General features: G+C 69.7%; 64 protein-coding genes and 1 pseudogene (2 of these 65 running past the window's edge). 33 read left to right on the forward strand and 32 right to left on the reverse strand.

Translation table 11 applies throughout. The annotated features are described in order from the left end of the window. Together LXM64_RS05890 and LXM64_RS05895 are read right to left on the reverse strand one after the other, a co-directional pair. Positions 1 to 900, reverse strand: the 5' portion of a protein-coding gene (locus LXM64_RS05890) for a hypothetical protein (protein WP_234075018.1). The gene continues 300 nt to the left of window position 1, outside the view; 900 of the gene's 1,200 nt are visible here — the first part of the coding sequence; its start codon is at positions 898 to 900; its stop codon lies beyond the left edge, outside the window. 56 nt (positions 901 to 956) lie between these two features. Beyond that, positions 957 to 1,151, reverse strand: a complete 195-nt coding sequence (locus LXM64_RS05895) for a hypothetical protein (RefSeq protein WP_234075019.1) — start codon at positions 1,149 to 1,151, stop codon at positions 957 to 959. A gap of 157 nt (positions 1,152 to 1,308) precedes the next feature. Between LXM64_RS05895 and LXM64_RS05900 the strand changes: the two genes are divergently transcribed. Continuing rightward, a complete protein-coding gene (locus LXM64_RS05900; RefSeq protein WP_234075020.1) occupies positions 1,309 to 2,484 on the forward strand; it encodes a low temperature requirement protein A in 1,176 nt (391 codons plus the stop codon). Positions 2,485 to 2,580: 96 nt separating this feature from the next. Then, positions 2,581 to 3,150: a LemA family protein gene (locus LXM64_RS05905; protein ID WP_137417500.1), complete on the forward strand. Its 570-nt coding sequence runs from the start codon at positions 2,581 to 2,583 to the stop codon at positions 3,148 to 3,150. Positions 3,151 to 3,153: 3 nt separating this feature from the next. On the opposite strand, the gene LXM64_RS05910 is transcribed toward LXM64_RS05905, so the two are convergent. Further along, positions 3,154 to 4,416 (reverse strand): winged helix-turn-helix domain-containing protein, encoded by a 1,263-nt coding sequence (locus LXM64_RS05910; protein ID WP_234075021.1) that lies wholly within the window; start codon positions 4,414 to 4,416, stop codon positions 3,154 to 3,156. 42 nt (positions 4,417 to 4,458) lie between these two features. Between LXM64_RS05910 and LXM64_RS05915 the strand changes: the two genes are divergently transcribed. After that, positions 4,459 to 5,649 carry an AI-2E family transporter gene (locus LXM64_RS05915; protein WP_137417498.1) on the forward strand — a complete coding sequence of 397 codons (1,191 nt, stop codon included), beginning with the start codon at positions 4,459 to 4,461 and terminating at the stop codon, positions 5,647 to 5,649. Next, complete coding sequence (ilvA, locus tag LXM64_RS05920) at positions 5,646 to 6,872, forward strand: threonine ammonia-lyase (RefSeq protein WP_137417497.1); 1,227 nt, start codon at positions 5,646 to 5,648, stop codon at positions 6,870 to 6,872. Before LXM64_RS05915 ends, ilvA begins: the two co-directional genes overlap by 4 nt. A gap of 15 nt (positions 6,873 to 6,887) precedes the next feature. On the opposite strand, the gene greA is transcribed toward ilvA, so the two are convergent. Continuing rightward, complete coding sequence (gene greA / locus LXM64_RS05925; protein ID WP_137417496.1) at positions 6,888 to 7,379, reverse strand: transcription elongation factor GreA; 492 nt, start codon at positions 7,377 to 7,379, stop codon at positions 6,888 to 6,890. A gap of 96 nt (positions 7,380 to 7,475) precedes the next feature. After that, positions 7,476 to 7,871, reverse strand: a complete 396-nt coding sequence (locus LXM64_RS05930) for a DUF4307 domain-containing protein (RefSeq protein ID WP_234075022.1) — start codon at positions 7,869 to 7,871, stop codon at positions 7,476 to 7,478. A gap of 66 nt (positions 7,872 to 7,937) precedes the next feature. Here LXM64_RS05930 and LXM64_RS05935 point away from each other — a divergent pair, with 66 nt between their 5' ends. Further along, positions 7,938 to 8,222, forward strand: a complete 285-nt coding sequence (locus LXM64_RS05935; RefSeq protein WP_234075023.1) for a hypothetical protein — start codon at positions 7,938 to 7,940, stop codon at positions 8,220 to 8,222. A 4-nt stretch (positions 8,223 to 8,226) separates the two neighbouring features. On the opposite strand, the gene trhA is transcribed toward LXM64_RS05935, so the two are convergent. After that, positions 8,227 to 8,940 (reverse strand): PAQR family membrane homeostasis protein TrhA, encoded by a 714-nt coding sequence (trhA, locus tag LXM64_RS05940; RefSeq protein ID WP_234075024.1) that lies wholly within the window; start codon positions 8,938 to 8,940, stop codon positions 8,227 to 8,229. Between the two features lie 99 nt (positions 8,941 to 9,039). Here trhA and LXM64_RS05945 point away from each other — a divergent pair, with 99 nt between their 5' ends. Beyond that, complete coding sequence (locus LXM64_RS05945; protein WP_137417492.1) at positions 9,040 to 9,825, forward strand: isoprenyl transferase; 786 nt, start codon at positions 9,040 to 9,042, stop codon at positions 9,823 to 9,825. Between the two features lie 188 nt (positions 9,826 to 10,013). Beyond that, entirely contained in the window at positions 10,014 to 11,369 is a 1,356-nt protein-coding gene (locus tag LXM64_RS05950) for a PhoH family protein (RefSeq protein WP_234075025.1), read from the forward strand. A gap of 300 nt (positions 11,370 to 11,669) precedes the next feature. Here the strand turns inward: LXM64_RS05950 and LXM64_RS05955 are convergent, their stop codons facing one another. The 7 genes from LXM64_RS05955 to xseA are packed head-to-tail and all read right to left on the reverse strand — an operon-like array spanning position 11,670 to position 18,056. Next, positions 11,670 to 12,326 carry a response regulator transcription factor gene (locus tag LXM64_RS05955; RefSeq protein WP_137417490.1) on the reverse strand — a complete coding sequence of 219 codons (657 nt, stop codon included), beginning with the start codon at positions 12,324 to 12,326 and terminating at the stop codon, positions 11,670 to 11,672. After that, entirely contained in the window at positions 12,323 to 13,768 is a 1,446-nt protein-coding gene (locus LXM64_RS05960) for a sensor histidine kinase (protein ID WP_234075026.1), read from the reverse strand. Before LXM64_RS05960 ends, LXM64_RS05955 begins: the two co-directional genes overlap by 4 nt. Before the next feature lie 38 nt (positions 13,769 to 13,806). Continuing rightward, the gene (locus LXM64_RS05965) at positions 13,807 to 15,201 is read right to left on the reverse strand and encodes a class II fumarate hydratase (RefSeq protein WP_234075027.1); all 1,395 of its coding nucleotides are present in this window, start codon (positions 15,199 to 15,201) and stop codon (positions 13,807 to 13,809) included. A 36-nt stretch (positions 15,202 to 15,237) separates the two neighbouring features. After that, positions 15,238 to 15,846: a carbonic anhydrase gene (locus LXM64_RS05970; RefSeq protein WP_234075414.1), complete on the reverse strand. Its 609-nt coding sequence runs from the start codon at positions 15,844 to 15,846 to the stop codon at positions 15,238 to 15,240. Between the two features lie 38 nt (positions 15,847 to 15,884). Next, positions 15,885 to 16,523, reverse strand: a complete 639-nt coding sequence (locus tag LXM64_RS05975) for a DUF4245 domain-containing protein (protein WP_234075028.1) — start codon at positions 16,521 to 16,523, stop codon at positions 15,885 to 15,887. After that, complete coding sequence (locus LXM64_RS05980; RefSeq protein WP_373459535.1) at positions 16,523 to 16,753, reverse strand: exodeoxyribonuclease VII small subunit; 231 nt, start codon at positions 16,751 to 16,753, stop codon at positions 16,523 to 16,525. The genes LXM64_RS05975 and LXM64_RS05980 overlap by 1 nt, the downstream gene beginning before the upstream one ends. Positions 16,754 to 16,763: 10 nt before the next feature. Further along, entirely contained in the window at positions 16,764 to 18,056 is a 1,293-nt protein-coding gene (gene xseA / locus LXM64_RS05985) for an exodeoxyribonuclease VII large subunit (protein WP_234075029.1), read from the reverse strand. Between the two features lie 88 nt (positions 18,057 to 18,144). Here xseA and LXM64_RS05990 point away from each other — a divergent pair, with 88 nt between their 5' ends. From LXM64_RS05990 to LXM64_RS06000, 3 genes are read left to right on the forward strand one after another with little or no spacing between them, the layout of a single operon-like run. Beyond that, positions 18,145 to 19,170 (forward strand): 4-hydroxy-3-methylbut-2-enyl diphosphate reductase, encoded by a 1,026-nt coding sequence (locus LXM64_RS05990; RefSeq protein ID WP_326490548.1) that lies wholly within the window; start codon positions 18,145 to 18,147, stop codon positions 19,168 to 19,170. Then, positions 19,167 to 19,730 carry a DUF6264 family protein gene (locus LXM64_RS05995; RefSeq protein WP_234075031.1) on the forward strand — a complete coding sequence of 188 codons (564 nt, stop codon included), beginning with the start codon at positions 19,167 to 19,169 and terminating at the stop codon, positions 19,728 to 19,730. Before LXM64_RS05990 ends, LXM64_RS05995 begins: the two co-directional genes overlap by 4 nt. Continuing rightward, positions 19,727 to 20,269, forward strand: coding sequence for an MOSC domain-containing protein (locus tag LXM64_RS06000; RefSeq protein WP_234075032.1), 543 nt, complete (start codon positions 19,727 to 19,729; stop codon positions 20,267 to 20,269). Before LXM64_RS05995 ends, LXM64_RS06000 begins: the two co-directional genes overlap by 4 nt. A 67-nt stretch (positions 20,270 to 20,336) precedes the next feature. Here the strand turns inward: LXM64_RS06000 and fbaA are convergent, their stop codons facing one another. After that, positions 20,337 to 21,368: a class II fructose-bisphosphate aldolase gene (gene fbaA / locus LXM64_RS06005; protein ID WP_234075033.1), complete on the reverse strand. Its 1,032-nt coding sequence runs from the start codon at positions 21,366 to 21,368 to the stop codon at positions 20,337 to 20,339. 193 nt (positions 21,369 to 21,561) lie between these two features. On the opposite strand from fbaA, the gene glpX reads away from it, so the two are divergent. From glpX to LXM64_RS06020, 3 genes are all read left to right on the forward strand, one after another. Further along, on the forward strand, positions 21,562 to 22,551 hold the full coding sequence (gene glpX, locus LXM64_RS06010) for a class II fructose-bisphosphatase (protein ID WP_137417481.1): 990 nt from the start codon (positions 21,562 to 21,564) through the stop codon (positions 22,549 to 22,551). A gap of 224 nt (positions 22,552 to 22,775) precedes the next feature. Further along, on the forward strand, positions 22,776 to 23,450 hold the full coding sequence (locus LXM64_RS06015) for a hypothetical protein (RefSeq protein WP_234075034.1): 675 nt from the start codon (positions 22,776 to 22,778) through the stop codon (positions 23,448 to 23,450). A gap of 377 nt (positions 23,451 to 23,827) precedes the next feature. After that, positions 23,828 to 24,052, forward strand: coding sequence for a UDP-N-acetylmuramyl pentapeptide phosphotransferase (locus LXM64_RS06020; protein ID WP_234075035.1), 225 nt, complete (start codon positions 23,828 to 23,830; stop codon positions 24,050 to 24,052). Between the two features lies 1 nt (position 24,053). On the opposite strand, the gene LXM64_RS06025 is transcribed toward LXM64_RS06020, so the two are convergent. The 3 genes from LXM64_RS06025 to LXM64_RS06035 form a co-directional block, all read right to left on the reverse strand. Continuing rightward, positions 24,054 to 25,025 carry an NAD-dependent epimerase/dehydratase family protein gene (locus LXM64_RS06025; RefSeq protein ID WP_234075036.1) on the reverse strand — a complete coding sequence of 324 codons (972 nt, stop codon included), beginning with the start codon at positions 25,023 to 25,025 and terminating at the stop codon, positions 24,054 to 24,056. A 63-nt stretch (positions 25,026 to 25,088) separates the two neighbouring features. Further along, complete coding sequence (locus LXM64_RS06030) at positions 25,089 to 26,381, reverse strand: DNA recombination protein RmuC (RefSeq protein ID WP_234075037.1); 1,293 nt, start codon at positions 26,379 to 26,381, stop codon at positions 25,089 to 25,091. Between the two features lie 35 nt (positions 26,382 to 26,416). Next, entirely contained in the window at positions 26,417 to 27,004 is a 588-nt protein-coding gene (locus tag LXM64_RS06035) for an exonuclease domain-containing protein (protein ID WP_234075038.1), read from the reverse strand. 293 nt (positions 27,005 to 27,297) lie between these two features. Between LXM64_RS06035 and ychF the strand changes: the two genes are divergently transcribed. The 3 genes from ychF to LXM64_RS06050 all read left to right on the forward strand — a co-directional run bounded on the left by ychF (position 27,298) and on the right by LXM64_RS06050 (position 29,640). Then, positions 27,298 to 28,371, forward strand: coding sequence for a redox-regulated ATPase YchF (ychF, locus tag LXM64_RS06040; protein ID WP_234075039.1), 1,074 nt, complete (start codon positions 27,298 to 27,300; stop codon positions 28,369 to 28,371). Positions 28,372 to 28,402: 31 nt separating this feature from the next. Further along, positions 28,403 to 28,720 carry a glutamyl-tRNA amidotransferase gene (locus tag LXM64_RS06045; RefSeq protein ID WP_234075040.1) on the forward strand — a complete coding sequence of 106 codons (318 nt, stop codon included), beginning with the start codon at positions 28,403 to 28,405 and terminating at the stop codon, positions 28,718 to 28,720. Between the two features lie 137 nt (positions 28,721 to 28,857). Beyond that, a complete protein-coding gene (locus LXM64_RS06050; protein ID WP_234075041.1) occupies positions 28,858 to 29,640 on the forward strand; it encodes a ribonuclease E inhibitor RraB in 783 nt (260 codons plus the stop codon). Between the two features lie 68 nt (positions 29,641 to 29,708). Here the strand turns inward: LXM64_RS06050 and LXM64_RS06055 are convergent, their stop codons facing one another. Continuing rightward, positions 29,709 to 30,065 (reverse strand): hypothetical protein, encoded by a 357-nt coding sequence (locus LXM64_RS06055; RefSeq protein ID WP_234075042.1) that lies wholly within the window; start codon positions 30,063 to 30,065, stop codon positions 29,709 to 29,711. Between the two features lie 83 nt (positions 30,066 to 30,148). On the opposite strand from LXM64_RS06055, the gene LXM64_RS06060 reads away from it, so the two are divergent. Further along, the gene (locus tag LXM64_RS06060; RefSeq protein ID WP_234075043.1) at positions 30,149 to 30,565 is read left to right on the forward strand and encodes a hypothetical protein; all 417 of its coding nucleotides are present in this window, start codon (positions 30,149 to 30,151) and stop codon (positions 30,563 to 30,565) included. A gap of 73 nt (positions 30,566 to 30,638) precedes the next feature. Here LXM64_RS06060 and LXM64_RS06065 read toward each other — a convergent pair whose 3' ends face one another. From LXM64_RS06065 to LXM64_RS06095, 7 genes and pseudogenes are all read right to left on the reverse strand, one after another. Then, positions 30,639 to 30,971 carry a hypothetical protein gene (locus LXM64_RS06065; RefSeq protein WP_234075044.1) on the reverse strand — a complete coding sequence of 111 codons (333 nt, stop codon included), beginning with the start codon at positions 30,969 to 30,971 and terminating at the stop codon, positions 30,639 to 30,641. A 127-nt stretch (positions 30,972 to 31,098) separates the two neighbouring features. Further along, entirely contained in the window at positions 31,099 to 31,242 is a 144-nt protein-coding gene (locus LXM64_RS06070; protein WP_234075540.1) for a hypothetical protein, read from the reverse strand. A 76-nt stretch (positions 31,243 to 31,318) separates the two neighbouring features. After that, positions 31,319 to 31,558: pseudogene (locus tag LXM64_RS16105) on the reverse strand (isocitrate lyase/phosphoenolpyruvate mutase family protein); the annotation flags it as partial. Positions 31,559 to 31,743: 185 nt separating this feature from the next. Further along, positions 31,744 to 33,315: a carboxylesterase/lipase family protein gene (locus LXM64_RS06080; RefSeq protein WP_234075045.1), complete on the reverse strand. Its 1,572-nt coding sequence runs from the start codon at positions 33,313 to 33,315 to the stop codon at positions 31,744 to 31,746. Positions 33,316 to 33,332: 17 nt separating this feature from the next. Continuing rightward, entirely contained in the window at positions 33,333 to 34,016 is a 684-nt protein-coding gene (locus LXM64_RS06085; protein WP_234075046.1) for a GAP family protein, read from the reverse strand. Positions 34,017 to 34,058: 42 nt separating this feature from the next. Further along, positions 34,059 to 35,762, reverse strand: a complete 1,704-nt coding sequence (locus tag LXM64_RS06090; protein WP_234075047.1) for a hypothetical protein — start codon at positions 35,760 to 35,762, stop codon at positions 34,059 to 34,061. Continuing rightward, positions 35,759 to 36,400, reverse strand: a complete 642-nt coding sequence (locus tag LXM64_RS06095) for a response regulator (protein WP_234075048.1) — start codon at positions 36,398 to 36,400, stop codon at positions 35,759 to 35,761. Before LXM64_RS06095 ends, LXM64_RS06090 begins: the two co-directional genes overlap by 4 nt. 90 nt (positions 36,401 to 36,490) lie before the next feature. Here LXM64_RS06095 and LXM64_RS06100 point away from each other — a divergent pair, with 90 nt between their 5' ends. Next, positions 36,491 to 37,012 (forward strand): hypothetical protein, encoded by a 522-nt coding sequence (locus LXM64_RS06100; protein WP_234075049.1) that lies wholly within the window; start codon positions 36,491 to 36,493, stop codon positions 37,010 to 37,012. 19 nt (positions 37,013 to 37,031) lie between these two features. Continuing rightward, positions 37,032 to 38,123, forward strand: coding sequence for a fatty acid desaturase family protein (locus LXM64_RS06105; protein WP_234075050.1), 1,092 nt, complete (start codon positions 37,032 to 37,034; stop codon positions 38,121 to 38,123). A gap of 9 nt (positions 38,124 to 38,132) precedes the next feature. Here the strand turns inward: LXM64_RS06105 and LXM64_RS06110 are convergent, their stop codons facing one another. Further along, positions 38,133 to 38,297 carry a hypothetical protein gene (locus tag LXM64_RS06110; RefSeq protein ID WP_234075051.1) on the reverse strand — a complete coding sequence of 55 codons (165 nt, stop codon included), beginning with the start codon at positions 38,295 to 38,297 and terminating at the stop codon, positions 38,133 to 38,135. A gap of 191 nt (positions 38,298 to 38,488) precedes the next feature. Here LXM64_RS06110 and LXM64_RS06115 point away from each other — a divergent pair, with 191 nt between their 5' ends. Continuing rightward, positions 38,489 to 38,920, forward strand: coding sequence for an HIRAN domain-containing protein (locus tag LXM64_RS06115; protein WP_234075052.1), 432 nt, complete (start codon positions 38,489 to 38,491; stop codon positions 38,918 to 38,920). 15 nt (positions 38,921 to 38,935) lie between these two features. Here the strand turns inward: LXM64_RS06115 and LXM64_RS06120 are convergent, their stop codons facing one another. Together LXM64_RS06120 and LXM64_RS06125 are read right to left on the reverse strand one after the other, a co-directional pair. Then, positions 38,936 to 39,490 carry a GrpB family protein gene (locus LXM64_RS06120; protein WP_234075053.1) on the reverse strand — a complete coding sequence of 185 codons (555 nt, stop codon included), beginning with the start codon at positions 39,488 to 39,490 and terminating at the stop codon, positions 38,936 to 38,938. 40 nt (positions 39,491 to 39,530) lie between these two features. After that, positions 39,531 to 40,025 carry a hypothetical protein gene (locus LXM64_RS06125; protein WP_234075054.1) on the reverse strand — a complete coding sequence of 165 codons (495 nt, stop codon included), beginning with the start codon at positions 40,023 to 40,025 and terminating at the stop codon, positions 39,531 to 39,533. A 66-nt stretch (positions 40,026 to 40,091) separates the two neighbouring features. Here LXM64_RS06125 and LXM64_RS06130 point away from each other — a divergent pair, with 66 nt between their 5' ends. The 4 genes from LXM64_RS06130 to LXM64_RS06145 are packed head-to-tail and all read left to right on the forward strand — an operon-like array spanning position 40,092 to position 42,588. Further along, complete coding sequence (locus LXM64_RS06130; RefSeq protein ID WP_234075055.1) at positions 40,092 to 41,327, forward strand: FAD-dependent oxidoreductase; 1,236 nt, start codon at positions 40,092 to 40,094, stop codon at positions 41,325 to 41,327. Then, positions 41,324 to 41,767, forward strand: coding sequence for a DUF6389 family protein (locus LXM64_RS06135; protein WP_234075056.1), 444 nt, complete (start codon positions 41,324 to 41,326; stop codon positions 41,765 to 41,767). The genes LXM64_RS06130 and LXM64_RS06135 overlap by 4 nt, the downstream gene beginning before the upstream one ends. Positions 41,768 to 41,770: 3 nt before the next feature. Beyond that, positions 41,771 to 42,226, forward strand: a complete 456-nt coding sequence (locus LXM64_RS06140) for a GNAT family N-acetyltransferase (protein WP_234075057.1) — start codon at positions 41,771 to 41,773, stop codon at positions 42,224 to 42,226. Next, complete coding sequence (locus tag LXM64_RS06145) at positions 42,223 to 42,588, forward strand: cupin domain-containing protein (RefSeq protein WP_234075058.1); 366 nt, start codon at positions 42,223 to 42,225, stop codon at positions 42,586 to 42,588. Before LXM64_RS06140 ends, LXM64_RS06145 begins: the two co-directional genes overlap by 4 nt. A 10-nt stretch (positions 42,589 to 42,598) precedes the next feature. Here the strand turns inward: LXM64_RS06145 and LXM64_RS06150 are convergent, their stop codons facing one another. Continuing rightward, the gene (locus LXM64_RS06150; protein ID WP_234075059.1) at positions 42,599 to 44,008 is read right to left on the reverse strand and encodes an MFS transporter; all 1,410 of its coding nucleotides are present in this window, start codon (positions 44,006 to 44,008) and stop codon (positions 42,599 to 42,601) included. 71 nt (positions 44,009 to 44,079) lie between these two features. On the opposite strand from LXM64_RS06150, the gene LXM64_RS06155 reads away from it, so the two are divergent. The 8 genes from LXM64_RS06155 (at position 44,080) to abc-f (ending at position 51,368) form a co-directional block, all read left to right on the forward strand. Next, positions 44,080 to 44,760, forward strand: coding sequence for a TetR/AcrR family transcriptional regulator (locus tag LXM64_RS06155; RefSeq protein ID WP_234075060.1), 681 nt, complete (start codon positions 44,080 to 44,082; stop codon positions 44,758 to 44,760). Between the two features lie 70 nt (positions 44,761 to 44,830). Next, the gene (locus tag LXM64_RS06160; RefSeq protein ID WP_234075061.1) at positions 44,831 to 45,907 is read left to right on the forward strand and encodes a hypothetical protein; all 1,077 of its coding nucleotides are present in this window, start codon (positions 44,831 to 44,833) and stop codon (positions 45,905 to 45,907) included. A 98-nt stretch (positions 45,908 to 46,005) separates the two neighbouring features. After that, positions 46,006 to 46,467: an aromatic ring-opening dioxygenase LigA gene (locus LXM64_RS06165; protein ID WP_234075062.1), complete on the forward strand. Its 462-nt coding sequence runs from the start codon at positions 46,006 to 46,008 to the stop codon at positions 46,465 to 46,467. A gap of 111 nt (positions 46,468 to 46,578) precedes the next feature. Further along, positions 46,579 to 47,244, forward strand: a complete 666-nt coding sequence (locus LXM64_RS06170; protein ID WP_234075063.1) for an alpha/beta fold hydrolase — start codon at positions 46,579 to 46,581, stop codon at positions 47,242 to 47,244. Positions 47,245 to 47,468: 224 nt separating this feature from the next. Continuing rightward, on the forward strand, positions 47,469 to 48,209 hold the full coding sequence (locus tag LXM64_RS06175; RefSeq protein WP_234075064.1) for an SDR family oxidoreductase: 741 nt from the start codon (positions 47,469 to 47,471) through the stop codon (positions 48,207 to 48,209). Next, positions 48,206 to 48,790, forward strand: a complete 585-nt coding sequence (locus tag LXM64_RS06180) for a TetR/AcrR family transcriptional regulator (RefSeq protein WP_234075065.1) — start codon at positions 48,206 to 48,208, stop codon at positions 48,788 to 48,790. Before LXM64_RS06175 ends, LXM64_RS06180 begins: the two co-directional genes overlap by 4 nt. A gap of 61 nt (positions 48,791 to 48,851) precedes the next feature. Continuing rightward, the gene (locus LXM64_RS06185) at positions 48,852 to 49,700 is read left to right on the forward strand and encodes a transposase (RefSeq protein WP_234075066.1); all 849 of its coding nucleotides are present in this window, start codon (positions 48,852 to 48,854) and stop codon (positions 49,698 to 49,700) included. Positions 49,701 to 49,727: 27 nt separating this feature from the next. Next, positions 49,728 to 51,368, forward strand: coding sequence for a ribosomal protection-like ABC-F family protein (abc-f, locus tag LXM64_RS06190; RefSeq protein ID WP_234075067.1), 1,641 nt, complete (start codon positions 49,728 to 49,730; stop codon positions 51,366 to 51,368). Here abc-f and LXM64_RS06195 read toward each other — a convergent pair. Together LXM64_RS06195 and LXM64_RS06200 are read right to left on the reverse strand one after the other, a co-directional pair. Then, entirely contained in the window at positions 51,355 to 51,903 is a 549-nt protein-coding gene (locus tag LXM64_RS06195; protein ID WP_234075068.1) for a dihydrofolate reductase family protein, read from the reverse strand. The two genes, abc-f and LXM64_RS06195, sit on opposite strands and share 14 nt — an antisense overlap. A gap of 32 nt (positions 51,904 to 51,935) precedes the next feature. After that, on the reverse strand, positions 51,936 to 52,379 hold the full coding sequence (locus LXM64_RS06200; protein WP_234075069.1) for a helix-turn-helix domain-containing protein: 444 nt from the start codon (positions 52,377 to 52,379) through the stop codon (positions 51,936 to 51,938). Between LXM64_RS06200 and LXM64_RS06205 the strand changes: the two genes are divergently transcribed. Next, on the forward strand, positions 52,362 to 52,766 hold the full coding sequence (locus LXM64_RS06205; RefSeq protein ID WP_234075070.1) for a VOC family protein: 405 nt from the start codon (positions 52,362 to 52,364) through the stop codon (positions 52,764 to 52,766). The genes LXM64_RS06200 and LXM64_RS06205 overlap by 18 nt on opposite strands. On the opposite strand, the gene LXM64_RS06210 is transcribed toward LXM64_RS06205, so the two are convergent. Continuing rightward, positions 52,763 to 53,402, reverse strand: partial view of an SDR family oxidoreductase gene (locus tag LXM64_RS06210; RefSeq protein ID WP_234075071.1) — the 3' portion only. Its footprint extends 305 nt past the window's final position; the window shows 640 of its 945 coding nt (coding positions 306–945); its start codon lies beyond the right edge, outside the window; it ends in the stop codon at positions 52,763 to 52,765. The two genes, LXM64_RS06205 and LXM64_RS06210, sit on opposite strands and share 4 nt — an antisense overlap.

The raw sequence follows: 53,402 nt of genomic DNA on the forward strand, positions 1-53,402 counted from the left end.
GCCGGAGGGCGCTGTGACCGTGCGCGCATAGTTCGCGCGCGCCTCCACCTGGTAGCCGCTGTTGTTCCAGTAAGCTCGTTCGACCTCGCGCAACGCGCCGAGGCGGAGCGCTGCCTGTCCCAGCGCAGTGACGAATCCCGCAAGAGTCACGACGCCACCCGGACCAGCCGCGAGGATGCAGTTGTTCGCGAACTGCTCGACGCGAACCACACCGTAGAACATCGGAAGCCGAGCCGAGTCGTTCTGGATGAGCGGTTGGTTCGGCGTGCGGGCGAAGAACGTGACCTCGAGCGGAGCGTTGTACGGCAACGTTCCCGCTCCAATGAGAATGGAGGAGTAGGCCGCGTTCTCAGGCTGGTTGACGATGCACTTGCCCTTGAGTCCGGATCCGTGGAACGACTCCGCTCCGCCATTGCTGATGCGATACTCCAGCGCTCGCAGAACGGTGGACTCGAAGTAGCAGTCTTCGAACAGGTCGAATTCGGTGAAGTCGTTCAGGGCGTTGTTGTGGAACAGCCCCGCGACCTGAAGGTTCTCGAACTGAAGGCGCCGAGCGACCGCACCGCAGATGGCCCAGAAGCGGAGCCCGACGCCGTTGCCTGTCGCTGACTTGATCGTGAAGTCGCTGACCACGAGGCCGCTGTGCCACCCGGAATGACCTTCGATAGACAGTGCCGCCGGGCCCGTGCCATCGCTTTCCAGAACCGTGACGCCGATTCCCTGGCCGACGAGGTGCGGGAGTTTGTACTCCCGCGGCATGGCGAGCGCGGTGATCTTGTAGGTGCCCGGCTGGAGCTCGATGCGCCCGCCGACGCCGGCGAGCTGATCAATCAGCGACTGCAGGTTGGCGGTGTCGGTGGAGCGGACGCCAGTGGGGGCGGGGGCCTGGATAGTGGACACGAGATTGCCTTTCGGTCGGGTGTTGCGAGTGAGGGGTGGAGCGTTGCGCGACCGCGTCAGATGCTCCGGGCGGTGCGCATGGAGACGTCCCTGAGCACGGAGAGCGCGCGGGACGTGTCCCGGAACGACGGTATGTGCTCATCGGTGACGACCGTGAGCGCAGCGACGGTCTCGTTGATTGCCTGCACGACGGCGCGCTGCTGGTTCTTGGGGCGCCGGCCTCGGGTGGCGATGAACAAGCGCGTCGCCACGCAGAGCGTGGTTCACGCGAGGTCTCCCGTCATTTTGAGCGCCAGAAGGCGACGTGATCCGCTCGCGTCTCGGCACTGGCGTCTGGGCTGGGAGTGCTTCGGCGCCCCCAGCCCAGATGTCTGCGTGGACCGAACACACATCCGCCACAATCGACTCATGATCGCAACCACCCGCGCGGGACTGCGCCGGATGCGGGCGCTCGATCCGCGTTCGCCCCACCGGGTGGCGAGTCCGCTCGAGCTGCTGTTCGACCTCGTGTTCGTGGTGGCGGTGTCGCAGGCGTCCAGCACGCTGCATCACCTGATCAGCGAGGGCGAGGCCGCCCACGGGCTCCTCTCCTACGCGATGGTGTTCTTCGCCGTGTGGTGGGCCTGGATGAACTTCACCTGGTTCGCCTCCGCGTTCGACACCGACGACTGGCTTTACCGCGTCATGACCATCGCCCAGATGGGCGGCGTGCTCGTGCTCGCCGCGGGCGTGCAACAGGCGATGCTCCATGACGACTTCCTCATCGTCACCATCGGCTATGTCATCATGCGCCTGTCGATGGTCGCGCAGTGGCTGCGCGCCGCGATCTCGGATGCGGCATCCCGCCCCACTGCCCTCCGCTTCGCCATCGGGGTCGCCGGCGTCCAGGTGCTCTGGGTGGCGCGCCTCGCCCTGCCCGAGGGTGCGCCCCAGCTCGTCGGGTTCTTCGTGCTCATGATCGTGGAGATCGCCGTGCCGGTCTGGGCGGAGCGGCACGGCCGCACCCAGTGGCACCCGCACCACATCGCCGAACGCTACGGCCTGTTCACCCTCATCCTCCTCGGCGAGAGCCTCCTCGCGAGCGCCAACGCGATGATCGACGCGCTCAGCACGGGGGAGCACACGGGTCAGCTCATCGGCCTCGCCGCATCCGGCGTCGTCATCACCGCGTCTATCTGGTGGATCTACTTCGCCCGCGAACAGGCCGCCCGCCTGCGCAGCACCTCCGACGGCTTCGTCTTCGGCTACCTCCACTACTTCCTCTTCGCTGCCGTCGGCGCGGTCTCCTCCGGCGTCGAGGTCGAGATCGACCACGTCACCGGCGCCACCGAGATATCGGGGTCCGCTGCCGGTCTCGCCCTCACCCTGCCGCTCGCGCTCTTCCTGCTCGCCACCTGGGCGGTGCTGCTGCGCGGAACCGTGCGACGCACCGTCTGGTGGGTCATCCTCGTCGGCGTCGCGCTCGTCGCCGCATCCGGCCTGCTGCCGGTCGGCGAGTACATCGCCGCCGCGGCCGTGATGATCGGCGTCGTCGTCCTCCTCGAGATCGACGCCTCGCGAAAGCCCTCCACGCAGCCGAGCTGATGCCGGGGGTGGGCATGGGCTGAGAGTCCGCAACCGCCCGTCATCAGCGCGGGCCGCGGCAGTAGGATGACCCGGAGAGAACGGAGCGCTCGTCATATGTGGGAATGGCTGATCCCTGTCGCGGTCGTCGTACTGATCGTCCTGGTCGTCGGAATCTATCTGTGGGCGACGTACAACTCGCTCGTCCAGCTCAACGTCCGCGTGGACGAAGCGTGGAGCGACATCACGGTGCAACTCAAGCGCCGCGCCGACCTGCTGCCGAGCCTCATCGAGACCGTCAAGGGGTACGCCGCCCACGAGAAGGCGGTCTTCGAGAACGTCACCCAGGCGCGCGCCGAGACCATCAACGCGCAGGGCCCCGCCGAAGCGGGCATCGCCGAAGGACACCTGCAGCAGGCGCTCAAGTCGCTGTTCGCCGTCGCCGAGGCCTACCCGCAGCTCCAGGCCAGCCAGAACTTCCTGCACCTGCAGCAGTCGATCGTCGACACCGAAGACAAGATCCAGGCCTCTCGCCGGTTCTACAACGGGGGAGTGCGCGAGCTGAACACCAAGATCAAGGTGTTCCCCAACAACCTCTTCGCCCGCAACCTCGGCTTCCACGAGCGCGAGTTCTTCGAGGTCGTCGACGGGGCCGCCATCGCGGAACCTCCCCGCATCCAGTTCTGAGACTCAGCCCGGTTCGTCGCCCGCGAGGGCGACGGGCTCGGGTCGTGAGTCGTGACGCTCGGCACCCAGTACGGCCGCGATCTCGTCCGTCGCATCGCCCCACCGCGACACGCTGATCGTCTCCAGCTGCTGCCACGCCGCCGCATCACGCAACAGCCCGGCGACCCGCTCCACATCGCCCGGCAGCCGCGAGGGCTCCCACCACGCCGACTGCACCCGCAGCACGGATGCGGCACGATCCGCCTTCAGGTCGATCCGCGCCGCCACCCGGTCGCCGATCACCACCGGCAGCGAGTAGTAGCCGTACCGCCGCTGTGGCGCGGGCGTGTAGATCTCGATCCGGTACGAGAAGTTGAACAGCCGCTCCGCACGGTCTCGGAACCACACCACCGGATCGAACGGCGTGAGCAGGGCCGCCGCATCCATCGTGCGGGGGAGCGTCGCCTCGCGATGCACCCACGCCGGCGCCGGGCGCCCCGCCCGCGTCCACCCCTCCACCTGCACCGGCTGCAGCTCGCCCGCGTCCACCAGCTCGCCGATCGCCTGCAGCGTCGCGCGCTGATCACCCAGCCGCCAGTAGTCGTCGAGATCACGCGCCGTCGCGACGCCGTACGCCCGCGCCGCACGACGCACCAGCTCGCGCACCGCGTCGTCTTTCGGCGCCTCGACCCCGGCGACGGATGCGGGCAGCACCTGCTCCGCCAGCCCGTACACGCGCTCGAAGCCGCGGCGCCCCGCGATCGCCACCTCGCCGGTGAACCACAGCAGCTCGAGCGCGCTCTTCACGACGCTCCAGTCCCACCACGGACCCCGCGGCGCGCGCGACGCGTCGTCTTCGATCTGCGCCGGCCGCAGCGGCCCCCGCGCCGCCAGCTCGCCGCGCACCCAGTCGAGCGTCGCGGCGTCGATGCCGCGCCAGCCCTTGGCCTCGTGCCGCGCGCGGTAGTGCTGCATCCGGAACGCGAACAGCGGCCAGTCCGCCGCGTCGATGAAGGACGCCTGGTGCGCCCAGTACTCGACGAACGGCGCGCGGCGCTGGAACAGCAGCCGATCGAGCCTCGCGGGGTCGTAGGGACCGAGCCGCGAGAACAGCGGCATGTAGTGCGAGCGGGCGAACACGTTGACCGAGTCGATCTGCAGCACCGACATCCGGCGGATCTCGCGCCGCAGGTGCACTCCCGTGACCTCGGCGGGCCGCGGAGCCCCCAGACCCTGCGCGCGCAGGGCGATACGTCGGGCTTCGGACCGGCTCAATCTGGCACGCACCGCGTCAGCGTAGCGTCAGCCTCCGACAACTAGACTGGCGAGATGACCGAGCCCGACGAGAAGCCTCGCGGATCGTTCTTCGACGCCCTGCGTCAGCGCACCGTCAGCTCCGACACCACGCACAGCGTGCCGCGCGGCGTCCGCATCGCCGCCGCATACTCGTGGCGTTTCCTGCTGATCGCGGCGGCCGTCGGTGTGGCGATCTGGATCATCATCCAGCTGAAGCTGCTGGTCATCCCGCTCCTCATCGCGATCCTCATCGCCGCCCTCGTGTGGCCGGCCTTCACGTGGATGCTGCGTCACCGCTGGCCGCGGTGGCTCGCGATCGTCGCCTCGGTGCTCGGCACCGTCGCCATCGTCTCGGGCCTGTTCTGGCTCGCGATCTGGCAGATCACCCGCGAGTGGGGATCGGTGCGCGACCGCACCGTCGGCGCGATCGAAGACCTCCGCGCCTACCTCATCGACGGCCCGCTGCACCTCACCGCCGACCAGATCGACGGGATGCTGCGCCAGGGCCTCGGCATGCTCGAACAGCAGGCCTCGCTTCTCTGGTCGGGCGCGCTCGCCATCGGGTCCACCGTCGGCCACGTCGCCACCGGCCTCCTGCTGACCGTCTTCATCCTGCTCTGCGTGCTCGCCGACGGCGGCGGCATCTGGAAGTGGGTCATCCGGCTCTTCCCGAAGGCCGCCCGCCCCGCGGTCGACGGTGCCGGCAAGTCCGGTTGGCTGACCGTCGTCACCTACGCCCGCACCCAGCTGCTCGTCGCCACGATCGACGCGATCGGCATCGGCCTCGGCGCCTTCCTCCTGGGCGTGCCGCTGGCCATCCCGGTCGGCGTGCTCGTCTTCCTCGGCGCGTTCATCCCCTTCGTCGGAGCCGTCCTCACCGGCGCCCTCGCGGTCTTCCTCGCCCTCGTCTACAACGGGCCCTGGATCGCGCTGTGGATGCTGGTGGTCGTGCTCGGCGTGCAGCAGATCGAAGGCCACATCCTGCAGCCCATCCTCATGGGCACCGCCGTCAAGGTGCACCCGCTCGCCGTCGTGCTCGTGGTCGCCGGCGGCGCGATGATCGCCGGCATCCCGGGCGCCCTGTTCGCCGTGCCGCTGGCCGCCTTCGTCAACGTCTTCGTCCTCTACCTCTCCCGCCGTGCGTGGGAGACCGGTAGGCCACCCGAACCGGACGAACTCATCTGGAGCACTGTGCCCCGCGAACGAAGGAGAACCACCCGGTGAGTCTTCCCACACTGGCCGACTTCGAGGATGCGGCCCGCACCCTCACCGGCCTGATCACCCGCACGCCCATGGACGAGTCGCAGGTGCTCAGCGAGATCGTGGGCGCCCCAGTGATCCTGAAGATGGAGAACCTCCAGCGCACGGGCTCGTTCAAGATCCGCGGCGCGATCTACCGACTCTCCCGCCTCACCGCCGAGGAGCGCGCCCGCGGTGTCGTCGCCGCATCCGCCGGCAACCACGCCCAGGGCGTCGCCCTCGCGGCGCAGCGCCTCGGCATCCCCGCGACGATCTTCATGCCGCTCGGCGTCCCCGTGCCGAAGCTGCTGGCCACCCGCGGCTACGGCGCCGAGGTCATCCTCGAGGGCGACACCGTCGAGACCCCGCTGCGCCTGGCTGCGGAGTTCGCCGAGCGCACCGGCGCCGTGCTCATCCACCCGTTCGACCACCGCGACATCGTGGTGGGCCAGGGCACGCTCGGGCTCGAGGTGTACGACGATCTTCCGACCGTCGACACCGTCGTGCTCGGCATCGGGGGAGGCGGTCTCACCGCGGGAGTCGCCGCCGCCATCAAGGCTCGCGCCGCCGCCGAGGGGCGCACCGTGCGCATCATCGGCGTGCAGGCGGCCAACTCCGCCGCGTACCCGGCATCCCTCGCCGCGGGCGAGCCGCTGGAGGTCGCCACGACGCCGACGATCGCCGACGGCATCGCGGTCGCCCGCCCCGGCGATGTGCCGTTCGAGATCATCCGTGAGTTGGTCGACGAGGTCGTCACCGTCGGTGAAGACGACATCGCCCGCGCGATCCTCATGCTGCTCGAGCGCGCGAAGCTCGTCGTGGAGCCCGCGGGTGCCGTGGGCGTCGCCGCCCTCATGACGGGCAAGATCTCCGCATCCGGACCGCTCGTCACCGTGCTCTCCGGCGGCAACATCGACCCGCTGCTGCTGCAGCGCGTGATCTCGAACGGACTGAGCGCCGCCGGCCGCTACATGACGATGCGCATCCCGCTGCCGGATCGTCCGGGCCAGCTCGTGCAGGTGTCGGAGGTCATCGCGCGCGTCGGCGCGAACGTCACCGAGGTGCTGCACACCCGGCACGGGCAGGGGCTGCAGATCAGCCAGGTGATTCTGCAGGTGAGCGTCGAGACGCGCGGCGTCGAGCACCGCGCCGAAGTGATCGCAGCACTGGAGGCTGCGGGGTTCGCGCCGGTCGTCGTCGCCGACTGACCGGCGCGTCCGCGCTCACTGACCCGTGTAGGTCTCGACCTTCACGACCTCGACCGCGATCTCGCGGCCGTTGGGGGCGGTGTACGAGGTCTTCTCGCCCTCGCGCAGGCCCAGGATGGCGGCGCCCAGCGGCGATGCCTCGCTGTATACGTCGAGCTCGCTGCCCGCTGCGATCTCGCGGTTGCCCAGCAGGAACACCTCTTCGCCGCCGGCGACGATCGCGGTCACCACGGTGCCGGACTCGACCACACCGGTCGACTCGGGAGCCTCGCCCACCTTGGCGTTCTTCAGCATCGCCTGCAGCGTGCGGATGCGGGCCTCCTGCTTGCCCTGCTCGTCCTTCGCGGCGTGGTAGCCGCCGTTCTCCTTGAGATCGCCCTCTTCGCGAGCAGCCTCGATACGCTTCGCGATCTCCTCGCGGCCGGTCGTGGACAGGTGCTCGAGCTCGGCGACCAGCCGGTCGTAGGCGTCCTGAGTGAGGAAGCTCACCGTTGCGTCAGAAGACACGGTCTCTCCTTCGTCGTGAGTCACGGCGCAAGGCGCCGCAACTATGCCAAGACGCCCTGGCGGTTGCCAGGGCGTCGTCGATCAGTTTCCGTCAGCCTACGGCACCCAGCATCCGTTGACCAATCCCGTGGTCGCCTCGGCGGTGATCGGAATCTGCTCGACGAAAGCGCGCGTGTGGTCGGGGGAGGGCGGGTACTCGACGACCCGCCAGCCGACGACGCCGTGCTCCTCGTCCTGCGCTTCGAGCACGCAGGCGACCGCCGTGTTCGGCGGAACGGTGACCTGGAAGGAGACGCTCGTGGTGTGCTCGTCGACCAGCTGGTAGCCGGTCGTGACCGCATCCACCGACGACGAGCTCGCCGAGAACGCGTACCAGCCGGCGATGATCACGGCCGCGGCGATACCCACCGACGCGAACACGGCCCAGAAACGGCCGGAACGGGTACCGCGGGTGCGGCCGTAACGCTCGTCGAGCAGTTGTTGCGTCGTCATGGACCCTCGGATCGGGAATTAGGCTTGAGTCCAGGCTAAGCGCTCGCGCGCGGAACGGAGACATCCATGCACCTGGCAGTGTGGCTCGCCGAGGTGACCCCGACGCCGACGCCGACCGATGTCGACCCGCTGCTCGTGACGCCCGGCCCGTGGGGCTTCGCCGTCATCGCGCTCGTGGGTGTCGCGGTGATCCTTCTCGTCTGGGACATGCTGCGCCGCATCCGCCGTGGGCGCTACCGGTCCGAGGTCCGCGAGCAGCTGGATGCCGAGGAACTGGCGGCGAAGCAGGGTGACGCCGCCGAGCGCGACTCCGAGACCGACGACGAGGACATCGACCCGGCCCAGCGCTGAGGCTTCAGCCGTTGTAGGCGGGCGAGAGGCAGATGAGCAGGCACGCCGCCCAGTGGCAGAGGAACGCCAGCACGGTGCACACGTGGAAGATCTCGTGGAAGCCGAACTTTCCGGGCCACGGGTTGGGGCGCTTGAGCGCGTAGACGACGGCGCCGCCGGTGTAGAGCAGTCCGCCGACGATGACGAGCACCATCATCGCGACGTTCGCATTGAGCAGGTCGACGAGGTACATGACCGCCGCCCAGCCGAGCAGGATGTACAGCGCGACGTACAGCCAGCGCGGTGCGTGGATCCAGAACACCCGGAAGAGGATGCCGAGGATCGCCCCGCCCCAGACGAGGCTCAGCAGCAGCACGGACTTTTCGGGCGGAAGCGCCAGCACCGCGAGCGGCGTGTAGGTGCCCGCGATCAGCAGCAGGATGTTGGCGTGGTCGATCCGCTTCAGCACCACCTTCGTGCGCGGCTTCCAGTCGAAGCGGTGATACAGCGCGGAATTGCCGAACAGCAGCAGCGAGGTGGTCATGAACACGGCCGCCGACCACTTGGCCGCGGGGCCGTGCGCGAGCACGATCAGGACGATGCCGGCGGCGATCGCGACCGGGAAGGTGCCCGCGTGGATCCAGCCGCGCCAGGTGGGGCGGATCTCCGTGTTGGCATCCTTCTCAGCGGCGTCGATCAGCGGCAGCGAGGGCACGTCGGGAACGCCGGAGGGGGTCATGTGCCCAGGGTATGCCGCGGGGTATGCCGCGGGCCGCACATAGCCTCAGCGTTCGCCGAATGCGCGTGTCTTGAGCCGTGCTGGCGGTAGCGTAGGGGAGTGACCAGCGGTCGGGAGAGTGAGGGGCGTGGCCCCCTCTACCGTCTCTACAGCAATCGTCTGCGCCGGCAGATCCCGCCCGCATCCGTTCCTCGACACGTCGCGATGATGATCGACGGCAACCGGCGCTGGGCGCGTCAGCTGGGGTACGACTCCGCGGCGCACGGGCATCGTGCGGGCGCGGCCAAGATGCGCGAGTTCCTGCGCTGGTGCGACGAGCTCGGGGTGAAGGTCGTCTCGCTCTACCTCCTCTCGATCGACAACCTCACCAAGCGGGACTCGAAGGAGCTGGCCGATCTCATCGAGATCATCGCCGAGCTCGCCGACGAGCTGTCGCACGAGCGCGACTGGCGGGTGCAGCACGTGGGCCGCGCGGCCCCGCTGCCCCAGGAGCTCGCCCACGTGCTGGCCGACGTGCAGGAACGTACGGCGGGCAACACCGGCATGCACGTCAACCTCGCCGTCGGCTACGGCGGTCGCGGCGAGATCGTGGATGCGGTGCGCAGCATCATCACGCAGTACGACCACACCGGCGGCTCGCTGGAAGAGCTCGCCGAGAGCCTCACGCCCGAGCAGATCGGCGAGCACCTCTACACGGGCGGCCAGCCCGACCCCGACCTCGTCATCCGCACCTCGGGCGAGCAGCGCCTCAGCGACTTCCTGCTCTGGCAGTCCGCCCACAGCGAGTTCTACTTCGTGGAGGCGCTGGGTCCCGACCTCCGCGAGGTCGATCTGCTGCGCGCCATCCGCGACTACGCGCGCCGCGACCGCCGCTTCGGCAAGTGAGTGCCGCGAGCTCGTTAACGAAGACGTAACGCGACACACCCGCATCCGCTCTGGCAATCGCACCCGCGCGCGTCGTACGGTCATCACAACGGGCACGGCGCCCGTTCGGGTCGGCCCCAGGAAGCGACTCGCTACCCACCGGTCGACTCGAGAGACCCCGGGCCACGGGCCCGGAAGGGGAGTGGGTTGTGACCACACGAGCACCACACCAGCAGCAGCGGGCGACCGTCCAGCAGAGCGCAGATCAGGAAACTGACCTGCGCTCTTATGTTTTGGACACCTCGGTGCTTCTGAGCGATCCCCGAGCGTACTTCCGCTTCGCGGAGCACTCGGTCGTGATCCCCGTCGTCGTCATCACCGAACTGGAGGCCAAGAGACATGATCCGGAGCTGGGTTACTTCGCGCGCCAGGCGCTGCGGCACCTCGATGAGCTTCGCGTCGAGCACGGTCGCCTCGACTTCCCCGTCCCCGTCGGCGCCGGCGGATCGCTCCGCGTCGAACTGACCAACACCGACCCGTCGGTTCTGCCGAGCGGCATGCGGCTCGGCGACAACGACACCCGCATCCTCGCCGTGGCCATGCACCTCCAGCAGGAGGGGCACGACGTGACGGTCGTCTCCAAGGATCTCCCGATGCGCGTCAAGGCCGCCTCGCTCGGCATCCTCGCGGAGGAGTACCTCGCCGAGCAGGCCGCGGACTCCGGCTGGACCGGCATCGCCGACATCAGCGTCTCGGGCGACGAGATGAGCGACCTGTACGAGAGCGACGTCGCCGTAAGCGACGACGTGCGGGGTCTTCCCGTCAACACGGGCCTCATCGTGCATTCCGAGCGCGGCTCCGCCCTCGGCCGCGTCACCGGTGACGGCGAGTTCCGGCTCGTGCGCGGCGACCGCGACGTCTTCGGTCTGCACGGCCGCTCCGCGGAGCAGCGCATCGCGATCGACCTGCTGTCGGACCCGGATGTGGGCATCGTCTCGCTCGGCGGGCGCGCCGGCACGGGCAAGTCGGCGCTCGCCCTGTGCGCGGCACTCGAGGCGGTGCTGGAGCGTCAGCAGCAGCGCAAGATCATCGTGTTCCGTCCGCTGTTCGCGGTCGGCGGTCAGGAGCTCGGCTACCTCCCCGGCGACGCGCAGGAGAAGATGAACCCCTGGGGTCAGGCGGTCTTCGACACGCTCGGCTCCGTCGTGAGCTCGAACGTGCTGGAGGAGGTCGTCGCGCGCGGCATCCTCGAGGTGCTGCCGCTGACCCACATCCGGGGCCGCTCCCTGCACGACGCGTTCGTGATCGTGGACGAGGCGCAGTCGCTCGAGCGCAATGTGCTGCTGACGGTGCTCAGCCGCATCGGCCAGAACTCCCGCGTCGTGCTCACCCACGACGTCGCCCAGCGCGACAACCTGCGGGTCGGACGCCATGACGGCATCGCCTCGGTGATCGAGACGCTCAAGGGGCACGGGCTGTTCGGGCACGTCACCCTGACACGCTCGGAGCGCTCCGCGATCGCGGCCCTCGTGACCGACCTACTGGAGGCGGGCGAACTCTCGTGACCGCGCATGAGAGCTTTCTCACCCGATCCTCCTTGTGCTCTCACGGCAGCAGCGGATCATGGACAACACGGATGACGCGACACTGTCATTCACCGCTGGAATGAGTTCCCCCAGACTCTGACGGCGAAGAAAAACTGGAGAAGCAATCCGCCACCGATTCCCCCCGGTGAGGTGGCGGGCATCACGGGTTCGGGTCCCGTGGTCTCTCTGTGGCCCCCGGCGTCCCCCAGCGCCGGGGGCCTTCCTCATGCCCGGGCGCGCGAGGTCACCGGCCATACGGCCGGTACGGATGCGGCGCGCTCACTCCCAGCGGTAGCCGGCGCCGCGCACCGTGACGATGCGCTCGTGACCGAACTTGGCGCGCAGGTAGCGCACGTACACGTCGACCACGTTGGAGCCCGGGTCGAAGTCGAGCCCCCAGACCCGGCTCAGCAGCTGCTCGCGGCTGAGCACCTGACCGGGGTGGCGCAGGAACTGCTCGGCGAGGGCGAACTCCCGCGCCGAGAGGTCGATCTCGCGGCCCTCGACGCTCGCGCGCCGCGAGAGGACGTCGAGGATGACGTCGCCGTGGACGATCGCGATGCTGCCGGTCGCGACGTTCTCACGCAAGCGCGAGCGCACGCGTGCGAGGAGCTCGTCGAACTTGAACGGTTTCGGCACGTAGTCGTTCGCACCGGCGTTGAGGCCGTCGACCGTGTCGCGGGTGCTGCTGCGGGCGGTCAGCATGATGACCGGCAGGTGCGAGCCCTGACCGCGCAGGTGCCGGAGCACTTCGAAACCGTCCATGCCCGGCAGCCCCACATCCAGCAGCAGGAGATCGATCTCGCCCGAGAGCGCACGCTCGAGAGCGTCATCACCGTCCTCGACCACCTCGGTGGCGAATCCCGCGGACTCCAGTCCCCGCTTCACGAAAGCGGAGATGCGGGGTTCATCCTCCGCGATCAGGATCAAGGTCATGTGGTTGCCTCTCGCTGCAGAACGACGTCGCCGGCGCGCACGGGCGTCGGGACCAGAGTGGACGGATGGCCGCTGGTCGGTACGCGCACCGTGAAGGTGGCGCCGCCGCCGGGAGTGTCGGTCACGTCGACGGAGCCGCCGTGGGCCTGCGCGATCGCCTCGACGATGGCAAGACCCAGACCCGAGCCCTCGACGGAGCGGTTCGCGTCGACGCGGGCGAACCGCTGGAAGATTCGACGCCGGGCGGCCGGGGGAATGCCCGCACCGTGATCGCGGACCCACAGCCGTGCCTCGCCCTCGACGACGTCGCTGCCGACCTCGATGGGGCTTCCCGCCGGCGTGTACTTCGCGGCGTTGTCGGCGAGCTGCAACCAGGCCTGAGTGAGCCGGTCGGCGTCCGCGACCACCACGCCGCGCGCGCTGCGGGCGAGCGAGAAGGGGTGGCCGGAGATGGCGGACACGAGCTCGCCGACGCGCTCGGTCAGCGTTCCGAGGTCCACGGGGCGCATCTCGAACTGATCGCCCTGCGCCGAGGACAGCAGGTCGATGTCGTCGACGAGACGCGTCATCCGATCGAGCTCGGAGATCCCCATGTCGCGGATGCCGATGACATCCTCGCGATCGTCGACGTTCATCATCTCGAGGTGGCCGCGCACGATCGTGATGGGCGTCTTCAGCTCGTGCCGGATGTCGTCGAGCAGCTGCCGTTGGCTGCTGACGGAGGCCTCGAGGCGGTCGAGCATGGAGTTCATGGTGCGCGAGAGGTCGGCGATCTCGTGGTCGCCCTCCTCGGGAACGCGCGTGCCGAGATCGTCGAGCGTCACCGCATCGGCCGCTTCGCGCAGCTGCCGCAGAGGCGAGAGCAGCCGGCCGGTGAAGAACCAGCTCGCGAAGCCGAGCGCGGCCATGACGACCACGGCGGCGACGACGTACGTCATGATCGACGCCTGGAACGGCGCCATCTCGGCCTCCATGTCGACACCGCGCAGGTAGATGCCCGTCTCGCCGCCGATCTGCACCGGCAGCGCGACGTAGCGCACCTCGCCCTGGTCGGTCGACACGGTGCCCAGGACGATGTCGTTGCCGGTGACCGCCTTCGTCGCCGCCGCGACGACCGCGGGGTCTTCGATCGCGCGGAAGAGATTGCCCGCCGAGGGCGACACGACGATCTCACCGTCGACGACGCCGACGACTCCCTCGGTCTGCGAGGGCAGGAAGCCGGTCACGGTGCGCGTGAGGTAGATGCCCGGGGACGGAGCATCGCCCACGGGTCGCAGGGCCTGCACCTTCTCGATCAGGCGGTCGTCCACGTCGTCGACGAGACGCGCCCGCTGGATCCAGAAGGAGACCCCGCCCGCAACGATCAGCCCGACGCACGCCACAAGGAGGATCGCCCCCAGAGTCTTCACGCGCGCCGAGAGCATTCTCGGCGTCTGCTTCACCTTCCGATTATGTCCCGTCGGGCGGTTTCGCGTGTAGCTCAGCCCGGGTGGGTCATCGAGAGCAGATCGAGCTTCTCGTCGAGCTGCGCCTCGCTGAGCTCGCCTCGCTCCACGTATCCGAGAGCGATGACGGCCTCGCGGACCGTGATGCCCTCGGCGACGGCGTGCTTGGCGATCTTGGCCGCGGCCTCGTAGCCGATGAGCTTGTTCAGCGGCGTGACGATCGAGGGCGACATGCCGGCGTAGGCCGCCGCGCGCTCGCGGTTGACCTCGAGGCCGCGGATCGTCTTGTCGGCCAGCACGCGCACCGAGTTCGCGAGCAGGCGGATCGACTCGAGCAGCGCGGTGCCCATCACGGGGATCGCGACGTTCAGCTCGAACGAGCCGGATGCGCCGGCCCACGCGATCGTGGCGTCGTTGCCGATGACCCGCGCGCACACCATGAGCGTGGCCTCGGGAACGACCGGGTTGACCTTACCGGGCATGATCGAGGAGCCGGGCTGCAGGTCGGGGATGTGCAGCTCGCCGAGACCCGTGTTGGGGCCGGAGCCCATCCAGCGCAGGTCGTTGTTGATCTTGGTGAGCGAGACGGCGATGGTGCGGAGGGCTCCGGAGGCCTCGACGAGCCCGTCGCGGTTCGCCTGCGCCTCGAAGTGGTCCTTGGCCTCGGTGATGGGCAGCTCGGTCTCGGCCACGATGAGCTCGATGACCTTCTGCGGGAAGCCGAGCGGGGTGTTGATGCCGGTGCCGACCGCGGTGCCGCCCAGCGGAACCTCGGCGACGCGGGGGATCGTCGCCTGCACGCGCTCGATGCCGAGGCGGATCTGGCGGGCGTAGCCGCCGAACTCCTGGCCGAGGGTGACGGGCGTCGCATCCATGAGGTGCGTGCGGCCCGACTTGACGACGTCGCTCCAGGCTTCCGCCTTCTCCTCCAGAGCGACGGCGAGGTGGTCGAGAGCGGGGATCAGGGCGTCGACGATCTCCTGCGTCACCGCGATGTGCACCGAGGTGGGGAAGACGTCGTTCGAGGACTGCGAGGCGTTGACGTGGTCGTTCGGGTGAACCGTCGAGCCGAGATCGCGCGTCGCCAGGGTGGCGAGCACCTCGTTCATGTTCATGTTCGACGACGTGCCGCTGCCGGTCTGGTAGACGTCGATCGGGAACTGGTCGGCGTGCTCGCCGGCGATGATCCGGTCCGCGGCACGCGCGATCGCGTCGGCGATCTGCGCGTCGAGGGTTCCGAGCTGCTTGTTCGCGAGAGCCGCGGCCTTCTTGATCCGCGCGAGCGCAACGATCTGAGCCGGCGCCAGTGCGTCGCCCGAGATCGGGAAGTTCTCGACGGCGCGCTGGGTCTGCGCGCTGTAGAGAGCGGATGCGGGAACGCGGACCTCGCCCATCGTGTCGTGTTCGATGCGGTATTCGGTCTCAGCCACGGGTGTCTCCTCTGACGGTGTGCGGACGATGGGTGATCAGGCGGCGGATTCGGTCGCGGCGCCGACGATGAAGTCGGGCTCGGCGACGCCCTTCGCGAGGCGGTAGTTCACGCCGACGATCGCGAGCGAGCCGTCGGCCACGGCGGCGCTGATGAGCTCCGACGAGTGCAGCAGCTCGGTCACGGTGTCGCGCAGGTGCTCGCGTCCCACGTGCTCGGCGTCGACCGTCGCGGCGTTCGTGCCCTCGGCGACCTGCACACGGCGCACGGCCGGCACGATAGGCGCGACCTGGCGCCAGATGCGCGGCGGCAGCGCGGGCGCGTCGGGCGAGGTGCTGTCGATGGCGGCGCGGACGGCACCGCACTCGTCATGGCCGAGCACGACGATGAGCGGGGTGCCGAGCACCTCGACCGCGTACTCGAGGCTGCCGACGACCGAGTCGGAGATGACCTGACCGGCGTTGCGCACGACGAACAGGTCGCCCAGCCCCTCGTCGAAGATGATCTCGGCGGCCAGACGCGAGTCGGAGCAGCCGAACAGGGCCGCGCGCGGGCGCTGCCCCGACGCGAGCTCGTGGCGGCGCTCGACGTCCTGTCGCGGGTGGCGCGGCGTGCCGGAGACGAAGCGCTCGTTGCCCTCGAGCATCTCGGCCCAGACCTGAGCGGGGGTGGGGTGGGGATCGGTCACGGTGTCTCCTCGCGCAGCTGAAGGATGGTGTCGGTGACGGTCGTGGCCAGCTGCGCCGCGGTGTCGGGCGTGGCCGTGCCGTACACAAGGATCTGGTCGGGTCCCGCAGGGGTCGCGAGAGCGTACGACACGCCTCCGGCGGAGCGGGCGTCGGAGATCTCGTAGCGCTGCCACTCGATGCCGTCGATCGTCTCGGTGCCGGTCGGGGCGGCGCCGTTGAGAGTGCGGGCCACCCACCCCGCATCCGCGTCGAAGGCCTGCGCGATGTTGATGTAGCTCTCGGCGTCGGGAACGTAGACGATCGTGAAGGCCGGGACGCTGTTGCCCTCGAGCTGCGCCTGGTTCACGCGCCAGTTCTCCGGCACCTCGGGGGAGATGACGGGGCGCCCGTAGGCGTCCGCGAAGCCGTCGGCGATCTCGGCGACGTCCACCGCGGGCGCGGGCGCGGGGTTGCCGCGCGGCACTGCGAAGATGATCACGATCACGACGCCGAGGGTCGCGAGCAGCGCCGCGATGAGGTTTCGGAACGTCTGGCTCGAGCGATAGATGCGCGAGGACTCCGCCTTACGGGCGGCGGTCTCGTCGGGAGTCTCGGGGCGGCCGAGCTCGGCGACGACGCGGGGACCTCGGGCCATCAGAGTTCGCCCTCGGCGCCGGAGCGCGCCGCGTCCAGTCGACGCTTGGCGCCCAGCAGCCATTCCTCGCACCGGGCCGCGAGTGCCTCGCCGCGCTCCCATAGCGAGAGCGACTGCTCGAGGGTGGGCGAGCCCTGCTCGAGTTCCGCGACGACGCGCACGAGCTCGTCGCGCGCCTGTTCGAACGACAACGACGCGATCTCGGGAGCGGTCTCCTCGGGCGCGGACATGGCTTCCATCCTAGGCGTCCGTCGCCGTCGCAGACGTCTCTGGCACCTCGCCGCCGGAGGTGGCCGCGAACGAGCCGCGGGCGACCGTGACGGTCAGCTCGGTGCCCTCGGGTGCCTGCGCCGCATCCCGCACGATCACGCCGCCGGCGACGTGGGCGATGGCGTAGCCGCGGGCGAGCGTGGCCCCGGGAGAGAGCGCGCGCAGCGACGCGCGCAGCTCGGCCGTCTGCCGCGCCGCATGGGTGTGCGAACGGTCGATCGTGTCGCGTCCGCAGGCCGCGAGCAGCTCCACCTCGTGCGCGCGCCGTTCGAGCAGCGCGTCGGGGTCTCGCAGCACCGGTCGCGAGCGCAACTGCTCGAGCTGCGCGATGTCGTGCGAGACGCGCATGCTGAGGCGCGAGCCCAGGCGCGCCCGCAGCTGGCGCACGAGGGTGCGCTGTTCGCCCACATCCGGTACGACGCGCTTGGCGGCGTCCGTCGGCGTCGAGGCGCGGAGGTCGGCGACGTCATCGAGCAGAGGGTGGTCGTTCTCGTGGCCGATCGCCGAGACGACCGGCGTCGTGGCCGCAGCGACCGCCCGCAGCAGCCGTTCGTCGCTGAAGCCCAGCAGGTGCTGCGGGTCGCCGCCGCCGCGGGCGATGATGATCACGTCGACGTCGGGATCGGCATCCAGCTTCTGCAGTGCGGCGATCGTCTCGGGCACGCACCGATCGCCCTGCACCGCGGCGTACTCGGTGCGGAAGCTCACCTGCGGCCAGCGCAGCTCGGCGTTGCGGTGCACGTCCTTCTCCGCATCCGATCGCTCGCCCGTGATGAGCCCGACCAGGTGCGGGAGGAACGGGAGAGGTCGCTTTCGCTCGGCCGAGAAGAGCCCCTCGGCGCGCAGCTTCGCGCGCAGCTGCTCGATGGCGGCCAGTTGGTCGCCGATGCCGGTGTGCCGCATCGCGGACACCAGCACGCTGAAGTCGCCCGTGCGCACGAAGTAGTCGGACTTGACGCTCGCGACGACGCGATCGCCCACCTTGAGGTCGTCGGGCAGGCGCTGCAGCGTCGACGACCAGATGCGGAACGACACGCTCGCGTCGCCGGTGAGGTCTTTCAACCTGCCGTAGACGTTGCCGCCGCGCACGTTCCACGACGTGATCTCGCCCTCGACCCACACCGAGCCCCACGAGGAGATGAACGCCCGGATCGTCTCGTTGAACCGGGCGACGGATGTGGGTGCTTCGCGGGTGGCGTCACGGGGGTGGACGTCATCACCGTGCGGGGCCTCGGGCGCCGCATCCGGTGCGAACCTCGTCATGCATCCTCCGTCGCTCGGCCTCTGCCCAGCACGCGCCCGTAGAATCACGGGCGTGAGCTCTCCCGCCGTGCACCTTCCCACCCCCCGGATGCCGGCGCGCAGCGGCCGGCTTCAGGATATCCCGGTCGTCGGACGAAAGAGAGTGCTGCTGGCAGCCCCCCGCGGGTACTGCGCCGGCGTCGACCGCGCGGTCATCGCCGTGGAGAAGGCGCTCGAGCGCTACGGCGCGCCCGTCTACGTGCGCAAGCAGATCGTGCACAACGTGCACGTCGTGACCGAGCTCGAGGCCAAGGGCGCGATCTTCGTCGAGGAGGTCGACGAGGTGCCCGCCGGTGCCCACGTCGTCTTCAGCGCCCATGGCGTCTCGCCCGCCGTCGTCTCGGCTGCCGCCGACCGAGGCCTGCAGGCGATCGATGCGACCTGCCCGCTCGTGACGAAGGTGCACCGCGAGGCCGTGCGCTTCGCGCGGGACGATTTCGAGATCCTGCTCATCGGCCACCTCGGACACGAGGAGGTCGAGGGGACCGCCGGTGAAGCGCCCGAGCACGTCACGATCGTGAACTCGCCCGCCGACGCCGACACCGTCGAGGTGCGCGACCCCGACAAGGTCGTCTGGCTCTCCCAGACGACGCTCTCGGTCGACGAGACGATGGAGACCGTGCGCCGCCTGCGCGAGCGGTTCCCGAACCTGCAGGACCCGCCGTCCGACGACATCTGCTACGCCACGCAGAACCGCCAGGTGGCGATCAAGAAGGTCGCGCGCGACGCGGATCTGGTGATCGTGGTCGGCTCCGCGAACTCGTCCAACAGCGTGCGCCTCGTCGAGGTCGCCCTGGAGCACGGGGCCAAGGCCGCCTACCGCGTCGACTACGCGGAGGAGGTGCGCCAGGAGTGGCTGGACGGCGTCGCCACGGTTGGTGTGACCAGCGGCGCCTCGGTGCCCGAGGTGCTCGTCCAGGAGGTGCTCGACGTGCTCGCCGGTGCCGGCTACACCGACGTCGCCGAGGTGCGCACCGCCGAGGAGGACCTCATCTTCTCGCTTCCCAAGGAGCTGCGCCGCGACGCATCCGGCGCGACGGACGCCCGCGCCCGCGGCGGACGGGGGCGCGCATGAGCGACGAGCGCCCCCGCCCCCAGTACGGCGAGTACGCGACGCCCGAAGAGCAGCGCGCTCGCATCCGTCAGCCCGACGCGACGTTCGACATCGACGCGGGCAAGGCTCCGGATGCGGCCCCGCCCGCGCCCGCCCCGACTCCTGCCGCGGGCCCCGTGGCGCGAAACCCCCGGGCGATGGACCGCATCGCCACGATCGCGCTGCTCGCCCTCGGCCTGTTCGAGGTGCTGCGTTCGATCCCCGGCTTCGTCGACCCCAACGAGCTGCTCACGCAGCTGCTGACCCAGTTCGGCGTCGACGGGGGACTGACGGATGCGGCGGGCGCCCGCGCCTGGGGTGCGGCCGCCGCCATCCTGCTCGCGGTCGGATGGTTCGCGACCGCCGCCGTCTCCGTGTGGAATCTGCGCGCCGGACGCTTGAGCTTCTGGATCCCGCTCGTGGGCGGCGTGGTCTTCACCCTCCTGGCGAGCGTGCTCCTGGTCGTGCCGCTGATGTCGGACCCCGGCCTCATGCAGCAGTTGAGCGGCATCACGCCCCTGCCGACCCCGAGCGCGACATGACCGCGCGCGTCGTCGCCGTCTGCGCGGTGCACGCGCTGATCCCGGATGCGGGCACGATCGGCGTCACCGCGATCGACAAGCGCCCGCTCGACGGCGCCGTGCGCGTCGGCCCGTATGGGGTGCGCGGCGACGTGCAGGCCAACCGCAAGCACCACGGCGGACTTGATCAGGCCGTCTACGCCTACGCGCAGGAGGACGCGGCGTTCTGGGAGAGCGAGCTGGGACGCCAGTTGGCGCCCGGATGGTTCGGCGAGAACCTGCGCACTGGGGGCATCGACGTCAACGCGGTCGTGATCGGGGAGCGGTGGCGCATCGGCGACACGCTCGAGCTCGAGGTCACCCGCCACCGCAACCCCTGCCAGACCTTCGCCCGCCGCCTCGGCGGCCCGGAAGCGCGCGGCTGGGTCAAGCGCTTCGCCGACGAACGGCGGCTCGGCCCCTACTTCCGCGTGGTGAAGGCGGGCGCGATCTCCGCGGGCGACGAGATCATCGTGCTCTCGCGCCCCGAAGGCGCCCCGGGGCTGCTCGACGGCGTCTGAGCGCGCCGCATCCTGAAACGCGGAATGCCCCGGCCGGAGCCGGGGCATTCGCGGTGAGTACGTCGGGTCAGGCGCCGAGCGACTTGCCGGCGGAGCCGAGCTGCTGCGTCGCCTCGCCGACGCGGGCGGCCATGGCGGACTCAGCGACCTTGCCCCAGGCACGCGGGTCATAGGCCTTCTTGTTGCCCACCTCGCCGTCGACCTTCAGCACGCCGTCGTAGTTCGAGAACATGAAGCCCGCGACCGAGCGGGTGAACGCGTACTGGGTGTCGGTGTCGATGTTCATCTTCACGACGCCGTTCGCGACCGCGAGGGCGATCTCTTCGGGGGTCGAGCCGCTGCCGCCGTGGAAGACCAGGTCGAGGGGCTTCGGGCCCGTGCCGAACTGCGCGGCGATGCCCTCCTGGATCTCGCCGAGCAGCTCCGGGCGCAGCTTCACGTTGCCGGGCTTGTAGACGCCGTGCACGTTGCCGAAGGTGAGCGCCGCGATCCAGCGGCCTGCGTCGCCGAGACCGAGAGCCTCGACGGCCTTGGCCACATCCGCCGTGGTCGTGTAGAGCGCCTCGTTCGAGCCCTCGTGCTTCACGCCGTCCTCTTCGCCGCCGACGACGCCGATCTCGACCTCGAGGATCGCGTTGATCGCCTTGATGCGGGGCAGGAGCTCCTTGGCGATCGCGATGTTCTCGTCGAGGGGAACGGCCGAGCCGTCCCACATGTGCGACTGGAAGAGCGGGTTGCGGCCGGCCTTGACCTCTTCTTCGGATGCGGCGATCAGCGGCAGCACGAAGTCCTCGAGGGCGGGCTTGGGGCAGTGGTCGGTGTGGAGGGCGACCGTGATCGGGTAGTTCTTGGCGACCTCGGTGGCGAACTTCGCGAAAGCGATCGCGCCGGTCGCGCGGCCCTTCACGGTGTGGCCGGCGAAGTAGTCGGCGCCGCCGGTGGTGACCTGGATGATGCCGTCGGAACCGGCTTCCGTGAGGCCCTGCAGGATCGCGTTGATCGACTGCGAGCTCGCCGCGTTGATGGCCGGGTACGCGAAGCCGCCCGCCTTCGCGCGGTCGAGCATCTCGGCATACTGATCGGGTGTTGCGACGGGCATGTCCGCTCCTTGCTGTGTGCAGTGGTTACCCGTCACTCTATCGAAGGGGATGCGGGCGACCGGGTGCGGGGGGCGCCAGGAATATCACCGCGGGGGCGGTGGATTTCCTCCTGCTGAAAGAACGTCGAATTCTTCGCGTCTTCGGAGCCGAAAGTCGCGTCCGCTCTGCGGGATCCTGCTTAGGCTGGGCCGCATGGTGAGCCTTACTGCCGACATGAGTCCGCTGCACCCCGACCGGAACCTCGCGCTCGAGCTCGTGCGCGCGACAGAGGCCGCGGCAATCCGCTCCGTTCCCTTCATCGGGCGCGGCCAGAAAGAGGTGGCCGACGGAGCGGCGGTCGATGCGATGCGGGCCTTCCTCACCACGGTGAACTTCGACGGCGTGATCGTCATCGGCGAGGGCGAGAAGGACAATGCGCCCATGCTCTTCAACGGCGAGCACGTCGGTACGGGGCGCGGGCCGAAGTGCGACATCGCGGTCGACCCGATCGACGGCACCTCGCTGACCGCCGCCGGACGCAACAACGCGCTGTCCGTCATCGCGGTCGCCGATCACGGCGCCATGCTCGACGCATCCAGCGTCTTCTACATGGACAAGCTCGTCACCGGCCCCGCGGGCGTCGGCGTCGTTGACATCCGCCTTCCGATCGGCGAGAACATCCGTCTGCTCGCGAAGGCGCTCGGCAAGCCGGTCGACGAGATCGTCGTGTCGGTGCTGCACCGTCCGCGCCACGACAAGCTCATCGAGGAGATCCGTGAGGCCGGCGCAGGAACCCGCCTGATGAGCGACGGCGACGTCGCCGGCGGTATCAATGCCGCCCGGCACAACGCCCGCACCGACATGTGCGTCGGGATCGGCGGGAGCCCTGAAGGCATCGTCACCGCCTGCGCGATCAAGGCGCTCGGCGGCCACATCCAGGGTCGTCTCGCGCCGCGAAACGACGAGGAGAAGCAGCGCGGCATCGATGCGGGGCTCAAAGTCGACGGCACCGTGTACGAGGCGGAGGATCTCGTCAAGGGCAAGAACACGATCTTCGTCGCCACGGGTGTGACCGACGGCCAGCTCGTCGCCGGCGTGCGCCGCGAGGGCGAGCACATCTACACCGAGAGTGTGGTGCTGCGCGGCGCCTCCGGCACCCTCCGCCGCATCTCGAGCGAGCACCTCACCTCGAAGTGGCTGTGATCCTCGAGGGCCGAGCCTGCGGCTGGTGAGCCCGGTCGGCAGGTCCCACTTTCGGCAGGTTCAGGGTCTGATCTGTGCAGAACGGGGGACATGCATACGGCCGACGGGATGATGGGTCGATGACCATTCGGCGGATGGCCCCTCGGCTCCCACTCCTCGGCGGTGAGGACGTGCCCGTGTTTCCGCGCGGGCGCAACCCGCGTCCGCTCGCGTGGGGTGTGGTTGTGACTTCCGTCGTCGTCGGTCTCATTGCCGCGGTCAGCGACGAGCTGAGCCAGCGCATCCTCTTCGGGGCCTTGGCGGTCATGCTGATGGTGATCGGGATCGCGCTGCTCATCACGTTTCAGGGCGTCGTCTCGCGCGCACTGACCATCGACGATCGACCGGGTTCCCTGCGCTTCGTCCCCCTGCGGGTCGGATCCGTCCCGACACTCTTCATCGCGGTCTCGCTGCTGCTTCCAGCCGGCGCGCAGCTCTTCATCGACTTGAACGGCCTGCCGGTGCCGTGGGGGCCGCGCCTGACACGCAGCGGGCCCTACATCCTCGGCGTCATCGGGATCGCGATGCTCGTCATGCGCATTGTGCGACGGCGCGTCCCCGCGGGGCTGACGCTCACGTCGCGCGGCCTGACGGGCATCCGCGGATGCGGCGCGCTGGACTGGTCATGGGAAGAACTGGCACAGGTGGCGGTCGTTGCGGCCCCCGCAGCCAAGCTCTCGCTGCTGCGTGCGGGAGGCGCGCCGCTGATCACAGCACCCTCCCTCAGCCTGGGTTCCGACCCGAACCTCGTGGCGTCGCTCGTGGAGTTCTACCGGCAGCATCCGGAACACCGCGACGCTCTCGAGGCCGGCGGCGTCGAGGCGGTGCGTCGCGCGGAGCAAGTGCTGCGGCCCGGCTGATCTCCGCCGCGGCGCGGCGCACGGGCATGTCCCAGTTTCGGCAACAAGTGGGGCCGAAAACTGCGACAAGTGGGACATGCCCGGCGCAGGCGTGCGCAATACCCCCTTCGGTTCGGTTGCCCCGGGTTCGTGTCTCAGATACTCACGGTCTGGGGGCGTGTGGCGTGCACAAGTGAGACACGCAGGAGTAGGGGAGCCCGGGATGGGGTTCGTGTCTCAGTTATGCAGCAATTCGGGGCGTGTGGCGTGCACGAGTGAGACGTGGATGCGGGAGAGGAGCGCAAGCCTCAGAGGCGCTCGCGGAAGCAGGTGGCAGAATGAAGCACGTCGTAATCACCGTTGATGTCGATCTCTGCACCGAGACGAAGGAACGAACGATGTCCGCATCCCAGGAGAACGCGCACCCGCACACGGGAGCTCTCGCCGTCGTCGCCGATGCTGTCGCGGTCAACAACCCCGACCCTGCCCGTCGCCCCGATGTGCTCTTCCGCGTCCGCCGCGAAGAGGGTCACCAGCCGAGCCCGTGGTGGGCGATCGGCGCGTTCGTCGGTGTGTCCGCCGTCGTACTCCTGCTGCTGAGCTTCGTGCCCGGCGGCGCCTGACCTACTGCCGCAGCTGCGCGAGCAGCGCGCGCTCCTCCTCGTCGGTGAGCCCCGCTCCCGACACCACCGGCCCGCCGAGCACATCGGCGAGGGTCGATTCCAGCGGACGACGCTCGAGTCCAGCCGCCACCGCGCGCGCCGTCGACCGTGCATTCATCCCGTACCAGCTCTGGTCACGCAGCCAGAGCGGCAGCGACCGCGGCCCTGACCACTCGTTGACGCCTTGCGCCGCGAGCCAGTCTTCTGCTGCGGTCACGGTTTCGCTGCGCTGCCCGGATGCGGCCCTCGCGGCATCGAGGTGCGCGGGGAACGGATGCGGCTCGCCCTGGGCATTGAACGCGCCCGAACCGGCGCCCTCCGCGAGCCGCAGGAGCCACGCGGCGAGGTCGCGCACGTCGATCAGCGCGGTCGGCAAGCCGGGTGCGTCCGGCGCCAGCACGACACCCTCGGGGTTCGACGGTGCGGCGAACCGGCGTGGCCAGTATGTGCTGCGTCCGGTCGGGTCACCCGGACCGCCGATGAGCCCGGGGCGAACGATGGCCGATCGGTCGGTGCCGAAGACCTCGCGCACCGCATCCTCGCAGGCGACCTTGGCGCGCCCGTAGTCCTCGGGGTCGGTCATGACGTCGGCGTCGAGGGGCTCCAGCAGCGTTGCCGACTCGTCCGCGCCGAGCTCCGCCTGGCTCGCGTAGACGTTGCAGGTCGAGACGAAGACGTACCGATCGGCGCGCAGCCCGCGTGCGGCGCGCCGCACCTGCCCCGGCTGGCGCGAGACGTCGATCACCGCATCCCACCGGGTGTCGGCGAGTGGCACGAGGCCGTCGGGGTCGTCTCGGTCGACGCGGACGTGCCGCGCCCCGTCCGGGACGTCCGTGCCGCGGGCGGCGCAGGTGACGTCATGGCCGGCGGCGATCGCGGATGCGGCCGTCGTCCGTCCGAGCCATGCGGTGCCACCGAGAACAAGGAGCTTCATAGGCTCATCGTCGTCGGGAACGCGCGTCGGCGCAGGCGTATCCGCGAGGGGCGAACACGCGTGTCAGGCGGAGGAGGCCGGCAACTGCTGCTCGTCGGCCGATGCGGCCTCGTCCGCGTCGTCGGATGCGGCCCGGCGCACCTCGTCGAGAGCGGCGGTGAACTCGGGGGCGCTGAGGCGGCGCGGCGTCGACTCGAGCGCGGCGGGTGCGGCGACCGCATCCAGCTTGGTCTCGTCGATGCCGGGGAAGCGTCGCGCGGTCACGAGCACGCGACTCTCGAGCGAACCGACGAATCGGTTGTAGCCGTCGACGGTGCGCTCGATGCCGCGACGCAGGTCGTCGATGTGCTTGGTGAGTCCGCCGAGGCGCTCGTAGAGCTGCGTGCCCAACGTGAAGAGCTCGCGGGCGTCGTCGGAGACGGCCTCCTGCGTCCACGTGTAGGCGACGGTGCGGAGCACCGCCCAGAGGTTCACGGGGGAGGCGAGCGCCACGCGCTGCCGGAAGGCGTAGTCGAGCAGGGCGGGATCCTCGTCGAGGGCGGTCGCCAGCAGCGCCTCGTTCGGCACGAAGCAGATGACGAACTCGGGGCTCGATTCGATCCCGGCCCAGTACTGCTTCTTCGCGAGCGCGTCGATGTGGGCGCGCAGAGCCTTCACGTGCTTGTCGCGGAGCGCGCGGCGGCGCACGGCATCCTCGCCCTGAGCCGTGTCGGGGATCGCCTGCGCCTCGAGGAACGCGTCGAGGGGCACCTTGGCGTCGACGGCGATGGCCTTGCCGCCCGGCAGCCGCACGATCATGTCGGGGCGACCCGAACCCGAATCCGAGCTGATCGAGGACTGCACGTCGAAGTCGACGTGACGGGTGAGTCCCGCCGCCTCGACGACGCGACGCAGCTGCACCTCGCCCCACACGCCGCGCGTGCTCGTCGAGCGCAGGGCGGAGGAGAGCGACGCGGTGGTGTCGCGCAGCAGGTCGTCGGTCTCCTGTGCGCGGCGCAGCTGCTCGGCCAGAGCCCCGTACTGGGCGTGGCGCTCGCGCTCGAGGTCGTCGACCTTGACCCGCACCTGCGCGAGGGTGTCGCGGACGGGGGCGAGGGCGGCCACGACGGCGTTCTCGCGCCGGTCGCGATCGTCGCGCTCGCGCTGTTCGGCGCGCTGGCGCTCGACGAACTCGCGGTACAGCCCGCCCTGACGTTCGAGCTCGGCACGTGCCGCCGCCGCGGCGGACTCGGCGGCCGCGGCGCGCGCCGAGAGCGCACCCTGCTGCTGCGCGGCGCGAGAGTGCGCAGCGAACCAGCCGAGGGCGATGCCGGCGACGAGGCAGAGTGCGGCGACGAGGAGGATCACGGGGTCCATGAGCACAGCATGCCCGGAGCCGCGGACACCGCCGGTCAGGCGGCCGCGGCGACCGCCGTGTCGATCTCGCAGATCCGGATCCGGGCGGCCTCGGCGAGGGCATCGATGTCGGGTGCGTTCCAGCGCCGCGCGGCATCGATCATGATGGCGGCGGAGGCGGCCGCATCCGCTGTCGCGTCGTGGTGGCGGAACTCCGCGAAGCCCGCCTCGGCCGCGACGATCGGCAGCCGGTAACTCGGCAGGTCGTAGGTGCGGCGCGCGAGCTGCAGACTGCAGGCGTAGCGGTACGGCGGGCAGATGTCGCCGGTCGCGGCGCACGCGCGGCGCAGCACCGCCATGTCGAATCCGGCGTTGTGCGCGACGAGCACGTCCGCGCCGGCGAAGGCGGCGATGTCATCGAGCTGCTCGCTCCAGCCCTTCGCGTCCACGACGTGCTCCGGGCGGATGCCGTGGATGCCGATGTTCAGCTCGAAGAAGCGGTCGTGGCCCTCAGGCGGGCGGATCAGCCAACCCGCGGTCGCGACGATGCGCCCGCCGCGGACGCGGGCCAGACCCACCGCGCACGCCGAGGCACTGGAGGAGTTCGCCGTCTCGAAGTCGATCGCGGTGAAATCCAGTGACACGCCCTCACCCTCACCCGGATGTCCGCGACGCCCGGTGAGGCGCGCCGGGGTCGGGGCATCCGGGGGCTGCGTGGTGGGGCTGGTAGTCCGGGCGGTGGCTGCTCGGGCGTACGGATGTCGGAGATTCGGCGTTACGTCGGAGGTTTTGCGCCGCATCCTCCGAAATTCGTGCGTTCCTCCGAGCTGCGGATGCGGCGGGCTGGCTCGTGTGGCGCGCGCTGGGGCGGACCGGGCGCGCCACCCCAGCAGAGTCCGGCGGGTGCCGAGCCGCGGGGCGCCTAGACTTGATGCCCGTGGCTCTTACCATCGGAATCGTCGGGCTGCCGAATGTCGGCAAGTCCACCCTGTTCAACGCCCTGACCAAGAATCAGGTGCTCGCGGCGAACTACCCGTTCGCGACGATCGAGCCGAACGTGGGTGTCGTCAACCTGCCCGATGCGCGCCTCGACAAGCTCGCCGAGATCTTCGGCAGCGAGCGCATCCTGCCGGCCGCCGTCTCGTTCGTCGACATCGCCGGCATCGTGCGCGGCGCGAGCGAGGGGGAGGGGCTCGGCAACAAGTTCCTCGCCAACATCCGCGAGGCCGACGCGATCGCGCAGGTCGTGCGCGGGTTCGCCGACTCCGACGTCGTGCATGTCGACGGCAACGTCGACCCGAAGAACGACATGGAGACCATCAACGCCGAGCTGCAGCTGGCCGACCTCGACACCCTCGAGCGCGCGATCACGCGCTACGAGAAGGAAGTGCGCGGCAAGAAGCTTGAGCCGATCGTTCTCGAGACGGCGCAGGCCGCGAAGGACGCCCTCGAGCGTGGGCAGCTGCTGTCGGCATCCGGCATCGACCTGGCTCCCATCAAGGAGCTCGGGCTGCTGACGGCGAAGCCGTTCATCTTCGTCTTCAACGTGGACGAGGACGTGCTCACGGATGCGGACCGCAAGGCGGAGCTCGCAGCGTTGGTCGCCCCCGCGCAGGCGGTGTTCCTCGACGCGAAGATCGAGTCGGAGCTGATCGACCTCGACCCCGAGGAAGCGGCTGAGTTGCTCGCATCGACGGGGCAGGACGAGTCGGGGCTCGACCAGCTGGCGCGTATCGGGTTCGACACGCTGGGCCTGCAGACCTACCTCACCGCGGGTCCGAAGGAAGCGCGCGCCTGGACCATCGGTAAGGGCTGGAAGGCCCCGCAGGCCGCCGGCGTCATTCACACCGACTTCGAGAAGGGCTTCATCAAGGCCGAGGTCATCTCGTTCGACGACCTCGTCGCGACGGGCTCGGTCGTGGAGGCCCGCGCGAAGGGCAAGGCCCGCCTCGAGGGCAAGGACTACGTCATGCAGGACGGCGACGTCGTGGAGTTCCGCTTCAACAACTGAGCGGGTCGCGCGGACTGGCACTATTGCTTCCGTGGCCGAGCTCCTTGTCGAAATCCACGTGCCTTTGACGCCGAGCGGCGTGCCAGAGGGCGAGTACCCCTTTCCCTGGATCGATTCCGTGATGGAGTTCCTCTTCGAACTCGACGGGTCGAAGGGCGAGATGTTCGATGACGGAGAGCAGCTCGGTGATGAGTATCTGTTCTTCGTTCACGGCGCGCCCGAGGCGGATCTCATCGCATTGGCCCGCGAGGTAGCAGCCCTGCCCGGTGTGCCCTCGGGCGTCTACGCGACCGTGACGGACAGCGATGCCGACATGGGTGGCGGCACCCGCGTTGAACTCGACGGGTGACCGGGAGAGCGAGGTCGTCGAGTTCACTTCCTCGCAGCATCCGGCGAGCAGGCATGCGTGCTCGGTTCGCTGACGCGACCATGGGCCGAAGATAGGGCTTTGCCGCAGCCGAGTCGGCCCACCGACAGAATGTCCGTATGCGTGCTTCGTCCCCTTCCGACCACCTGGCCAACTGGCTGGATCAGAAGCAACAACGGCGCGAGCTCGGTGACCGACTCGAGCAGCACCGAGAGCTCGATCACTTCTTCTCCTTTCGGAGAAGGTCGAATGCGGTGGCCGCGGCCCAGGCGCTCGCAGATGCGGACTTCCGAGTCTCCGTCGAGCCGGGGCTGCTGCGAACATCCTTGACCGCCTCGAGAGCTGATGCCCTCACCGACGCCGATGTTGCGCGCATCATCCATGAACTCGTGGGCATCGCCGCGACGCACGGAGGTCGCTACGACGGATTCGGCGGAACCATCGTTCCCGCGGATGAAGGATCATGGCAGGCGACTCCCCAGAACGGACGTGCTTCGAGTTCAGCGAACGACCTCTGGGAGTTCTACGAAGCCCGATCTGAGACCGGCCGCGCGTCACTCTCAGATCAGGAGCGCGGGATCCTTGCCATTCTCGACATGCGCCAGGAGGTCAGCTCTGGCGGATTCGATTCTTACTTCCGGTACTGGGGCGGCGACACCGCCGAAGAGGCTTTGCGCGCTCTTCCGCTGTTCCTCGGCAGCGAATGGGAGAACGTCCTTCGTGAGGCGATGGGCGTCCTGGGAGACCCTTATCCGAGCGACATCGGCGCGCGTGAGGTTCGCCTCGAGGAGGCAGGGGTCGAGGAGCGTCTGTTCGTCCTCGATCGGCGGCTCTCCGCGTTGGAGACTGCTGACGACGCTGACGTGCGCCTCACGGCTGCGCTCGCGGCGATCCGGAGGTGACACCGTTCAGAGGGCTGTGGATGCCGAGCTGTGGCTCCCGGTCGAACGGATGACGCCGGCCGTCTAACTCAGGATGCGGCGTCGCGTGCCCACCGTTCGCGGGGCGGCACCTCTTCCCACCGCTCCCGCAACGGCGCGTCCGCATCGACGGGCCGGTAGATCGGAGCCCCACGGATGCAGAGCCCCCAGAACCAGGTTCGGCCGCACGCCAGGCACTCCAGGTAGCTGACGATCGTGAACTTCAGGTCGGATTCCGCCAGCGCGAGCATGTCGCCGAGCGGTACGTCGCCGCGGATGAAGCGCATCCGGCCGTCGTTGACGCGACGTTCGAGCTCGTCACTCGTGAGCTGGATGGCGATGTCGTTCGGAGGCCTTCCGTCGTTGTGCACGAGCGCGGTCTCGCAGACGTCGCAGCTCACATCCATACCGCCAGGCTACCCAGGGGTGGCGTCCGGAGGCTGTCGGGTAGGCGTGGATTCGGTGGCGAGTCGCCTGCCAGAGTGGGGCCATGACGCCTCGACGAAGACTCGTCCCACCGCTCGCGATCGCCGCGGTAGCACTGGCGCTCGCCGGCTGCGCGAGTGCGGGCGGCTACACCGATCTGGAAAGCACCGAGACGCGGGTGTTGCCGGATGCCGTGACCGAGGATGCGCTGGCGAATTTCGATGTCGACTCAATGAGGTGGGTGGGCGAGCACGAGGGGACCGACGTGTGGCTGGGGTGGGGGAGTAGGGAGGGGGAGGTCTGCATTCTCTTCTCTGCGGACGTTGATGCGTGGGTGACAGGATGCGCGGGAGCAGGCGAGCAGATGACGCTCTCGGGACGCGGTCCGCAGCGGTTCGTGGTCGTCCCCGACGGGCAACCCGCCCCGGAGGGGTTCGCAGCGATCTCACACAACGTCTACGTCGCATCGACCGAAGAGTAGGCGCGGACTTCGGCGAGGCAGACGGCCTCCTCGCCGATCGGAGACAGCTCGATCCGCAGGGCGACAGGCAGCGTCAGTCCTCGACGTGCCCCACCGACTTGGCCTCGAGGAATGCGCAGAGCTCGGCCGCGACCGAGAGCTCGGCGGCGAGGCGCTGCATCTCGAAGCTCGTGAGGACCGTCATCTCGGCCTGAGGTTCGATCGTGACGCGCCACCGCGAGTCTCCGACCTCGATCGGCTCCATGTAGAGCGAGATGTCCGCGTTGTGCAGCGGCACGATCACGAGACCGGTGTCAGCGCCCTCGGACCCGTCCTGCACTGCGACACGGATCAGGTCCCCCGCCTCGCGTGAGCGGTGGAACTCTTCGAGCCAGGTCTCGAGCGTCGCTTTGCTTCTGAAGGGCACGGGGGATCCTCGCGTTCTGCATGGGCGCGGACCTGCAAAACCGCGCCGTTGCCGCGATCGTAACCCGGCGGGCGGACAAAGCGATCGATGGCGGGTGATCCGTGGAAAGAGTGGGAGTGTTCGCCCGTCACTCGCGCCGCATCAACGCGTTGAGCTGGCCATAGTCCTCGCCGTCGAGGAGAGCATCGAATGTCCCCGCCGTCAGCGCCTCTGCCGCAGCGCGACGCACCAGTGCGTATGCAGCCTGGGCGACACTCGAACCCAGGCTCACTCGCGCCGCACCGAGTCTCCCGAGCGCCGCTGTCGATACGGGCCGCGAACTCGGTCGGTGACAATGTGCCGTCCTCGATGTTGATCCCGGCCGCGCCCGCGTCGAGCACGGCGTCGATCGTGCGTGCGACGCCGTGTGACGAATCGGGATACCCGCCCTCGATATCTGCCGAGACCGGCACGGAGACGGCGTCGATGATGCGCCTTACGGCACCTGCGGCTTCGGCGTGGGTGAGGGCATCGCCATCGGGTCGGCCGAGTGACCACGCCACCCCGGCGCTGGTGGTGGCGATCGCAGGTGCGCCGGCAGCCTCCATGATCCGTGCGCTCGCCGCATCCCACGCGTTGACGAGGACGAACGGATGCGGCGAGTCGAGGCAGAGGGCGCGGAAGGCGGCGGTCGCGGTGTCGTTGTTCACCCCTTCAGCCAACGCGATCGAGCCGTTGCCGTCTGGCGGATTCCGGCCCTCACCGTCGACACGCCGCCCCCGGCGCCTCCCGATCAGTGGAAGCTCAGTACTTCGTCGCCCCACGCGGCTCGCAGTGACGCGTCCAGATCCGGCACGAGGTGATCCTGATGGTCGATCACCAGCGTGCTGCGCCCTCGATCGACCGAGTAGGACTCCCAGGGAGCCGAGCCGTCCGCATCCGGTGACTCTCCGTGCGCGAAGGCGGTCCACCGCTGCTGCATGCGAGCCGAGATGCTCTCGGCCACCCGGCGGCCGCCGAGGCGGAACGTCGGGTCCTTCGGCCCACTCGTCAGGTTGCCCCAGAGGTACGGCAGCTCGGTGGCGTGCGTCGCGCCGAGTCCGATCAGGCGGAGGAACGGGGCCGCGTGGTCGAAGCGGTACAGCCAGACATCCGCCACCTGCGAATGCCCCTCCGCGATCCACACGCTCGGCATGCGGAATCCGATGTCCCGCGCGATTCCGAGCCCGATCGCGCGTTGCCGCGCGTGCTCGTACGCGGTGCGCACGTCATCGAACGTCGGCAGCTCGAGAGCGGGATTGTCCGCGGCCATGTCGCCGAACATGTCGCGCAGGCGTTCGTCGGTGATGGGGATCAGCGGCGACTTCATGAACTTGAACAGGGATGCCTCGTCCTTGTTCGTCCCGATGAGCAGCGGGACGGCAAGTCCCCTGCCCTCGCGCAGCACGACGGCGGGTGCCTCCGGCAGGAGGTCGCCGTCGATGACCGGTGCGAAGGCGAGCACGCCGGGGTCGGCGTCGGGCACCTGCGCGTAGATCTCCATGCCCGCGTCGACGATCTGCTGCGACGTTGCGGCACGCAGCGCTTCCGCCGCATCCGGCTGCGTCTCATCGATGCGCAGTGCTGCGGTGAAACGCGCGGCGACCGCCCGGGCGCGCTCGGCGCCGTAGACGCTGGATGCGGGGGAGGACTCGGCGATGGCCCGGTGGAACAGCCCGCGCGCGGACGGTGTGGCCAGCAGCGTGGTCACGAGCCCGCCGCCGGCGGACTCGCCGAAGACGGTCACGCGGTCGGGGTCTCCGCCGAAGGCGCGGATGTTCTGCTGCACCCACTCGAGGGCGAGCAGCACGTCCTTCAGCGCGAGATTGCGGTCGAAACCCTGCTCGGGGAGCAGCGAAGCGAGATCGAGGAAGCCGAATGCACCGAGGCGATAGTTCACCGTGACCACCACGACGTCGCCGTGCGTCACGAGCGAGGTCGCGTCGAACAGGGGCTGGCTGGATGCCCCGAACGTGTACGCGCCGCCGTGCACCCACACCATGACAGGACGCGCGCGCTCGCTCTCGGATGCGGGTGCCCACACGTTGAGTCGGAGGCAGTCCTCGTCCATGACGGCGTCATCGCCGAGCGGGACGGCGGGGTTCACGCTCTGCGGGCAGACCGGACCGTAGCGCGTCGCATCGGTCTCGTCCGCGACGGGCTTCGCCGCAACCGGATCGCTCCACCGGGCGTCGCCGGTGGGCGGCTCGGCGAAGCGGATGCCGCGCCACGACAGAACCGGACCGAGCTCGAGTCCGCGGAACGAACCGGCCGGCGCGTGGGCGAGTCGAGTGCCGGCGGGAGAGATGTCGTCGGGGTGGGACATGTTCGTTCCTTTCCGGGTCAGGAGAACAGCTGGTGGACGAGGTGAGCGGCCTCGTTCGCGGCGAGGACCGCGAACAGCACCGTCATGATCACGGCGTTGTGCGCGATCATCTCGCTCTTCAGCCGCTCCAGACCCTTGGCGACGGTGGCGGATCCGCTGGTGGCGAGCAGCGTCGGGATGATGAGGGCGAGTGAGCCGGCCACGGCGAAGGCGATACACAGGCCGACGGCCGCCAGGACCGGCAGGTGCGCGGCCCCGATGGTTGCCCCGGCCTTCAACTCGAGTGGGATGTTCTTCGAGTTGGTCACGGCCATCAGCAGGCCGAGACCGCCGGCGCGTGCGGGGGTGATCGAGTCGATCGCCGAGAGCCAGCCCGGCGTGCGCGGCGCGGCTCCGCCTCGCGGTCGCGACAGCCAGCTGGTGACGGCCAAGACGGTGAATCCGACGGTCAACAGGATCGTCAGCACGAGCACGACGATCTTCGAGGCCGCCGATCCGCCCGACGACGACGCGCCGGCGGTCGTCGCGGCACCCAGTGCCGTGAACGCGAGCGTGACGGCCAGGAATGCGCCGGTGTACGCGAGCGAGGCGACCCTCCCGCGGGCCGACAGCAGGATCGCCACGATCGCCACGATCGGAAGCGGCGAGATCATCAGCCCCACAGCGGCGGGGATCAGCGAGGGAAGGTCGTGCGTGTTCATCGGATGCTCCATCTGCGTGCCGCGGACCGGCGACTGCAGACGTTACGACGCGGATGTCTGCGCGTGAGGCGGATGTTCGGTGGACACGACAGGGGAGGCCGCGCCGAGATCGATCACCGCCTCCAGGAGCGCCCCCGACCCATCGGCTCGCAACCGTGCGCCGCGCCCGCGAGCGGCCGACGACCCGCGCAGCGTCGCTCCCCGCGGCAGGCCTCCGGGCGAGCGCACCTGCACCCGCAGGCGCGGGCCCGCGCCCGTCGCGACGACGTCCAGATCGATCGCGGCCGCGGCGGGAACGCTGTGCTTGACGGCGTTCAGCAACCCCTCCGCGACGATCTCGAACACATCGTCGCGTGCAGTCGCTGATGCCTCGAGAGCCCTCCGCGCATCCCTGCTCATCCGCATGCGGACGTCGACGACAGGGCGCCACGTCTCGACGAGGTCGACCAGTGACTGGACGGATGCTCCATCGCGCGGCCGGTCGAAGACCGAGGGGAGCCCGGCGAGCAGAGGATCGAGCTCGTCGCGCACGTCGCGAAGCGTGGTCGGTGTCCAGTGATCCGGTGCGGCGAGCGCGCGAACGCACGCCCCCTGCGCGTCACGGTGCAGTTCGCGCGCCGCGTCTTCCAGGGCCGCGCGTGCGGCCGACGTCCCCACGCGTCCGATCCGCTGCGCGACGCGCACGGTCGAGGTCAGACGCCGCTCCTCGACCCTGAGCGCGGACGCCGTGCCGGCGCAGAGCGCGCACGCCGTGGCGAAGGCGGGATAGGCCAGAACAGGTACGACCGCCAGCGCGAGCGGGATCCCCTGCGCCCATGCCAGCGTGCCCAGACCGAGTCCCACGACCGCCCCGATGGCGAGGAAGGCCGGGATACGGCGCCGGCGGAGGGCGCGCAGACGCGTCACACCGTCGGCGAGGACGGCGCCTGCGGCGAGCACCGCGACACCGACCAGTACCTGCAGTGCCGGCACTGCGCGCAGTGCGTACGGCAAGACGCAGAGGGCGTAGATGACGGCCACGATGCCGGGGGGAGGCAGCCGCAGCGCGGGCCGCATCCGCACGCGCTCGATCGGCACGGCGACGACGGGCTCCGCGGGCGTGGCGGCGAGATCGGCGAGGCGTCGACTCCACCGCCGCACGCTGTCGTCGCTGAACGCGCGCAACGAGGCGGTGTCGGGCCGTTCGGCAGCCAGCGGGCGGAGTTCGTCTCTCAGCTCGTGGCTCGCCGCCTGCACGAGGTTCCGGGCCGCGCTCTCGAAGGCATCGGCATCCTCTCGGGCGTGAGTGAGCGCATGCTGCACCGAGAGCAGGCGGGCGTTGGTCTGCCGCAGTCGGGTGACGTGTGTGGTGAGGATGGCGATGGCCGTCAGCGAGGCCATCCAGACCGTCGCGTTCGTCAGCACGCGGAAGGGCAGCTGCCAGGCGGCCGGCGCGGAGGCACCGAGCACATCGGCGACGGCGTCGTAGGCGAGAGGACGGAGGAGCGCGGAAGCCAGAACGCCGGCCGTCACGATCCAGGGGCGCCAGCGGCGGGGAACACGGCGCTCGCCGAGGGCGGTGGCGACGAGGCCGGCGAGGAACGCGGCGGTCGAAGCCGACGTGGCGCCGAGTGCCGCGATGTCGACGGACGTGGGGGCCGGGCTCATCACGGTGACGGACAGCAGGCCCGCGACGAGGAAGGTCCAGCGCGACACGAAGCGTCCGGAACGAAGCGCATCCCGCGCGGCGCGGGCGAGGCGGTTCACCGCACGGGGCCGAACGCGGCGACGTACAGGGCGGCGGCGGCGACCCTGGGGCTCAGCGCCGGGTCGCCGGTCAGACCGAGACGCTCGAAGATGCGGCTGATCGATCGCTCGACCGCGCGTACGGATGTTTGCGATCGGGCGGCGATCTCGTCGTTGGACCAGCCGCGCGCCACCATCGAGAGCGTCTCGAGTTGATGCCGGGTCAGCCTGCTCAGCGAGTCCTCGCCGTCGCGGCTCGCGGGACCGACGGGAGATTGGGTCGACATGACCGCCTCGACGGCGTCGACGAGCTCGGCGGTGGAGGCGAGGGCGAGCTTGGAGACGAACACCGCTCCCGACACGCCCATCGCGGTCGCCCCCGCCGCGGCGCGCGGATAGCTGCTCAGGAAGACGACTCCGAGGTGGGGCGCGAGCGCCGCGAGTCCGGCTGCCAGTTCGGCGCCGGACGGGCGGGAACCGAGGTCGATGTCGGCGAGGAGCACGTCGGGATCGAACTCGGCGAACAGACGTGTCGCCTCGGCTGCGCTCTCGGCTCCGCGGGTCTCGAACCCGTGCTGGTTCAGCGTCTCGCAGACGAGCAGCCGCATGGCGGCCTGGTCCTCGACGACGAGCACGCGTCGCACCCATCTGCCGGTCACATCCACAAGATATGTGATCCCGGGCCGCGCGGCGCGCCCACGTTTCGCCCAACCTGTGAGGCGTACATGTGGCGGGCGTAACGTCCGGCTATGGAGACACAGACACGAACGGGCGGCGCAGACGCCGCCACGCTGGGCCTGGGATCGGTGCTCGTGGGTTCGCTGCCTGCGGCCCTGATGACCGATGACGCCCCCGAACGCTACACGGTGGAGACGGTGTTCACCCGACGCCCGCAGAAGGACGAAGTGGCGGCGATCCTCGACGGGGAGACCCGCGACTTTCTCACCAGAGCCGGATACCCGACGGTGGAGGTCGCCGTGTCGGATCGACGGCTCGAGATCGCCAACACGAACCTCGAGGAACTGCGTGACGGACTCGCTGCCGTCCTGATGGACCGACTGGCCGAGATCAGCGAGCGCGTGCGTGCCGTGCGTGACGCTGCGGACGTGCGCATGAAGGACGCGGCAGACCACGAGCACACGCGAGCAGCGGCCGTGGTGGCGCTCGCCGAATCCGTGCACTTCGGCGCGTCGGGCCCGGCGGACGCGGACGCGGCGCAGCTGTCCGAGTGGGATGGCGAGGGCGGTCACGAGCGCATGCCGCGCTCGTGATGGGGGGGCGGCGAGGATGATGAACGAGTTCCGCGCGACCATGCCCCGAACCGCCCACGCTCCTCGCGGCGCGAGCGAGTTCACCGCACTCGCCCAGATGGTGCGTGAACGCGGACTTCTCAGGCGACGATACGGGTACTACTGGACGAAGCTGATCGGGCTGCCGTTGCTGCTGGCCGCCAGCCTTCTGCTGTTCGTGTGGATCGGTGACACCTGGTGGCAACTGTTCACGGCGGCGTTCCTGGCGATGCTCTTCACGCAGATCGCGTTTCTCGGCCATGACTCGGCGCATCGCCAGATCTTCGTCTCCGGCAAATGGAACGACTGGGTGAGTCTGGTGCTCGGCGACCTTCTGGTCGGCATGAGCTACGGGTGGTGGCAGCACAAGCACACTCGCCACCATGCGAATCCGAACAAGCTGGGGGCGGACCCCGACATCGAGCTGCCGGTGATCGTTGTCGCCCCGGACAAGCGCGCCCCTCGAGGTGTCGTCGTCACCTGGCTCCGCGCACATCAGGGCATGTTCTTCTTCCCGATCCTGCTCCTCGAAGGGGTGTCGCTGCACGCATCCGGGGTCGCGCGGGTGGCGAAGCCGGGGCGACTGGACCGGCGATGGGTCGAGATCGGCTTCCTCGCGGTACGCCTGCTCGGATTCCCCCTTCTCGTGTTCCTCGTGCTGTCGCCGGCGATCGCGTTCGTCTTCCTCGCGGTGCAGCTCGGGATCTTCGGCTTCTACATGGGCGTCTCCTTCGCCCCGAACCACAAGGGGATGCCGATCGTTCCTCGCGATGCCACGATCGACTTCCTTCGCCGTCAGGCGATGATGAGCCGCAACATCCGCGGCAATCGCGTGCTCGACACGGCCATGGGTGGGCTGAACTACCAGATCGAGCACCACCTGTTCCCGTCGATGCCGCGTCCGCATCTGCGCAAGGCGGCACCGATGATCGCCGAGTACTGCCGCGCGCACGGCGTGCCGTACGTGCAGACGGGATTGTTCGCGTCCTACGCGATCATCGTCCGCTACATCAACCGCGTCGGGCTCGGAGAGCGCGACGTGTTCAGCTGCCCGCTGGTTGAGCAGCGCAGCCAGATCGCGCCGTCCGCCTGACGAGGTGTGTCAGCTGCGATTACGGCGCGAGCGTTGACGGATGATGCCGAAGATGAGCGTGCCGACGAAGAGCACGATGCCGATGACGGCCAGCCAGAGCAGACCCTCGAACGCGAAACCCACGACCGACAGCACCACCCATACAACGAGCAAGATGAGAAGAACTGTCCACATGTGCCTCACCGTACGCGCCTTCCGGCGCTCGCGGGCCGGATCGGGCACATCGGCGCAGAATCGTGCTCCCGTCGCTTCACGATCTCACCGATCACCGTCGCTGGTCGGTCAGGGGGCGCCCAGCGGGGCGTGACACAGTGGGGGAGTGCTCCGCCTCGGTGATGGCATATCGAATCGAGAAGAGGGCGCACATGCCGACATGGTGGGAAGAACTGCTGCACATCACGACGGGTCGTGTCGGCCGTCACGCTGATCTGCCGGACCTGCGGCACCTGCCTTCGCAGCCGGTGGCGCTCGAGCGGACGCACTACATCGTGAACGACCGCGAGCGTCACGGCGACGAGCATCGCACCTACGTCCTGCGTCGTGCAAAGCACTCGCGCCGCGACAGAGGAGGAATCTCGGTCACCTCGAACGGACGCGGCGTGGGGTATCTCCCCGCCGCTGCGGCCCACGAGGTGGGCCCGCTGATCGACCGTCTGGGCGGTGCCGTCGTCGTCAACGGCGCGGGCGCCAGGGACGGTGGCATCCGCCTCTGGGTCGACCTTCCAGAGATCGACAACCTCCGACAGTTCGTCGACAGTGCAGAGCGCACTGATCCGGCGGCATCGACCACTCTCTGAGGACGGTACCGGTGGCTAGCGCCGTGCCGCCCGGGCGCGCTCCTTGATCGCGTCGATGACGGCGGTCTTCGCGTCCGCGTAGGCGTTCATGTCGTCCCAGTCGCGCTGCATGAGCTCGCGTTTCGTCCGCTCGTAGAGAGCGCGATCGGCCGCATCCGTTCGCAACCGATCGCGCAGCAGGAGGTACTCGTCCACGGCGCGAGCGTCCTGCTCGCACACGTGCACGTGAACATCGCGCTGGGGTGTGCGCACCAGGCGGTGGCCGGGTTCCCTTACCCGCAGCGCGTAACCCGCCCCGAGCAGCGCGTCGAGGTAGTCCTCTTCCGCGGTGATGTCGTCGACGGTGACGAGGATGTCGATGATCGGCTTCGCGGCGAGGCCCGGCACGGACGTCGATCCGATGTGCGCGATCTGGATCTGCCGCCCCGTGAGCGCCAGACGGATGCGGTCGCGATGCTCCGCGAACGCAACGGGCCAGCTCGGGTCGTAGCCGTGGATGCCGACGGTCACCGGTTCCGGTCCGCCGACCAGCTCGAGGGATGTGACGTCGGGGCGACGGCGAGCGGGCATGACTTCATCATCTCGTGTCGCCGGCCACGCCGCGTGGGATCTACGCGGGGGAGACGGCGCCGAGCTCTGCGGTGTCGCCGCGCAGCGCGCGCTTCGACGTGAAGCGCCAGCCGAGCGGAACCGCGATGGTTGCCGCGATCCACATCGCCACGGCGGGAACAGAAACCGCGTTCATCCCATCGCCCGAAAGATCGGACCAGGGCGCCGTGAAGGCGAGGGTGGTGGTACCGATGCCGACCACCGCGCCGAAGACGGTGAAAGCAACGAGGTGAAGGGGCACCGAGGCGGCGGTGCGCAGCATCCATCCCAGACCGTACGCCAGCGGTGAACCGATGAGGAGCGCGGCGAGCGACCACGGCACTGCGTAGATGAGCGCGATCAGCGCACCCGAGTACAACATCGCCGCCGATGCGAGCGTCGAGAACAGGAGGAACCACAGCCACGCCATGCAGGCGCCTCGCGCGAACTCGCGGAACGTGAACGCCATCGGTGCGGCGTTCGTTCGCGGCGACGGCCTCGTGGGTGATGCGCTCACGGTCCGAACATAGCAACGCATCACCTGACCCTGGCCTCGGGGCCTCGCATCCGCGACACTGAGCGCATGCGCACCCTCCGCACCCAGGTCTGCATCGCCGGGGGAGGTCCGGCCGGCATCATGCTCGGGCTGCTCCTCGCCCGGGCCGGGGTCGCGGTCGTCGTTCTCGAGAAGCACGCCGACTTCTTCCGCGACTTCCGCGGCGACACGGTGCATCCCTCGACGCTCGACATCATCGATGCGCTCGGACTGCGCGAGAGCTTCGACGCCATCGAACACCGCCCGCTCGACACCCTCGACGCCGTGGTGAACGGCGTGCGAGTGCACGCGATCGACTTCCGCACCCTGCGCGGTGCGAACCGCATCCTGACGCTCATGCCGCAGTGGGATCTGCTCGACCTCCTCGCCGATGCCGCCCGACGTGAGCCGAGCTTCACGCTGCTGATGGGCGCGGACGTGACCGGTGTCATGCGCTCCGGCGCGCGCATGAACGGCGTGGAGGTCACCACCGCGGATGGTCCCCTCCGCGTCGACGCGGCGCTCGTGGTCGCCGCCGACGGGCGAGGCTCCACTGTGCGCGAGGCCGTCGGCGTGGCGCCGGTGGCGACGGGCGTCGGTATCGACGTGCTGTGGTTCCGCGTGCCCGAACCTGCGACGCCCGTGCCCGAGACGCTCGCGTGGCTCTCCGGCAGCGGCATGCTCATCACCATTCCGCGGCCGGGGTACTTCCAGTGCGGGCTCGTGGTCGGCAAGGGCACGTTCGGTGCGATCCGCGAGGACGGCATCGACGCGTTCCGGATGCGGGTGGCACGGGCGGCGCCACCGATCGCGTCCGAGCTGGGTGCCGTCGCCTCCTTCGACGACGTCAAACTGCTCTCGGTCGAGATCAATCATCTGCGGCGCTGGTGGCAGCCCGGCCTGCTGTTCATCGGTGATGCGGCACACGCCATGTCGCCGGCGTTCGGCGTCGGCATCAACTATGCGATCCAGGATGCGGTCGCCGCTGCGCGCCTTCTCGTTCCCGCACTCGGCGACGGGCCCGCCGCCATCGACCGGGCATGTGCCGCGCTGCAGCGTCGCAGAGCCTTGCCCACTCGCGCGATGCAGCGGCTCCAGCAGGTCGTGCACCGCGTGATCGGACGCCCGCGCGCCCGCATCCTGCACAATCCGCCGACGCGCTCGGAGCGGATCGTGCTGCGCCTCGCGATCCCGATCGCGCGCCGTCTGCTACCGCGTCTCGTGGGCTACGGGTTCCGGCCCGAATGCCTCCGTCCCGACGAACGTCCTACGCTGGCTGCGTGAGTGACGACTACCGTTCCCGGCTGCGTCCGCTGCTCGCGGCCGAGTCCGAGCGCGCGGCCGACGTGTTGCAGCGGATGGCCGATGCGACCGAGAGCCGCCACGACATCGTGATCGAGGTGTTCCTCGAGCAGGATGCGGAGGGCCCCTTCACGTTCATGGCCCGCTTCGACGGGCCGGATCACTTCGCTCTCGACCGGCGCTTCGACGACGAGCGCGGGGTGTTCGACGTCGTCTGGGGCGAGACGGGGTGGAAGCCCGATGTGCCCGAGCGGCCGGACGCGTGGACGTTCGACGACCTCGAAGAGGTGCTCGTCGAGCTGGCCGCCGAGTGGCTCGCACCGCTCATCCCCGCGGAGCCTGCGCGCGTCCGCTGGGAGGTCGCCTCGCCCGACGGCGGGACCGACAGCGTCCCGTTGGAACCGCGCCGGGCGAGGAGCTGACCGATGACGACCGACGACCTCATCCCTCGCGTCCGCATCCCCTTGGCGGGCGCATACGAGATCGACACCGACCGCGAGCGCATCGACCTGGAGCGCGTGCACCGGTGGCTGTCGACCGACGCGTTCTGGGCGCTGGGACGCTCGTTCGATGTGGTGCAGCGCGCGGCGGCTGCATCCGTCAACTTCGGTGTCTACGACCCTGCGGGTGCGCAGGTGGGTTACGCCCGCGTCGTCACCGACGGCGTCACCTTCGGATGGCTGTGCGACGTGTACGTCGCGCCCGAGGTGCGCGGACTCGGGCTGGGGAAGGCACTGGCCGCAGCGGTGGTCGATGCGACGCGCCCGCTCGGTCTGAAACGCCTCATGCTCTCGACCCTCGACGCGCACGAGCTCTACGCCCGTGTGGGCTTCGCACCCTTCCCCGACCCCGACCGGCTCATGGTCGTCGGCGCCTCATGACGGGGGAGGAGCTCACGCCGACCAGCCGCCGGAGTGCCGCGCACTACACCTGGGGCGAGGTGTCCGAGGGATGGCGCCTCGTCGACGGGCCTGACCTGTCGGTCATCGAGGAACGGGTGCCCGCGGGCGCGGGGGAGCAGTGGCATGTCCACGACACTGCGCGGCAGTTCTTCTACGTTCTCGAAGGCCGCGCTCACCTTCACACCGCTGACGGCGTCATCGACTTCTCGGCGGGCGAGGGTGTCGAGGTGCCGGCCGGCGTCCCGCATCGCTTCGCCAACCCGGGGCCCGCGGACGTGCGGTTCCTTGTGGTGAGCGCGCCATCGACGCGGGGAGATCGACGCGCGGTCGACGTCCCCTGACCCTCGGCGCTCACTCCACCTCGGCGACGGCGGTCCGCGGGAGAAGCGGCACGGCGAGTAGGCACACGGCGACGACCACCAGCAAGGCCACGAGTGTCGTCGACACCGCTCCGACGTCCCCCGCGGGAAGGAGCGTGAGGAAGATGCTCGTGACGAGCGCCGATCCGATGCCGTTCGCCACCTGCTGCACGGCGCTGAGCGATCCGCTCGCCGATCCCGCATCCTGCGCGTCGACGTCGCCGAGTGCGGTGTTGAAGATCGAGCTGAAGCAGATCCCCGCACCGACGCCCATCAACAGGGTCGCCACGGCGAGCTGCCACCACGCCACGCTGGTGCCCGCGATCGTGACGAACAACAGCATGAGGCCGATCCCGACGAGCACCGCCACGAGTCCCAGCACCACGAGACGACGGGCGAGCTTGACGATGAGGGCCGCGGCGATGCCGGAGCCGCCCATGATCCCGATCGTCAGGGGGATGAGGCTGAGCGAGGTCTGGGTCGGGGTGTACCCGAGGCTGAACTGGAAGAACAGCGAGATCACGTACATCAATCCGCTGAAGGCGGCGAAGACCAGCAGGCCGACGATGAGCCCCGCCGTGAAGCCACGGTTGGCGAGCAGGCTGCGAGCCAGCAGCGGCTCGCTCGTCCGGGCCTGACGCCAGACGAAGCCGACGAAGACGACGGCGCCCACTGCGATAGCCGCCAGCGCGAGCATGCTCCATCCCTCGCTCGATCCCTCGATGAGGCCGAACAGGACGGCGAAGAGCGAGACGACGAGCAGCACGCTTCCCCAGACGTCGATGCGGGTGGCGGGGCGCGCGGGAACATGGGGCAGGTACTTCACGGCCATGACGAGGGCGATCCCGCCCAGGACGAGGTTGATGAGGAAGACCGGTCGCCACTGCAGCCCGAAGAGGTCCGCGTCGATGAGCAGGCCCCCGAGGATGGGACCCGCCACCGCGAAGACGCCGAGCATGGGCGCGAAGACGCCGAACGCCTTCTGCAGCATGGGCTTCGGGAAGGTGGCCGTCATGATCGCCATGCCCTGGGGGATGAGGAACGCACCGAACAGCCCCTGCCCTACACGCGCGGCGACGAGCACCTCCGGCGTGGGAGCGAGCCCTGCGACAGCGGATGCGGCGATGAATCCGCTCATCCCGACGAGGAAGGTGCCGCGCTGGCCGAACTTGTCTCCGACCTTCCCGCCGAGGACGAGAAGCGAACCGAGTGCCAGGGCGTAGGCGGCGCCGAGCCACTTGATCAGGCTCGCATCCGCACCCAGATCGGCCACGATCGATGGCGCCGCGATGTTCGTGATGGTCGAGTCGACGAGATCCATGGCATCCGCCAGGAGAACGACGATGAGCGTCAACCACACGCCCTTGGTGGTGAGAGTGGTGGTGAGGTCGGTCTGAGACATGCGTTCTCCAATCGGGACGAACGCGATCGTAACGAACATGTTCGTAACGATCAAGTGCGTATAGTCGAACCATGAGTCGCCCCGAGCCCGTGAGTCGTCGCGCGCGCCCCGCGAAGTCCCCGCTGTCTCGCGCGGCGATCATCGACGCCGCTGTCGCTGTGGTGCAGAAGGAGGGCGCCGCCAAGCTGACGATGCGCAGGCTCGCCTCGGAGCTCGACACCGGGCCCGCCTCGCTCTACGTCTACGTCAAGAACACGACGGAACTGAACGCCCTCCTGATCGACCGTTACCTCGCCGAGCTCGACTTGGCATGGAGCGAGAGCGAGCCGTGGCGAGACCGTCTAGAGCGCGTGCTCGACGACTACGCACGGTTGCTGGCGGGGCAGCCGGGTCTCGCATCTGCGGCGCTCACCACCTGGCCGGACGGCACCCACTACCTCGACCTGCTCGAACTCCTGATGCGGCTCCTGCGCTCGGCGGGGGTCGACGGTGAGGATGCGGCGCGCGGCGTCGATCTGCTTCTGCAGCACGCCACCGCATCCGCGGCCGAGTGGGCGGCGCGCGCGAGCGGTGGGCAGGAGCTGTCCGATCTCACCCAGATCCTGGACGCGGCACAGCCGCGCCGCCATCCTGAGCTGCGTGCAGCAGGAGCGGCGTTGTTCACGGCCGGGAGCCCCGAGGAGCGCAGCCGCTGGGCGACGCGCGCGATCGTGAACGGCATCCTCTCGAGTGCGCGGGGCGAGGGGGCCTGATCTGCGAATCGCACGGCCGCAGGCCGCGGGCGAGCCTTGACATGAACGCGGTGATCCTAGGATGACGCGCGTGACCGTCGACACCGCCCCGTTGACCGCCCGGATCGAGCGTCGAGCGCTCCGCGCCTACCGGCGCTCGCTTCCGTCCACCGTCCGTCCGCGGTTGGCCGGCGTCCTCGCGCGGGTCGTGGTTCTCATCGTCTTCCCGCTGGCGCTGCTGGTGACGTGGATGGTGATCATCGACGGGGCGTTCTTCGCCGACGGGGACTGGGCGCTGATCGCGATCCTCTTCCCGCTCGCGATACCGCCGGTGATCGGCGTCGTACTGCTCGTGCAGGCGATCCGGCGCCGAACGGGAGTGCGTCCGTACCGGCTGAACGGCTTCGCCGAGGCCAATGGATTCACTTATGAACCGTACGCGGCGGCCCCGCCCCTGCCGGGGATGATCTTCACACGGCCCGGGCAGTCATCCGCGTTCGTCACCGACACCCTCCGCCGGCGTGAGGGGTACGCGCTGGAGATCGGCAACCACACGTGCACGACGGGCTCGGGCAGGAGCACGACCACCTATCGATGGGGCTATGCGGCGATGCGCCTTCCCGTCACATTGCCGCACATCGTGCTCGACGCGCACGGCAACAACGCGATCGGTCGGCCGAGGCTGCCGATCGCCTTCGCGAAGAACCAGCGGTTGTCCCTCGAGGGCGACTTCGACCGCTTCTTCACCCTCTACTGCCCGGACGGGTACGAGACGGATGCGCTGTATCTCTTCTCACCCGACACGATGGCCGTCTTCGTCGACGAGGCGGCTCGCCTCGACGTCGAACTCGTCGACGACTACCTGTTCCTCTACTACCCGGGCCAACTCGCGACACTCGATCCGGCGATGTGGGAACGGCTCCTGGCCACCGTGGACGCCCTCTCGGAGCGGTTGCTGCGGTGGGAACGCTGGCGGGACGATCGCCTACAGCGCTCGAACGACGTCTCGGGCGGGATCTTCAGGGGGCCGGGAAGCGGCCTCGGCGTTGCGCGGCAGGGACGCCGACTGTCGGTGAAGGAGGACTGGTGGTGGGTCCTTGGCGCTGCAGTAGCCGTCTTCGGGTTCGCCAATCTCGTCCATGATCTGGTTACCGGGTGGTTCTCCTAGGCCGTGAGTCGACCCACCGAATCACACGGCCACGGCACGCGCGCCGCATCCATCCGCCTGGGATGATGCACACCACAGTCTCCGTCGAAAGGACCCGCATGAGCACGCGCTCCGACCTCTCCTCCGTCCGTCGCGCAGGCGGTTTCGCCGTCGCCGCCGGCACACTCTTCGCCGCCACGGGCGCCGCGGCGTGGGTCACGGTCACGAGCCAGCTGCGCGCCGAGAAGATCACCGTGCCGGCGAACGCGCCCGCGCTCGCCGGGGCGCCCGTGCAGGGCCCGGTCAGCGCCTACATCGAGGCGCAGGTCATCAAGGGCAACGCGGAGCGCGGTGCCGGTGGTCGCACCTACGCCGACATCAGCGCGGCCCTGCAGAAGGTCGAGAAGGGGAGTCAGGAGGAGACCGACCTGCGCAAGCAGAGTGCCGCCCTGTCCACCGCATCCGCCCTGCGCACCTCGCTGTTCACGTCCGTGCTGGCCTATGGCGTCTCAGCCTTCGCCGCCGGCATGGGCGCCTTGCTCGTGGTGGTCGGCGGGCAGCTGCGGCGCGCCGGGCACTGAGGCGACCGCATTCGCGGCTGGTAAATTCTCCGAGGCGATCACCGCTCTGGCACGTGGTGCCCCGGTTCCCGATCGCCGTCTCGATCCCGCCTTCCGCGAGAGGACTCCCGCATGACGGACACCCAGATCTTTGAGCCCGACGGCCGCGCCATCCCGTTCGCGGTCGAGGGCGACGGCCCCGGCCTGGTCCTGCTGCCGGCGCAGGGCCTGAACATCGGCTACCTCGAGGCCCTCGGGCACTCCGTCGCACAGGAGGACTTCCGCGTCGTGCGCATCGGCACGCGTCGCCCCACGGAAGCGGCCGTCTCGCTGCACGAGCTCGCACAGGATGTCGTCGACGTGCTGGACCACCTCGGCATCGACCACGCGTGGATCGGCGGGCACGCCTTCGGCGGCACCGTCGCGCGCCTGGTCGCTATCGACCACCACGACCGCGTGAACGGCGTCCTGCTGCTCGGCGTCGAGGGGGCGGCCGGCTCCGACGAGCTCGATCTCTCCGCCGCCCCGGAGGAGCTTCGCGACGCCGAGGTCGACGGCCTGCAGCGCGCCGCCCGCGAGGCGCTCGGTGAGCTCCCCGCCCTGGCGGCCGGTGTTCCCGTGCTCGTGGTGCAGGGCGCGGACGACCGCATCACGCCCCCCTCGAACGGCGAGGACCTGCGCGCCTCGGCACCCGAGCTGGTGAGCGTCGTGAACGTCGACGGCGGCAAGCATCTCTTCCCGGCGACCCACACCGGTGCCGTGTCGTGGGCGATCGAGGACTACCTCGACTGGGACTGAGCCCGCATCCTTCGACGAAGGGCCGGCGCGTCTGCGGACGCCCGGCCCTTCGGCGTTCCCGCTTCCTTGCTGCCGAGAGCAGGGTCGTCCCACGCCCGAACTCCTGCAATCCGTGCGTGTGCGGCGCCGCGGTGGCGGCCGCATTCGGTTCTGCAGGAGTTCGGGCGATCCGGCCCTGCAACTAATCGACAGATGTAGCGTAAGTATGTCGAAAGGAGTTCCACATGGGACGTGTCAGTGGAAAGGTCGCGTTGATCAGCGGAGGCGCTCGAGGCATGGGAGCCTCGCACGCGCGGCTGCTCGTGCAGGAAGGCGCGCAGGTGGTCATCGGTGATCTGCTGGATGCGGAAGGCGAGGCTCTGGTCGCAGAACTCGGCGATGGGGCACGCTACGTGCATCTGGACGTCACGAAGTATGAGGACTGGGAGGCCGCCGTCGCCCTCGCCGAGAGCGCGTTCGGTCGTCTCGACATCGTCGTCAACAATGCGGGCATCGCGACCTTCGGATCCATCGAGACCTACGAGCTCGCGCAGTGGGATCAGATCATCGCGATCAACCTCACCGGTGTGTTCTACGGCATCAAGGCGGCGATCGAGGCGCTCAAGCGCAGCGGCGCCGGCTCGATCATCAACGTGTCGTCGACGGCCGGGCTCCAGGGATACGAGGCGTTGCCCGGCTACAACGCGGCGAAGTTCGGCGTGCGCGGCCTCACGAAGAACGCGGCGCTCGATCTCGGTCGCTACAACATCCGGGTGAACTCCATCCACCCCGGTGTCATCCGCACGCCGATGACCGACGGTCTCGACACGGCGCAGAACCATGTCGCACTGCACCGCGTCGGCGAGCCCATCGAGCTGTCGAACCTCGTGCTGTTCCTGGCGAGCGACGAGTCGAGCTTCTCGACCGGCGCCGAGTTCGTCGCCGACGGTGGGGAGACCGCGGGGCTGGCACACTACGAGGCGTGACGATCGATCCTCGGCAAGCCCGCACCAGCGCCGCTCTGCGTGCGGCGCTGGTGCGCTTGCTCGCACACCGGCCTCTCGACACGATCTCGGTCTCCGAGCTCTGCCGTGAGGCCGGCGTGCATCGCACCACGTTCTACAAGCACGCCAAAGACGTCGACCGTTTCGCCGTCGTGACCTTCAGTGCGGACCTCGACGCGCTTGCCGCCGTGAGCCCGGAGAGCGACGATCCCATCGAGACGGCGGGGGAGTACCTGGTGGCCATGCGCAGCCTGCTGGAGATGCTGGCGGAACAGCGTCCCGTCTACCGGGCTCTGTTCGCCTCATCGGCCCGCGGTGCATTCCGCGCGGCGATCGGCGCGCGGCTGGTCTACCGGGTGCATCTCGCTCTCGAGCACTTCGCCGTATCCGGTGTCGTGGGAGCGCCGCGCATCGCGCGCGACCAGGACGAGGCCGCGGCCTTCATCGCCGGCGCCCTCGTGGGCATCCTCGACGTCTGGACGCAGGAAGACGACACGGATGCGGACGCCGCCGCGTCCCGCGTGCTGCGTCTGATGCCCGGATGGTGGCCCGTCCGCGCGTGACCCCGGCCGTCGCGCCAGGCAACAACCCCGTGCGCGCCGGACCCCGCGGCAGAATGGGCGCATGGTCGCCGCATCCGGGAGCTCCGTCGACGAGGTCGCCGTGGCGCTGTACCGCCTACCGCCCGATGCGTTCACCGCCGCCCGTGACGAGCAGGCGGCGAGAGCGGATGCGGCCGACGCCGCGCGGATCAAGGCCCTGCGCAAGCCCGTCGTCGCTGCGTGGGCCGTGAACCTCCTCGTCGCCGACGGGCAGCTGGCCGAGGCGGTCGAACTCGCCGCCGCGCTCCGCGAGGCGCAGGACGATCTGGATGCGGGCGAGCTCCGCCGGCTCGGCACCCAGCGCCAGCAGCTCGTCTCCTCTCTGGCGAAGCGTGCCGCGGCCCTCGCCGCGGAGGCGGGGCACCCGCTCGCCGACTCCGCCCGCGAGGCGGTCGCCCAGACGATCAACGCGGCCGTCATGGACGAGCGCGCCGCCGCGGCCGTCCTCACCGGGCGCCTCCGCAAGCCGCTGGACGCCGGGGCGCTCGACGCCCTCGCCGCGGCGGAGGTCGTCGCGGGCTCCCCGCCCGGCGAGACGGCCGCGCGCCCCGCATCCGATCCGGACGAGCTCGCCGTGCGCCGTGCGCGCAAGGCCGCGGAACGCGCCGCGCGGGATGCGGAGCGCACCGCGACGGCCGCGGAACGGGAGCGGGTCGCCGCCGAGGCCGCCGAGCGTAAGGCGCGGGAGCACGCCGACCTGGCGCGCGAGCGGGTCGCCGAGGTTCGCGCGCAGCTCGAGCGGCTCGTGTCGGACGAGGAGGCAGCGAGTAAGGAGCTCGCCCGTCGCGAGGAACGGCTGCGAGAGGCCGCATCCGCATCGAAGGCCGCCGCGACAGAGGCGGAGCGCGCCCGCGACGCGGTGCCGGACTGACCCACGTCCGCCTGCGAGAATCAAGGGATGACCGCAACGCTCGTCGCCCATCACCTCGCCGGCGGCTACGGCCATCGCACCCTGTTCGAGGGCGTCGAACTGACGGTCGCGCCGGGTGACGTCATCGGCGTGGTCGGCGCGAACGGCGCCGGCAAGTCCACGCTGCTGCGGCTGCTGGCCGGCGTCGATCAGCCGCAGGGCGGCAGCGTCTCGCTCGCACCAGCCGACGCCTTCGTCGGCTGGCTGCCGCAGGAGCACGAGCGCGTGGCCGGCGAGACCGTGGCGGCGTACATCGCGCGCCGCACGGGCTGCGCCCAGGCGACGGAGCAGATGGATGCGGCCGCCGCCGCGCTTGCCGACCCGAATGCCGTCGGAGCGGACGACGCGTACGCCACGGCCCTCGAGCGTTGGCTCGCGAGCGGCGCGGCCGACCTCGAGGAGCGCGTACCGGCGGTGCTCGCGGACCTCGGGCTCCAGCTCGACGCCGACGCGCTCATGACGTCGCTCTCGGGCGGCCAGGCGGCGCGCGTCGGTCTCGCGGCTCTCCTGCTCAGCCGATTCGACATCGTGCTGCTGGACGAGCCGACCAACGATCTCGACCTGGACGGCCTCGAACGGCTCGAGACGTTCGTGCGAGGGCTGCGTGGCGGCGTGGTGCTCGTCAGCCACGACCGAGAGTTCCTCGCGCGCTGCGTGACCCGGGTGCTCGAGCTCGATCTCGCGCAGAACACAAACCGGCTCTACGGGGGCGGTTACGACGCCTACCTCGAGGAACGGGCGACGGTACGTCGGCATGCGCGCGAGAAGTACGACGAGTTCGCCGACAAGAAGGCGGACCTCGTCGCGCGTGCCCGCACGCAGCGGGAGTGGTCCAGCCAGGGCGTGCGCAATGCCATGAAGAAGGCGCCCGACAACGACAAGATCAAGCGCAAGGCGTCGATGGAGTCGAGCGAGAAGCAGGCGCAGAAGGTGCGCCAGATGGAGAGCCGCATCGCCCGGCTGGAGGAGGTCGAGGAGCCACGCAAGGAGTGGCAGCTCGAGTTCACGATCGGTTCGGCGCCGCGCTCCAGCACGGTCGTCGCGACTCTCTCGGACGCGGAGTTCCACCAGGGGGACTTCGTTCTCGGTCCGATCTCGCTCCAGGTCAATGCGGGTGAGCGCATCGGCATCACCGGACCCAACGGCGCCGGCAAGTCGACGCTCCTGCGAGGGCTGCTCGGTCGTCAGACGCCGGATGCGGGGCGCGCCGCCCTCGGCGCCAACGTGCAGATCGGCGAGATCGATCAGGCCCGGGCGCTCCTGTCCGGCGCCCGACCGCTCGCGGAGGCCTTCGGCGACCTGGTGCCGGAGATGGCCGCCGCCGAGGTGCGCACGCTGCTCGCGAAGTTCGGGCTGAAGGCAGACCACGTCACGCGGGCGGTGGACGAGCTCTCGCCGGGGGAGCGCACGCGCGCCGGAATGGCGCTGCTGCAGGCGCGGGGCGTGAACCTGCTCGTGCTCGACGAGCCGACGAACCATCTCGATCTGCCCGCGATCGAGCAGCTCGAGCAGGCGCTGGAGTCCTACGAGGGGACACTCCTGCTCGTGACGCACGACCGCCGCATGCTCGCGGCCGTCGACACCGACCGCAACTGGCGTGTCGAGGCCGGGAAGCTCACCGAGCTGTAGCGCGGGGGACGTACCGCGACGCCACGGCACCCGAGCCGTACTCGATCCGCTCGGTGAGCTGCAGCTCCAGCGGTGTCGTCAGTCCGTCGAACAGCCTCGGGCCGTGACCGGCGACACGCGGGTGCACGACGAACTCGTACTCGTCGATGAGGCCCGCCGCGGCGAGGGCGGTGGGGAGCATCACGCCGCCCGTCGCGATGTCCGCGTCGCGCTTCAGCTCCTGGACGGCGGTGGTCAGGTCGCCGCGCACGAGCTCGGCGTTCCAATCGACGTGTTCCAACGTGCTCGACACGACGTACTTGCGGGCGGCGTCGATCGTGCGTCCGAACGGCTTCATCCAGTCGGGGAGCGCGTCGGATGCGGGCGGTCGCCACGCATCCTGCATCATCTCGTAGGTCACACGACCGAACAGCAGGACGTCCGCCCGCGCGATGTACTCGGCCGCGCGCCGGTGAAGCTCCTCATCCGGGATCGCGGAGCGATGATCGACGCACCCGTCGAGCGTGACGTTGATCGAGTAGCGCAGCAGGCCCATGGCGTCAGGGTAGGACGGTCGGGCGCGCGCGGCTAGCGCCCCTGACGCTTCTTGTAGGGCTTGGGCTGCCCTTTCACGATGGGGGCGCGGCCCTTGCCCTTCGACGCCTTCGCCTTGCCGCCCCCGGAGGCCTTCGGCCGTGTCGCCGCGGCGGGCGCGTCGGCGATGCGAGAGCGCGCCTCCTCCAGCAGGAGCGTGCCGGCGGGGGTGAGGCGGGTGGGGGTCTCGCGGATGACGAGCGGCTGGCCGACCTCCTCCTCGAGCTTGTCGACGGCGCTGTAGAGCGCCGGCAGCGGCACCCCCAGCGCCTGCGCCGCGCGCGGGAAGTGCAGATGCTCGGCGAGAGCGACGAACCGCACCAGGTGTTCGAGCTTCATAGGGGCCTTCCGATCGCCGACGATCCATTGTCGCAGCAGGTCCTCGTGTGCCGTGTCGGCGGATGCTGCGACGATCGACGCATGCCGATCTTCGATCACCTGGGAATCACCGTCGAGGACGTCCCGAGCGCGACCGTGCAGTTCGATCCGATCATGGCCGCACTCGGCTACACGCGGGCCGATGCCGACACGTCGGTCTCCTGGTGGCGCGACGGTGAGACCGAACTCATCCTCATGCCTCCGCGCGAGACCGGTTCCGGCCCTCACGTGCACGGGCGCGTCGGGTGGCAGCACCTGGCCTTCGCCGTCGACTCGCGCGACGAGGTCGAGCGTCTGCACGGGATCGCCGTCGCGGCGGGCTGGACACCGGTGCGGGCTCCGAAGGAGTACCCGCGGTTCACCCAGCGGTACTACGCGTCGTTCCTCGAAGACGCGAACGGCATCCGCATCGAGTTCATGCACAACCCGCCCGGCGGCGCGGTCTAGCCGGTCGGGAACGTCGCTCCGGTGAGCTCCTGAGACACGGCCCAAACGCGTCGGGCGTCGTCGTCGTCACGGAGCGGGCGATAGAGGCGCTGCTCGGTCGGCGCGCCGCCGACACGTCCCGGACCCGACGGGCTGAACAGGTGGCCGCCGACGACATCCGGGGAGGTCGCCGCCAGCAGGGCGGGGAGCGCGGCCGACTCCGGGGTCCCCACGAAGAGTCCGCGAGCGGACAGCCACCGGATCAGGCGCACGCCGCCCGTGTCGGCGTCGCGTTCCAGTTCGGGCCGGGCGGCCAGCAGGCTCGTCGGCGCGACACCGGGGTGCGACAGGACGCTCACGATGCCCCAGTCGTGGGTGACGCTCTGCCGCTGCAGTTCGCGGGCGAACAACCCCAGCGCGATCTTCGACTGTCGGTAAGAGGTCATCGCGTCGTAGCTGCGCTCCGCGTTCAGATCGTCCCAGCGGATGCGGCCGCTCGCCGCGGCGACGCTGATCTGCGATACGACCCGCGCCCGTCCTTCGCGCAGCAGCGGCAGCAGCTCCGCGACCAGGGCGACGTGGCCGAGGTGGTTGGTGCCCCACTGCGCTTCGAATCCATCCGCGGTGAGCTGCCGCGAGGGTGGCGACATGAGACCG

Origin of the sequence: Microbacterium binotii, from assembly GCF_021398715.1 — a bacterium.
In the GTDB taxonomy this organism is placed as follows: domain Bacteria; phylum Actinomycetota; class Actinomycetes; order Actinomycetales; family Microbacteriaceae; genus Microbacterium; species Microbacterium binotii_A.

What these genes read in the sequence shown, in the direction of transcription:
- LXM64_RS05900 (WP_234075020.1), top strand. Translation starts at nt 1,309, where the DNA reads ATGATCGCAACCACCCGCGCGGGACTGCGCCGGATGCGGGCGCTCGAT.
- LXM64_RS05905 (WP_137417500.1), top strand. Translation starts at nt 2,581, where the DNA reads ATGTGGGAATGGCTGATCCCTGTCGCGGTCGTCGTACTGATCGTCCTG.
- LXM64_RS05915 (WP_137417498.1), top strand. Translation starts at nt 4,459, where the DNA reads ATGACCGAGCCCGACGAGAAGCCTCGCGGATCGTTCTTCGACGCCCTG.
- LXM64_RS05930 (WP_234075022.1), bottom strand. Translation starts at nt 7,871, where the DNA reads ATGACGACGCAACAACTGCTCGACGAGCGTTACGGCCGCACCCGCGGT.
- LXM64_RS05935 (WP_234075023.1), top strand. Translation starts at nt 7,938, where the DNA reads ATGCACCTGGCAGTGTGGCTCGCCGAGGTGACCCCGACGCCGACGCCG.
- trhA (WP_234075024.1), bottom strand. Translation starts at nt 8,940, where the DNA reads ATGACCCCCTCCGGCGTTCCCGACGTGCCCTCGCTGCCGCTGATCGAC.
- LXM64_RS05955 (WP_137417490.1), bottom strand. Translation starts at nt 12,326, where the DNA reads ATGACCTTGATCCTGATCGCGGAGGATGAACCCCGCATCTCCGCTTTC.
- LXM64_RS05970 (WP_234075414.1), bottom strand. Translation starts at nt 15,846, where the DNA reads ATGCTCGAGGGCAACGAGCGCTTCGTCTCCGGCACGCCGCGCCACCCG.
- LXM64_RS05975 (WP_234075028.1), bottom strand. Translation starts at nt 16,523, where the DNA reads ATGGCCCGAGGTCCCCGCGTCGTCGCCGAGCTCGGCCGCCCCGAGACT.
- LXM64_RS05980 (WP_373459535.1), bottom strand. Translation starts at nt 16,753, where the DNA reads ATGTCCGCGCCCGAGGAGACCGCTCCCGAGATCGCGTCGTTGTCGTTC.
- xseA (WP_234075029.1), bottom strand. Translation starts at nt 18,056, where the DNA reads ATGACGAGGTTCGCACCGGATGCGGCGCCCGAGGCCCCGCACGGTGAT.
- LXM64_RS05990 (WP_326490548.1), top strand. Translation starts at nt 18,145, where the DNA reads ATGCCGGCGCGCAGCGGCCGGCTTCAGGATATCCCGGTCGTCGGACGA.
- LXM64_RS05995 (WP_234075031.1), top strand. Translation starts at nt 19,167, where the DNA reads ATGAGCGACGAGCGCCCCCGCCCCCAGTACGGCGAGTACGCGACGCCC.
- LXM64_RS06000 (WP_234075032.1), top strand. Translation starts at nt 19,727, where the DNA reads ATGACCGCGCGCGTCGTCGCCGTCTGCGCGGTGCACGCGCTGATCCCG.
- fbaA (WP_234075033.1), bottom strand. Translation starts at nt 21,368, where the DNA reads ATGCCCGTCGCAACACCCGATCAGTATGCCGAGATGCTCGACCGCGCG.
- glpX (WP_137417481.1), top strand. Translation starts at nt 21,562, where the DNA reads ATGGTGAGCCTTACTGCCGACATGAGTCCGCTGCACCCCGACCGGAAC.
- LXM64_RS06020 (WP_234075035.1), top strand. Translation starts at nt 23,828, where the DNA reads ATGTCCGCATCCCAGGAGAACGCGCACCCGCACACGGGAGCTCTCGCC.
- LXM64_RS06025 (WP_234075036.1), bottom strand. Translation starts at nt 25,025, where the DNA reads ATGAAGCTCCTTGTTCTCGGTGGCACCGCATGGCTCGGACGGACGACG.
- LXM64_RS06030 (WP_234075037.1), bottom strand. Translation starts at nt 26,381, where the DNA reads ATGGACCCCGTGATCCTCCTCGTCGCCGCACTCTGCCTCGTCGCCGGC.
- LXM64_RS06050 (WP_234075041.1), top strand. Translation starts at nt 28,858, where the DNA reads ATGCGTGCTTCGTCCCCTTCCGACCACCTGGCCAACTGGCTGGATCAG.
- LXM64_RS06055 (WP_234075042.1), bottom strand. Translation starts at nt 30,065, where the DNA reads ATGGATGTGAGCTGCGACGTCTGCGAGACCGCGCTCGTGCACAACGAC.
- LXM64_RS06060 (WP_234075043.1), top strand. Translation starts at nt 30,149, where the DNA reads ATGACGCCTCGACGAAGACTCGTCCCACCGCTCGCGATCGCCGCGGTA.
- LXM64_RS06080 (WP_234075045.1), bottom strand. Translation starts at nt 33,315, where the DNA reads ATGTCCCACCCCGACGACATCTCTCCCGCCGGCACTCGACTCGCCCAC.
- LXM64_RS06085 (WP_234075046.1), bottom strand. Translation starts at nt 34,016, where the DNA reads ATGAACACGCACGACCTTCCCTCGCTGATCCCCGCCGCTGTGGGGCTG.
- LXM64_RS06100 (WP_234075049.1), top strand. Translation starts at nt 36,491, where the DNA reads ATGGAGACACAGACACGAACGGGCGGCGCAGACGCCGCCACGCTGGGC.
- LXM64_RS06105 (WP_234075050.1), top strand. Translation starts at nt 37,032, where the DNA reads ATGAACGAGTTCCGCGCGACCATGCCCCGAACCGCCCACGCTCCTCGC.
- LXM64_RS06110 (WP_234075051.1), bottom strand. Translation starts at nt 38,297, where the DNA reads ATGTGGACAGTTCTTCTCATCTTGCTCGTTGTATGGGTGGTGCTGTCG.
- LXM64_RS06115 (WP_234075052.1), top strand. Translation starts at nt 38,489, where the DNA reads ATGCCGACATGGTGGGAAGAACTGCTGCACATCACGACGGGTCGTGTC.
- LXM64_RS06120 (WP_234075053.1), bottom strand. Translation starts at nt 39,490, where the DNA reads ATGCCCGCTCGCCGTCGCCCCGACGTCACATCCCTCGAGCTGGTCGGC.
- LXM64_RS06130 (WP_234075055.1), top strand. Translation starts at nt 40,092, where the DNA reads ATGCGCACCCTCCGCACCCAGGTCTGCATCGCCGGGGGAGGTCCGGCC.
- LXM64_RS06140 (WP_234075057.1), top strand. Translation starts at nt 41,771, where the DNA reads ATGACGACCGACGACCTCATCCCTCGCGTCCGCATCCCCTTGGCGGGC.
- LXM64_RS06145 (WP_234075058.1), top strand. Translation starts at nt 42,223, where the DNA reads ATGACGGGGGAGGAGCTCACGCCGACCAGCCGCCGGAGTGCCGCGCAC.
- LXM64_RS06150 (WP_234075059.1), bottom strand. Translation starts at nt 44,008, where the DNA reads ATGTCTCAGACCGACCTCACCACCACTCTCACCACCAAGGGCGTGTGG.
- LXM64_RS06155 (WP_234075060.1), top strand. Translation starts at nt 44,080, where the DNA reads ATGAGTCGCCCCGAGCCCGTGAGTCGTCGCGCGCGCCCCGCGAAGTCC.
- LXM64_RS06165 (WP_234075062.1), top strand. Translation starts at nt 46,006, where the DNA reads ATGAGCACGCGCTCCGACCTCTCCTCCGTCCGTCGCGCAGGCGGTTTC.
- LXM64_RS06170 (WP_234075063.1), top strand. Translation starts at nt 46,579, where the DNA reads ATGACGGACACCCAGATCTTTGAGCCCGACGGCCGCGCCATCCCGTTC.
- LXM64_RS06175 (WP_234075064.1), top strand. Translation starts at nt 47,469, where the DNA reads ATGGGACGTGTCAGTGGAAAGGTCGCGTTGATCAGCGGAGGCGCTCGA.
- LXM64_RS06185 (WP_234075066.1), top strand. Translation starts at nt 48,852, where the DNA reads ATGGTCGCCGCATCCGGGAGCTCCGTCGACGAGGTCGCCGTGGCGCTG.
- abc-f (WP_234075067.1), top strand. Translation starts at nt 49,728, where the DNA reads ATGACCGCAACGCTCGTCGCCCATCACCTCGCCGGCGGCTACGGCCAT.
- LXM64_RS06195 (WP_234075068.1), bottom strand. Translation starts at nt 51,903, where the DNA reads ATGGGCCTGCTGCGCTACTCGATCAACGTCACGCTCGACGGGTGCGTC.
- LXM64_RS06205 (WP_234075070.1), top strand. Translation starts at nt 52,362, where the DNA reads ATGCCGATCTTCGATCACCTGGGAATCACCGTCGAGGACGTCCCGAGC.